Source organism: Micromonospora reichwaldensis (assembly GCF_031845925.1).
GTDB lineage: Bacteria > Actinomycetota > Actinomycetes > Mycobacteriales > Micromonosporaceae > Micromonospora > Micromonospora reichwaldensis.
This window is the reverse complement of sequence record NZ_JAVRFL010000041.1, coordinates 1-56159: the sequence shown is the minus strand read 5'-3', so window position 1 is coordinate 56159 and position 56159 is coordinate 1. Positions and strand designations below refer to the sequence as shown.

Here is a 56159-nt window from a genome sequence, read left to right as displayed (position 1 = left end):
GGTCACCCGGCCCAGTACTACCACGGCGGGATGGCGTCCGGACCACGCGCCGAGCTGCACGAGGCGTTCCTCGCCGACCAGGTGCCGATCATGGTCGCCACCTCGGCGTTCGGCATGGGCATCGACAAGCCGAACATCGCCTGGGTGGTCCACATGGCGCTGCCGGACTCGCCGGACAGCTACTTCCAGGAGATCGGGCGGGCCGGCCGCGACGGCGCCCCGGCCCGGGTGCTGCTGCTGTGGCAGGGCGAGGACGTCGGGCTGCAACGCTTCTTCAGCGGCGGCCTGCCGAACGCCGACGAGCTGCGCGACCTGTCCGCGCTGCTGCGCAAGAAGGCACGGAACAAGAAGGAGCTGCGCGAGCTCACCGGGCTCGGCCCGCGCAAGCTCGGCCAGTACCTCGCCCTGCTGGAGCAGGTCGGCGCGGCCGAGCCGAGGGCGAAGCAGCGCATCGGCGCCCCCCGCTACTCCCCCGCGCCCGTGGACGCCGCCGCGGCGGCCCTGGCGGAGGCCGAGCGGCAGCAGACCGTGACCCGCTCGCGTACCGACATGATGCGGGCCTTCGCCGAGACCACCGCCTGCCGGGGGCAGACGCTGCTGGCCTACTTCGGTGAGCAGATGACCGAGCTCTGCGGGCACTGCGACAACTGCCACGCCGGCACCAGCACCCCCGACGACGGCGCGGTCGGGCCATTCCCCGTGCACAGCCAGGTCCGGCACCCGGAGTGGGGGCACGGCCTGGTGCTGAGCTACGAGGAGGACCGGATGACGGTTCTCTTCGACGAGGTGGGGTACAAGACGCTGTCCGTCAGCGTGGTGTCCGAACAGGGCCTGCTGACCCTCGACTAGCCTGAGCCGGGCACCGCTGGCCGGGGCCGTGGACGACGAGCGACATCAGTGCGGAAAGGGGCTTTGCCGTGATCGAGCAGCCGGCGTACACCGGATTCGGTTTCTCCGACGAGGAGTGGGGGCTGTTGGTCGGCCTGCCGCAGTCGGTGCTGACCGCGGCGAGCGCCGCCGAGTCCGACGGCACCCGGCGCACCATGGCCGAGAACGCCGCCGGGCTGGAGACCATCGCCGCCGGCCGGGAGTCGGCCAGCCCGCTGGTCGTGGCCGTGGCCGGCGAGATCGTCACCCGGGTGGGCGACCCGGAGGCTGGCGAGGAGATGCCGGTCATCGCGCCGTCCGACCCGCGCGCCTACCTGGAGGACGTGCTGGGCCGGGCCAGGGAGGCGGCGGTGCTGCTGGCCGCCCGGACGGACGAGGGCGAGGCCGGCGCCTACAAGCACTGGCTGGTGGAGATCGCCGAGCAGGTGGTGGGCGCGGCGTCCAGCGGCGGCATCCTGGGCCTCGGCGGGGACGTCGTCAGCGACTCGGAGCGCCGCTTCCGCGACCGGCTCTCCCAGGTGCTCAACGACTGACGCGACGACGACGGCGGCACCGGACGGGGTCCGGTGCCGCCGTCGCGCGTGCCGGCGACCGGGTGACCGAGCGTGCCGGCGACCGGGTGACGATGGCCGGTGGCGGCGGTCGTGACCGGGCGGTGGCGGCGGGCCGGTCGGCCGGTGGCGGTCAGGCCACGCGGCGGCGGAACAGCACGGCGGTCAGGGGCACCGAGACGGCCAGGACGCCGAGGCACCAGGCCACCGCCAGGGCCGGGGCGTTGCCCGTCGGGGTGCCCAGCAGCAGGGCGCGCAGCGTCTCGATGACCGGTGTGACGGGCTGGTGGTCGGCGAAGCCGCGGATCCAGCCCGGCATCGTCTCCACCGGCACGAAGGCGCTGCTCGGGTACGGCAGGAACATCGCCAGGAAGGTGAAGCCGCTGGCGGCCTCCGGGGTGCGGGCCAGCAGGCCGAACGCGGCCGACAGCCAGGACACGGCGAGCAGGAAGAGCAGCAGCACCCCGAACGCGGCCAGCCAGCGCAGCGGATCCACGGCCGGGCGGAAGCCGATGGCGACGGCGAGGGCCAGCACCAGCACGGTGGAGACGGTGTTGCGGGCGATGCTGGCGGCGACGTGCCCACCGAGGATCGCGGTGGCGCTGACGTCCATCGTGCGGAACCGCTCGATGATCCCGTTGGTCAGGTCGGTGGTCACGCTGACGGCGGTGGTCGCCGCGCCGAAGCTGGCGCAGAGCAGCAGGACGCCGGGCACGACGTAGGTGACGTAGCGGGTGCCGGTGTCGATCGCGCCCCCGAACAGGTAGACGAAGAGCAGCATCAGCAGCACCGGCAGCAGCAGCGAGGTCAGCAGCGCGTCGACGTTGCGCCGGGACAGCCGTACGCAGCGCGCCATCATGACGAGGGCCTCGCCGGCACGGGTCGGTCGCAGGGTCAGCTCAGACACCGGCCGCCTCCCGTCGGGCGGGCACCGGGTCGCCGGTGAGGGTGAGGAAGACGTCGTCCAGGGTCGCCTCGCGGACGGTGAACCGGGCGAGCCCCTGCCGGTCGGGATCGACCTCGTCGAGCAGGTGGCGGATCTCCGGCGCGCCACCGTCGGTGGCGACCGCCAGCTCCAGCCGGGCCGGGTCGCGGTGCGTGACACGCCCGCCGAGGCGGTGCGCCGCCTCGGCGAAGCTCCGCGCGTCACGCAGCGTCAGCTCCAGCCGGTGGGCGCCGAACCGGCGCTTGAGGTCGTCCGCGCTGCCCTCGGCGGCCAGCCGGCCCCCGTGCAGCACCGCGATCCGGTCGGCGAGGCGGTCGGCCTCCTCCAGGTACTGCGTGGTGAGCAGCACGGTCACCCCGGCGCCGGCCAGCTCGGCGACCACCTCCCACAGCCCCTGCCGGCTGCGCGGGTCGAGGCCGGTGGTCGGCTCGTCGAGGAAGATCACGGACGGCTGGCCGACCAGGCTGGCCGCGAGGTCGAGCCGGCGGCGCATCCCGCCGGAGTAGGTCACCACCCGACGGCCGCCGGCGGCGACCAGGTCGAAGCGCTCCAGCAGGTCCGTGGCGCGCCGCCGGGCGGCGGCCGGGGCGAGCCCGGCGAGCCGGGCCATCATGTGCAGGTTCTCCGCGCCCGTCTGCTGGTCGTCGAGCGCCGCGTGCTGGCCGGCGAGGCTGATCGCCCGCCGGACCCGGCTCCGGTCGCGGACCACGTCGTGGCCGTCCACGCGGGCCACGCCCCCGTCGGGCGTCGTGAGCGTGGCCAGGATCCGGACGGTCGTGGTCTTGCCCGCCCCGTTCGGGCCGAGCAGGGCGTGCACGCTGCCCCGGGCGACCCGCATGGTCAGGCCGTCGAGCACCGCCACCCCGCCGTAGGACCTGCGTAGGTCGACGGTCTCCACCGCCGCGTCTGTCACTCCCATCGCCCCTCACTCTCCGTTTTTTGCGTACGCCATACGCTGCTCTGCGTGCACCATACGCAGAAGCTAGGATGGCGGTCAACAGCGCGTACCGGGAGGTGAGGATGAGCGACGCCGACGTCGAGCTGCCGGAGAGCATCGAGCTCGCCTGGGGCCTGCGGGAACGACCCGGCAAGGGACCCCGGCGCAGCCTGACGATGCGGCAGGTGGTGGCCGCCGGCATCCGGGTGGCCGAGGCCAACGGGCTGGCGGCGGTGTCGATGAGCCGGGTCGCCGGCGAGCTGGGCGTGGCGACCATGTCGCTCTACCGCTACGTCTCCGCCAAGAGCGACCTGCTGGACCTCATGGCCGACGCCGCGTACGGGGACCCGCCCGCGCCGCGCGGCCCGGACGAGGGCTGGCGGCCGGCGCTCGCCCGCTGGGCGCTGGCCAACATGACGGCGATCCACCGCCACCCGTGGATCCGGCAGATCCCGATCAGCGGCCCGCCGTTGGGCCCCAACCAGGTGCGCTGGATGGAGCAGGGGCTGGCCGCCCTGCGCGGCACCGGCCTGCGCGGCATCGAGCGGCTGTCGACGATCATGCTGGTCAGCGGGTACGCCCGGAACTGGGCCACGCTCACTGCCGACCTCGACGAGGCCGCGGCGCGCGAACAGATCGACCCCGACGACGCCGGGATGCGGTACTGGCACCAGCTCGCCCTGCTGACCCGGCACGGCGCGTATCCGGCGATCCGGGAGCTGCTGGCGGAGGACGCCGAGGGACAGCAGGACGAGGTGTTCGACACGGAGTGGCAGTTCGGCCTCGACCGGATCCTCGACGGCGTCGAGGTGCTGATCCAGGGCCGGACGGCCACGGCCTGACCCGGGGCCGGTCCCGTCGACCGGGGGCCCGGGGCGGGGCGGGAGCCGGGGCCGGAAACGCGCTGGGCGGGGCGGGCGCCCACGATGGACAATGGGCACCGGACCGGCGCGAGGACGGGGGAGCGGATGCTTCGGCGGACCGTCGTCGACACCGAGCAGGTGCCGGCGGCCGAACGCTTCGACATGTGGCTCGACCTCGTGGCGCGGACGGCCTCGCCGCTGCGGATCCGCACGGAGCACGAGCACGACTTCACCGCCCGGGCGGAGATCGTCGAGCTCGGCCCGATCCAGGTGGTCAACTACCGGTACCCGTCGCTGGAGGGCGTCCGGACGCCGAGGCTGGGGCGCGAGTCGGCCCCGGAGATCTACACGCTGGCGCTCACCGTCGACGGGGACGGCGCGGCCAGCCAGGCCGGCCGGAGCAGCGTGCTGGGGCCGGATGAGTTCATCTTCTACGACGGGTCGCGACCGCACGGGGTGCGGCACCTCGGCGACGACGACGGCCGCCATCCGGCCCGGTCCGTCGTGGCGCTCATCCCGCACGCCGCGCTGCCGCTGTCGCCGGACCGGCTGGCGCCGCTGCTCGGCGGCCGGATGTCGGGCACCGAGGGGATCGGCGCGCTGCTGGCCCAGTTCCTCCTCCAGATCGCCCACCATCCCGAGCAGTACCACGCCGCCGACGCCGCCCGCCTCGGCGCCGTCGGGCTCGACCTGGCGTCCACCATGCTCGGTCGGCACCTGGTGGCCGAGGACGTGGTGCCGACCGAGGTCCGCAGGCGCGCCCTCGTCGCCCAGATGCGGGCGTACATCCAGCGGCATCTCGGGGACGCGACGCTGAGCCCGCAGGTGGTGGCGGACGCGCACCACGTCTCGCTGCGTACCCTGCACCGGCTCTTCGAGGCCGAGGAGTCGACGGTCGCGTCGTACATCCGCGACCTGCGGCTGGCGCGGTGCCGGCACGACCTCGCCGACCCGGGCCTGCGCGGCCAGCCGATCCAGGCGATCGGGGCCCGCTGGGGCTTCCCCGACAAGGCCCACTTCAGCCGGATCTTCCGCAAGGCGCACGGCGTCGGGCCGCAGGCCTGGCGGGCCGGCCAGGCGGAGTGAGCGCGGCACGGAGAGTCAACCCGGCGGCGTCCACGGTCAACCCGGTCGGGGCAGACTGACGTCGAGGTGTCCGACCCCTGCCTGCCCCCGGCGCCGGCCGGGATCGGACCGCCGACGGGGGCCGTGGCGAGCCGCCCGCCGCCACGGGGGAGGCGGGCGGCCGCCCGGTGACCCGGCCCCGGCCCCGGCGCCCCCGCCCAGGAGCGGCGCCGGGGCCGCCTCAGGCGTCCTCCAGCAGTTCGAGCACGATCCGCTCGGCCTTCTCGCGGGGCGTCGCGGGGTCGACCGGGGCCACCACGCCGTCGTGGAAGAGGTCGACCACGCGCGGGTCGACGTAGGAGGTGCGGGCCACGGTGGCGGTGTTGCCGAGCAGTTCGGCGACGTCACGCATCACCGCCGCGACCGCCCGCCTGCCGGCGGTCGCCGAGCGCGGCGGGCCCACCGTCGCCAGCTCGGTCGCCGCCCGCACCGTGGCGTGCCAGGTGCGGAAGTCCTTCGCCGTCATCTCCCCGCCGCTGGCGTCCCGCAGGTACTCGTTGACCTCGTCGCTGCGCACGTCGCGCCAGTCCCCGCCATCCCGGTAGCCGAACAGCCGGTCGGCCGACCGGCGCTGGCGGCGCAGGTTGACCAGCACCCGGCACAGCTCCGGGTCCTCGATGCGACGCACCTGCTCGATGCCGCCCTTGGCGGGGAACTCGAACACCACGCAGCCGCCCCGGGACCGGGCGTGCTCGGGGCGCAGGGTCGACACCCCGAACGTCGGATCGTCGCCGGCCGCGTACTGGTCGCTGCCGACCCGGAACGTGCCCATGTCGAGCAGCCGGGTCACCGTCGCCAGCACCCGGTCGCGGTGCAGTCCGCGGCCGGACAGGTCCCGCCCGACCCGCTCGCGCAGCACCGGCAACCGGCGGGCCACCTCCAGCACGTGGTCGAACTTCGCCTCGTCGCGCCTCGCCCGCCATGTCGGGTGGTAGAGGTACTGCTTGCGCCCGGCCGCGTCGATGCCGGTGGCCTGGATGTGCCCGTTCGGGTACGGACAGATCCACACGTCGCGCCAGGCGGGCGGGATCACCAGCGCACGCAGCCGGCCCAACCGGTCGGGGTCGCGGACCGGCTGCCCGGACGGATCCAGGAAGAGCCAGCCCCGACCGCGCCGGCGTCGCCCGTACCCCGGCCTGCCCGGATCACTACGCCGCAACCGCACGACAGACCCGCACCGCCCGTTCCACCTCGTCCACGGCGGCCACCACCTCGTCGACCCCGATGGCCGCCAACGTCGGATGGCTTCCCGCCCCGTCCCACCTGGGCCGACCCTGTCCACCCGCCCACAGCACCCGGTGCCGGGGCCGGCCCGGCGGCGGCCCCCACCGCGCCGGGGAGACCGGGCCGAAGAGCACCACCGACGGCGTGCGGTAGCCGGTCGCCAGGTGCGCCACGCCCGTGTCCCCGCTGACCACCAGCCGGGCGTACGCCACCAGCGCGGCCAGCCGGCCCAGGTCCGTCCGGCCGGCCAGCACCGCGTCGGCGGACAGCCCCGCGGCGTCCGCGATCCGCTGCGCGGTGGCCCGCTCGTCGGGGCTGCCGGTGAGCACCACCCGGTGCCCCCGGGCGGCCAGGTCCCGCGCCAGCGCGGCGAAGCGTCCGGGCGGCCAGCGCTTCGCCGGGATCTTGGAACCCGGGTGCAGCACGGTCACGCCGGTCGGGACGCCGCCGGGGGCCGGGCGCCGCAGGTCCAGGTCGGTGCGGTCGGCGGGGATGCCGTACCAGTCGAGGAGCCGGCACCAGCGGTCGACCTCGTGTTCGTCGTCGCGCCATTCGGGGCCGTCGTGGTGGCCGGCCTCCGGGCTGGCGTAGGCGAGCAGCCGACCGGGACGGGTGCCGGCGAGCATCCGGTGCGACTCGGGCCCCCGGCCGTGCAGGTTCACGGCGACGCGCGGCGTCCGCAGGGCCGGGTCGGGGCGACCGAGCCCGTCCGTGGGCACCAGCCGGTCGACGCCGCCGACCAGGTCGACCAGCGGCGCCAGCCAGCCGGGTGCCGCGAGGACGAGGTCCCGGCCGGGGTGGGCGGCACGCAGGGCGCGCAGGGCCGGGACGGCGGTGGCGAGGTCGCCGACGCCGAGGGCGCGCAGGGCGAGGATCACGGGTAGGAGGTCTCCTGGTCGGCGCAGACGACCATCTCGCGGACGGCGCAGCCGGCGGGTTGGGACAGCGCGAACATGACGGCGGCGGCGGTGTCGGCGGGGTCGTTCAGGACGGCGTCGGGACCGGGCTTGTACGCGGCGTCGCGCTCGTCGAAGAACGCCGTGCGCATGCCGCCGGGGATGAGCAGCGTGACGCCGACCCTGCCGGCGAGTTCGGCGGCGAGGGCCCGGGTGAAGCCGACGACCCCGAACTTCGCGGCGCAGTACGCCGTCGCGTCGGCCACGGCCTTCACCCCGAGCGTGGAGGCGACGGTGACGATGCTCCCCCGGGAGGTCTCCAGGAAGGGCAGGGCGGCCCGTACGACGGCCGCGGTGGCGAGCAGGTCCACGGCCACGATCCGCTCCCAGGTCTCGCCAGGGGTGTCCGCCAGCTTCCCGGGCACGTCCATCCCCGCCGCGGTGACCACCGCGTCCAGCCCGCCCGAGCGCTCGGCGAGCTGCCGGGTGGCGGCCTCGGCGGCGCGGGTGTCGGCCAGGTCGCACTCCACCCACGGCACCCCGTCGGCGGGCGCCTGCCGGTCCAGCACCAGCGGACGTCCGCCGGCCCGGGCCACGGCCGCGACCACGGCGGCGCCCAGGCCGCTCGATCCGCCCGTGACCAGCACGGTGCGCCCCGCGCCGGGCGACCCGGCGCTCATCGGGTGCCCTCCGTCGTCGTCGGTCCCGCGAGGCCGGCCCGCGCCCGTCCGGGCTCGCCGCCGGGTCTCGCCGACGCGCCACCGGGAGCGGGACCGGCCGGCGGCACGGTGTCGGTGAGCGGCGGCCCGTCGAGCGGCCCGGCGGTGCCGGTGGAGCGGGCGGCGGCGATCAGCCCGGTCGTGGAGCGGCCGTCCAGGTACGGCACCACCACGGCGTTGCCGCCCCAGCGGCGCAGGACCTCCGCCTCGGGCAGGGCGGGCTCGCCGCCGTCACCGGCGTAGTCGCCACCCTTCACCCAGACGTCCGGCCGCAGCCACGACAGCGCCGCGTGCGGGGTGGCCTCGTCGAAGATCATGACCGCGTCGACGCAGCTCAGCGCCGCGAGCAGCCGGGCCCGGTCGCCCTGCGGGATCACCGGCCGGTCCGGGCCCTTCAACCCCGTCACGCTCGCGTCGGAGTTGAGGCAGACCACCAGGCAGTCGCCGAGCTGCCGGGCGGCCTGCAACGTCGCCACGTGCCCGGCGTGCAGCAGGTCGAAGCAGCCGCCGGTGGCCACCACCGTCCCGCCGGACGCGCGTACCGTCGACACCACGCCGGCGGCCGCGGCCACGCCGACGCGCTCGCCGCCGGGGCCGGAGACCGCCGGCGGCAGCGGACGCACCGCCCGCGGCAGCGCCGTCGCCACTCCCCCGCCGGCCACGTACGCCGACGCCTCCGCGACCGCCTCCTGCACCGCCTCGGAGACCAGCGCCCCCCGCGCCAGAGCGAGGCTGGCGGTGGCCGCGAACCGGTCACCGGCCCCGCAGGTGTCCCCCTCGGCGACGGCGGGGGCGGACACCACCATCGGCGTCGCGCCCGCGTGGCAGAGCAGCGCCCCGTCCCCGCCCAGGGTCACCGCGACCGCGCCGGCGCGCCAGCGCTGGCGCAGCCCCTGGGCGCCCCGCGCCGCCGTCGCCAGCCGGGTCGCCCCCGGCGTGACCGTGACCAGCTCCCGCACCTCGGACTCGTTGGGGGTCAGCAGGTGCACCCCCGCGACCGCCGCCGGTCCCCGTGGGTGCGGGTCCCAGACCACGGGGGCCCGGGTGGCGGCCAGTGCCGCCCGCAGCGCGGGCTGCCGGGCGACGCCCCGGCCGTAGTCGCTGACCAGCACGGCGGAGGCCCGGGCGATCACCCGCAGCGCCGCCTCGGACGGCTCGCCCGGCGTACCGGCCGCGCCGCCCCGGTCGTGGCGCAGCAGCACCCGACCCCGGGCGCGCAGCCGGACCTTCTCCGGCGTGCCGCCGCGCAGCCCGAGGGGATACACCTGCACGCCGGCGTCGGTGAGCAACGAGGCGAGGCGGGCACCCCCCGCGTCGTCCGCCAACGCGGTCACCAGCACCACGTCGGCGCCCTGCGCGGCGGCGAAGACCGCGGCCAGCCCGGCGCCGCCGGGCCGGTCGACGTGCGCGGTCTCGTCCAGCACCGGCACGGGCGAGTCCGGGCAGAGCCGGTTCACCACCCCCTCGACGTCCCGGTCCAGCAGGGTGTCACCGACCACCACGACGGGTCCCCTCACGCTTCCCTCCTCATCACGCCTGGACCTGCTGACCTGCACCGCCGTCGAGCACCACCTCGACCCCGGTCCGTACGGGCGCGGCGGGTGCCACCGGCAGCGCCCGCTCGACGTACTCGCAGAGGAGGTGGCTGGTCACGAGGTGGAGTTCCTGCACGACCTGACTGTCGACCGAGCCGACGGCGAGCACGTCGTGGCACAGCTCCGCCAGGGGGTTGGGGGCGGGGCCGGTCAGGGCCCAGCAGGTGAGCCCGCTGTCGCGGCCGGCCCGGGCGGCGGCGAGCAGGTTGGCGCTGGTGCCGCTGGTCGACAGCAGCAGCAGGACGTCGCCGGGGCGGCCGTGGGCGCGTACCTGGCGGGCGAAGACCTCGTCGTAGCCGTAGTCGTTGCCGATGGCGGTCATCGCGGAGGTCTCCGCGTGCAACGCGATGGCGGACAGGGGCTGGCGGTCGTCGCGGAGCTTCCCGACGAGTTCGGCGGTGAGGTGCTGGGCCTCGGCGGCGCTGCCGCCGTTGCCGGCCACCAGCAGCCGGCCGCCGTCAACCAGCCGACGCGCGAGGGCCTCCCCCCACCGGGCCAGGAGCGTCTCGTGCCGCCGGAAGGGCGCCAGCGCCGCCGCCAGGTTCGTCAGGTGCGCGTCCAGCGGCGTGGGTGCCGCCATCAGGCCACCACCCGGGTCGGCCGGTGGACCGCCACGTCGCCGTAGACCTCCACCAGCCGCTCCGCCGTGGCCGCCCAGGAGTACCGCCGCCGGGCCCGTTCCCGCGCCGCCGTCGCGTACGCGAAGCGGCGGATCCGGTCGTCGAGCAGCCCCTGGATCGCGGCGCCCAGCGCACGCGGGTCCCGGGCCGGCACCAGGTCGCCGGTGACGCCCTCGACCACGGTGTCCTTGATCCCGCCGACGGCGGTGCCCACCACGGGCACGCCGCACGCCATCGCCTCCAGCGGGGTGAGTCCGAACGGCTCGTACCAGGGGGCGGCCACCAGGACGTCCGCCGAGCGGTACCAGCGGCCCATCTCCTCGCGGGGCACCGCGCCGACCAGTCGCACCCGGTCGGCGACCCCGCAGCTGACCGCGAGGGCGCGCAGCCGGCGGGCGTACGGGTCGGTCTCCAGCAGGCCGGCGGGCGGGCCGCCGACGACCACGCACTCGGCCTCGGGCACGTACGCCATCGCCCGCACGACGGTCTGGAAGCCCTTGCGCTCGACCAGCCGGCCGACGGTCAGGATCCGCGGCCGGCCGTCCTCCCGCTCGGCGGCCGGCCCCAGCGGGGCGAACGTGCCCAGGTTGACCCCGGACGGCACGACCGTCATCCGGGACCGGGGCACGCCCATCCGGACCAGCTCGCCGACCTCGTCGCGGCACTGGGCGATGACCCGGTCGACGGCCCGGCCCAGCTCCCGCTCGTAGCCGATCCGGCGGGCCGGGCTGGTGTCCTGCACGCCCTGGTGGCGCCGCTTGACCACCCCCAGGGCGTGGTACGTCTGCACGACCGGAACGCCGGTCTGCCGGCTGGCGGCCAGCGCGGCGAGGCCGCTCATCCAGAAGTGCGCGTGGATCACCTCGGGCATCCAGTCGCCGCCCCGCCACCGGTCGACCAGCCAGCGGCTGAACTCCCGCATGTGCGGCAACAGGGCGTCCTTGGCGACCGGCTCGGCCGGCCCCGCCGGGACGTGCACCACGTCGTAGCCGTCGGCGCTGCGTACGGTCACCGGCAGGTCCACCGCATCGCGTCGGGTGTAGACCCGCACCTCGTGTCCGGCGGCCGCGAGCGCGGCGGAGAGCTCGGCGACATGCGTGTTCTGACCGCCGGCGTCCTCGCCGCCCAGGATGGCGAGCGGGCTGGCGTGCTCCGAGATCATCGCGATGCGCATACTTCCTCCTCCAGCAGCCGGTCCCAGTCGGCGAGGAAACGGTCGAGGCCGTAGCGGTCCCGGGCGGCGGCGCGGGCCCGCTCCCCCGCCCGGCGTGCCTCCGCCGGTTCGTCGACGAACCGGCGGGCGGCGTCGAGCAGGGTGTCGAGCCGGGTGGACAGCGCGCCCGCCCCCGATGGCACCGCCATCGCCGCCTCCGTGGCGGCCAGCGCGACCACCGGCATCCCGATGGACATCGCCTCGATCAGGCTCAGCCCCAGGGAGGTCCACCGGCACAGGTGCAGGTACGCCCGCCGCCGCCCCAACTCGGCGTGCATCCGGTGCTGGGGCAGGTCGTCGTGGCTGGTGAGCCGGTCGGCGGGCAGGCCCAGGTGCTCGGCCAGCCCGGCCACCTTCATGCCGAAGACGTCCAGCGGGGCGATCTCGGCGAAGCGGGGCAGCAGGTCGGTGCCGGTGACCCGCCCCCGGCGTACCGGCTCGTTGATCACCACCGCCAGCCGCTCGAGCTCGCCCGTATACTCCGTGGCGGGAGGGACGATGCCGTGGTCGACCACGGTGGTGCGGGTGGCGCCGGTGTCCCAGAACAGCTCGTTGAACCCGGTGACGTGCGCGACGAGCAGGTCGTCGCGGTCGGCCATGGGGTGCCGGCTGTTGGGCACGTCGCCGTCCTTGGGCGTGTTGTGCTCGACGTAGACGGCGGGTACGTCGCGGCCGGGCCGCCGGCCGAGCCACCGCTCGGCGAGGTCGATCTCCTCGGGGCGTTGCAGGACGACCAGGTCGACGTCGGCGGTGCGCAACTGCTCGGGGGTCACCTCGACGGCCGTGTCGGGCCACGGGTAGGTGCGGGCGCGGCCGAGGCCGTAGGGGCCCCGGTCCGGGGTGACGGGCACCAGGTACCGGTGCTTGCCGTGCACGAACGACGTGGTCCAGGAGCCGTGCACGTGCCACAGGAGCAGGTTCATCCGCCGCTCCCGCCGATGGTGGCCAGCGTCGGCCCGCCGGCGGACGGGCTACCGGTGGGCGGCCCCGACCGAGCTGACGGGGTCACCCCGAGCAGTCGCAGCGCGTCGACGACCTCCTCGGGGTCGACGTTGCTGAGGCAGGGGTGTCCGGGCACCGGGCAGCGCGCCGCCCGGGTGTCGCGGCAGGCGGCCTCCGCGTCGCCGAGGCGCACCGTGGGCACCCGCCACGGCCCCCACTGCCCGAACGGCACCGTGGGGGCGAACAGGCTGACCACCGGCACCCCGTGGGCGGCGGCGAGGTGCGCGGGGCCGGTGTTGCCGACCACGACCGCGCCGGCGCCGGCGACCGTCGCGGCCAGCCCGGCGAGGCCGGTCCGCCCGCCCAGGTCGACGGCGACGCCGCCGGCCACCCGCGCGGTCAGCTCCTGCTCGTCGGCGCCGCCGGTGACCACCACCCGGTGGCCGGCGGCCGTCAGGGCGCGGGCGACCCGCGCGGCCAGCTCCGGCGGGCAGCCCCGGGCCTGCGCCGCCGAGCCGGGGTGCAGCACCACGTAGCCGGACGCGCCGACCTCCGGCGGCGGCGCCTGCGCCGGACGCAGGCGCAGGGCGGGTCCGTCGTGGTCGGCGAGGGCGAAGCCGGCGGCGGCGGCGAGGGAGAGCGCGCGTTCCGGTTCGGGTACGCCGGCCGGCACGCGGTGCCGTACGTCGAGCAGGCTGCCCGGGTAGTCGTCGCTGATGGCGCTCACGCGTCCGACTCCGGCCAGGCGCAGCAGCAGGGCCAGGGGAAGGGGCGACTGGTGGAAGCTGGTGAAGACGACCGCCTCGTCGGCGTGCACGGCGGCGAGCCGGTCGGCGAGCTGACGCATGTCGGCGGGGTCGACGGGGTCGGGCGCGGGGTCGATCCAGGGCAGCCGGTGTTCGACGATCTCGTCGACGCCGGGCAGGAGTTCCGCCGCGGCGCGTCCCCGGGGCCCGCACAGCAGCACCACCCGCTCGGCGTGGGCGGCGACGGCGCGGATGGCGGGCCCGGTCACCAGCACGTCCCCGGCCGAGTCGGCGCGTACCACCAGCACCGTTCCCGCCCGGCGCCGGCCGCCGCGTCGTGCGGTGTCGGTGCCGGTGCCGGCCTGCCGGTAGGTGGCCGGGTCGACCGCCGCCTGGCGGCGCAGGATCTCCGCCACCGCCGCCGGGAGATCGGGGGCCACCTGCGGGGCGGCGGCCACCTCCTGCGGGCGGGTCACCGGCGTGGGCACCAGGATCCCCGACGCGCCCGCGGCCGACGCCGCGATCATGTCCCGGCCGATGTCCCCCACCAGCACGCACCGCGCCGGCACGGTGCCCAGCTCCCGCGCCGCGGCGTGCACCAGCCCCGGCGCCGGCTTGCGGCACCCGCATCCGTCGCCGTCGTCGTGCGGACACACCAGCCAGGCGTCGAACGGCCCCAGCAACCGCTCGACCCGGGCGTGCACCGCCCGCATCTGCGCCCCGGTGAACAAGCCACGGGCCAGGCCGGACTGGTTCGTCACCACCGCCAGCCGCAGGCCCGCCGCCCGCAACCGGTCCAGGGCGGCTCGCGCCCCCGGCACCGGCCGTACCTTCTCGGGGTCGCCGTTGTACGGCACGTCCTCGATCAGGGTGCCGTCGCGGTCCAGCAGCACCGCGTCGAACAGGACGGGCCCGGACCCCGCCGCGCCAGCGCCGGCAAAAACCCGGGCTGACCTGCGCTGATCCGGCTCCACCTGGTCCTGTCGCACAGCCGGCGGGTTCCCGGCGCCCCGGGGAGTAAACGTCGTCCCGGACGCGCCCGCCGCGTCGTACGCCGGCGGCGCCGACACGCCGGCCCGCAGGTGCCGTTACCCGTCGCCCGGGAGAAGCTAACCCGTCGGCACCGTTAGCCCCGACCGCACCCGGGGTATGGGAGCGCAGTGGCGATTGTGGAGAAAGTGATCAAAGCTTCCCCGCAGCAGGTCTGGGCGGTGCTCGCGGACGGGTGGACGTACAGCGACTGGGTCGTGGGCACGGTGCACGTGCGCGACGTGGACGACGCCTGGCCCCGGGTGGGCAGCCAACTGCACCACAAGGCCGGGCCGTGGCCGTTCTCCCTGCACGACGTCTCCACGGTGCTGACCTGTGACCCGCCGCGCCGGCTGGTGATCCGCGCCGGCCTCTGGCCGGCCGGGGAGGCCATCGTGGTGTTCACCCTCGAAGCGGTCGGCGCGGACGCCACCCGGGTACGCCTCGGCGAGGACTTCGCCGCCGGTCCGCTGCACTGGGTGCGCAACAAGATCAACGACCTGGTGCTGCACCAGCGCAACAAGGAGACCCTGACCCGGCTGGCCGACATCGCCAGGCGGCAGAAGGCGGACGCATGACGCAGACCGTGGTGGTCACCGGTGCGAGCGCCGGCGTGGGACGGGCGGTCGCCCGCCGGTACGCCGAGCGCGGCGCCCGGCTCGCGCTGCTCGCCCGCGGCGAGGCCGGGCTGGCGGCCGCCGAGCGCGACTGCCGGGAGCTGGGCGCCTCGGAGGTGCGCACCTACCGGGTGGACGTGGCCGACGCCGGGGCGGTGCAGCAGGCCGCCGACGACGTGGTGCACCGCTTCGGCGGCATCGACGTATGGGTGAACAACGCGATGGTCTCGGTCTTCGCCCCGGCGTGGGAGATCCCGGCCACCGAGTTCCGGCGGGTCACCGAGGTCAACTATCTCGGCACCGTGCACGGCACCCTCGCGGCGCTGCGGCACATGCGGGCACGTGGGCGGGGCGCGGTCGTGCAGGTCGGCTCCGCGCTGGCCTACCGCGGGATCCCGTTGCAGTCGGCGTACTGCGCGAGCAAGCACGCCGTCCAGGGCTTCAACGACTCGCTGCGGGCGGAACTGCTGCACGACTGCCCGGGCGTGAAGCTGTCGATGGTGCAACTGCCGGCGATCAACACCCCGCAGTTCTCCTGGGTACGCACCCGGCTGCCCCGGCACCCCCAGCCCGTACCGCCGATCTTCGCACCCGAGGTGGCCGCGAAGGCGATCGTCTGGGCGGCCGACCACGGGCCGCGCGAGCTGAACGTGGGTGGCCCGACCTGGCGCGCCCGGCTCGGCGACGTCCTCGCCCCCGGCCTGCTCGACCGGAAGCTGGCCCGCGACGGCTACGACAGCCAGCAGACCGAGACCCCGATCGACCCGGCCGCCTGGCGGGACAACCTGGACCGTCCCGGGGACGACGAACGGGACCGGGGCGCGGAGGGCGTGTTCACCGACCGGGCCCGGGGCCGCTCGGCCGCCCTGTGGATCGGTACGCACAAGCCGGCCGTCTCCGGCGCCGCCCTGGCGGGCCTGGCGGTGGCCCTCACCGCGCTGGCCCGCCGCCTCCGCTGACCCGGAACGGGCCCTCGTCGGGGCGGAAGACGGGGCGGTAGGGGTGGCCTTTTCGACCCGGATGTGGCAACTGGCTACGCTCTGAGGGAGCCCTGTCCGCCGACCGAGGATGTCCGACATGATCGAACCCGTGCAGTTGCCCGTGCCGTGGCGGGACGCACGCCTGACCGTCGTGGTTCCCACCTACAACGAGGCGGGCAACCTCCCGGTGCTGGTCGAGCGGCTGCTGGCCCTGCCGCTGCCGGGCCTGAAGATCCTGGTCGCCGACGACAACTCGCCGGACGGCACGGGTGAGGTGGCGGACAAGCTGGCCATCGAGCACCCCGACCGGGTCGAGGTCGTGCACCGGGCCGGCAAGGAGGGCCTCGGCCGGGCCTACGTGGACGGCATCGGACGCGCCCTCGAGGGCGGCGCGGAGTACGTGGCGCAGATGGACGCCGACCTGTCGCACCCGCCGGAGGCGCTGCCGGGCATGCTCGGCGCGCTGCTTTCCACCCAGGCCGGCGTCGTGATCGGCTCCCGCTACGTGCCGGGCGGCGAGCTGGACGAGAACTGGCCGCTCTACCGGCGGGCGCTCAGCGGCTGGGCCAACCTCTACGTGCACACGCTGCTGCGGGTCCGGATCCGCGACCTCACCGCCGGCTTCAAGATCTGGCGGGCGGACGCGCTGCGCGACATCGGCCTGGAGCGGGTGCAGTCCAACGGCTACAGCTTCCAGGTGGAGATGCACTACCTGGCCACGAAGCTGGGGCACACCATCCTGGAGGTGCCGATCCGCTTCGAGGAGCGGCGCGACGGCGCGTCCAAGATGACCACCGCGACCAAGATCGAGAGCGCGCTGATGCCGTTCAAGCTCCGCAGCAAGCACCGCAACATCGAGCGCTGACCCGACCCGAACCCCCGCCGTGCCGCCCCGCCCTGCCACGCTGCCACGCCACGCCACGTCCTGCCCTGGTCCCGGGTTCCGTTCAGCGGGCCGGGCCCGGGGCGGCAGGCGAACGGCGGAGGACGACGGACGGGTGGGGCAAGGGCCAAGGCGAGCGGTAGAGGCGGCGAGCCGGTAGCGGCAGCGAGCGGCGGACGGGCGACCTTGGCTCCCGGCCGTCCGCCGCGCGGAACGTCCGACACCCGGCACCGCGATTTCGGAGCGTAACCCTCACCTTCCGTGACCATCGGCCCCGCACAGGGATCGCCGCTCTCCGCCCTTTGCTCTGCAGCCACGGACGCACCACGTCGCTGACCTGGGGCTGACTCGCCGTCGGTGCGGCGGACTCGCCCGCACATCGTTACCCGCAGCAACCGTTGCGTATATGGATGCAGAGCAAAGGGTGCGGCGAGCGACCCGCGCGGCCAGCACTCCCCTTACTGTCCGTCAACGACTTCGCCCACAATCCGCTGGCGGGCACGCGCCCGGCGCACGGCGCACGGCGCGAGCTTGTCGCCTTCGCCGTGCTGGCGGTCAGCGGTAGATCGCGCGGTGCGCGGCGTCGATCCCGGCCGCGTACAGCGGGCCGGTGAGGGCGCGGTCGCGGGCCAGGGCGGCGCGGGCCGCGTTCGCGCCGGGGGCGCCGTGCACGCCGCCGCCCGGGTGCGCCGACGCGCTGGCCAGGAAGAGCCGGTCCACCGGGGTGTCCGCGCGGCCCAGGCCGGGGATCGGGCGCAGGAACAGCTGCTGGTACGCGGCGGCGGTGCCGCCGCCCAGCGCGCCGCCGACCAGGCTCGGGTCGCCCGCCTCCAGGTCGGCCGGCCCGGCCACGTGCCGCCCCACGATCAGGCTGCGGAAGCCTGGCGCGGCCTCCTCCAGGACCTGCTCCATCCGCTCGACGTGCGCGGCGATCTCCTCGGCCCGCCACTTCTGGCGGAACGGCAGGTGGGTGTACGACCAGAGCGACTCCGTACCCGGCGGCGAGTGGCTCGGGTCGGCCACCGACATCTGTCCCAGCAGCAGGAACGGATCGCGCGGGATCTCCTTGCGGGCCAACGCGGCGGCGTAGCTGGTGAGGCCGTCCAGGTCTGCCCCCAGGTGCACGGTGCCGGCGGCGGCGACCGCCCGGTTGGTCCACGGCACGGGGGCCGACAGCGCCCAGTCCACCTTGAGCGTCGAGCCGTCCCAGCGGAAGTGCGCCAGGTCCTCCACCAGCCGGGGCGGCAGCGCCGCCGCGCCGACCAGGTCCAGGTAGAGGGCGGGCGCGGGGACGTCGGCGAGCACCGCGCGGCGGGCCCGCCAGAGTGCGCCTCCGGCGGTACGCACGCCCATCGCCCGGCCGCGGGCGGTCAGCACCCGGTCGACGTGCGCACCGTAGAGGATCCGGCCACCCCGCTCGGTCAGCCGGGCCACCAGCGCGTCGGTGATCTTCTGGGCGCCGCCGTCGGGCACCGGCCAGCCGACCTGCTGGCCGAGCATGGCGAGCAGCCAGCCGTACACGCCGGAACCGGCCTCCTCGGGCGACAGGTCGGTGTGCAGGGCACAGCCGGCCAGCAGCACCGGGCCACCCTCGCCCTCGAAGAGTTCGTCGCCGAGCTTGCGCACCGGCACCACCAGCCGCCGGGCCAGTCGCAGCGCCCCCGACACGCGCAGCCGGCGCAGCAGGGTCAGGCCCCCGCGCACCGGCGGGAACGGCCTGGTGATGCTCTCCAGCATCGGCTCGGCCACCTGGCGCCAGTCGTCGTACGCGTGCAGCCAGCGCTTGCCGTCGCCCGGGGCGAACGCCTCCAGCGAGGCCGCGGTGGCCTCCGGGTCGCGGTTGAGCACCGCCGCCCGGCCGTCGGGCAGCAGGTGGGCCAGCACGTCCGGGGAGTGCCGCCAGCGCAGCCCGTACCGGTCGAGCCCCAGCCCGCGCAGCACCGGCGAGGCGTAGCCGAGGGGGTAGAAGGAGCTGTAGAGGTCGCTCAGGTAGCCGGGGGCCGTCACCTCGGCGGAGCGCACCGCCCCGCCCGGGGTCTCCGTGGCCTCCAGCACCAGCACGTCCCAGCCGGCGTCGGCGAGCAGATTGGCGGCGACCAGGCCGTTGTGGCCTGCTCCCACGATGACGGCGTCCGCGCTCTCCGCGCCGGGCGAACTCATCCGATCCGCCTACCCGGCCAGCAACCGGGCGAAACGCGTTTGCCGCGCCGGGGCCGGGGCATGCACTGCCATGTACACGGTTGCGCAGCTCATAGGCGGAGTGTGGGGCGCGGGCGGCGAGGGTGGCGAGTTGGTCGTACACGATCCGGCCGACGGCTCCCCGGTCAGCTCGGCGCCGGTGGCGACGGCCGACGAGGTCGGCAAGGCGGTGGAGGCGACGCGCGGCGTCGCGGCGGAGTGGGCGGCGACCGCCCCGGCGGAACGGGCGGCGGCCCTGCACCGGGCGGCGGACGCCGTGGCGGCGGTGGCCGACGACCTGGCCCGGGCCACGACGGCCGAGATGGGCAAACCCCTGTCGGACGCCCGGGGCGGTGTGGAGGCGGGGATCGGCACGCTGCGACAGTACGCGGAACTCGCCCCCGTGCGCGGCGGGCGGACCCTGCACGGCGCCACCCACGCCCTCGACTTCATGACGCCGCAGCCGCGCGGGGTGGTCGCCGCGATCACCCCGTGGAACGACCCGGTGGCGGTCTCCTGCGGGCTGCTCGGCGCGGCACTGGTCACCGGCAACGTGGTGCTGCACAAGCCGAGCGAGCGCACCCCGGCGACCGGCTGGCTGCTGGCGAAGGCGCTCGACTCCGCGCTGCCGCCCGGGGTGCTGTCGCTGCTGACCGGCGGCCCGGAGGTCGGGGCGGCGCTGGCCGCCCAGGAGGTGGACGTCGTCGCCCACGTCGGCTCCACCGCCACCGGGCGGGCCATCGCGGCCGCGGCGGCACGGACCGGGGCGAAGGTGCTGCTGGAGAACGGCGGCAGCGATCCGCTCGTCGTGGACGGCGACGTCGACCCGGTGTGGGCGGCCGGGCAGGCGGCCCTCGGCGCGTTCGCCAACGCGGGGCAGATCTGCGTCGCGGTGGAGCGGATCTACGTGCACCGGGACGTCGCGGAGGACTTCGCGCTGGCGCTGGTGGAGCGGGCCACGGAGCTGCGGACGGGCCCGGGCGGCGACCCGCGTACCCAACTGGGGCCGCTGGTGGATCGGCGGCACCGCGACCACGTGCACGGGCAGGTGACCGCGGCGGTGGCGCAGGGCGCGCGGATCCGCACCGGCGGCACGCTGCCCGACGGACCGGGGGCGTTCTACCCGGCGACCGTGCTCACCGACTGCCGGCACGACATGACGGTGGTACGCGAGGAGACGTTCGGGCCGGTCGCCCCGATCGTGGCCGTCGACTCGTTCTCCGAGGCGCTGCGGTGCGCCGCCGACTCCCCGTACGGGCTGGCCGCGACGGTGCTGACCGGATCGATGAGTCACGCCCAGCGCGCCTGGCGGGAACTGCCGGTGGGCACCGTGAAGGTCAACGCGGTGTTCGGCGGGGCGCCGGGCGGTGCCGCGCACCCGCGCCGGGGCAGCGGGCACGGCTTCGGCTACGGGCCGGAACTGCTGGACGAGTTCACCGCGACGAAGGCGGTGCACATCGAGGCACCCGGCGGCGGACACTGGTGAGACACGCGCGGGGGGCTGTCCGCGCCCGGACAGCCCCCCGCGTCGCGTACCCGGAAGGTGGCCTCAGCGGCCGCGGGCCCTGGCGGTCTGGCGGTTGTTCGCCTTCTCGATGGCCTTGACCAGTTCGGGCTTCGTCATGGTCGAACGGCCGGGCACGTCCAGTTTGCGGGCCACCTTCATCAGGTGGTCCTTGGTGGCGTTGGCGTCCACCCCGCCGGCGGTGGGCGCCCGGCGCTCCGGTCCGCCGCCGGCCGCCTGGCGGTCGCTCGGCCCCTTGCGGCCCTTGGGCTCCCAGTGGTCGCCGACCTTCTCGAACTCGTGCTTGACGGCGGCGAAGGCGGTGCGGTGCGCCCGCTCCCCCTCGCCGTACGTCTCCACGGCCGAGTCGTGCGTCTTCTCCCAGGTGCGCTGCGCCTTCTTGGGGGAGCGTCGCAGCGTGCTGGGCAGTACCTCGCGCCCGGGCATCTCGTCCTCCTCCGCGTCGATGGGTTCCCCCTGACCGTTCCCCCGCGTCCGGTCGGCAAACCGGAGGTCGGGTTTGTCGATTTCCGGCCAGGGGTACCGGCGGGCCAGGCGAAGCCGGATGCACCGGGCCATCCGGCGGCCGGGGCGCAGGGAGCGGGCATGACGACGACGGAACCCGGCGCGGTGCCCACCGGGGAGCGGCGACCGCGGATCCCCCGCCGGGTACGGCAGCTGAGCTGGCGCACCTGGCGCGGAGTGCTGGTGCGCAGCGTGCGCAACTTCGTCAAGGACAACTGCGCGGACTGGGCCGCCGCCCTGACCTACTACGGGGTGCTCGCGCTCTTCCCGTCCACGATCGTGGTGGTCGCCCTGGTCGGGCTGGTGTCCAACGGCGAACAGACCGTCGACACCGTGCTGGACCTGGCCCGGGACATGGGCGCCGGCTCGGTGGTGGCGAACGAGGGCTTCGTCGGCGTGGTGCGGGGCGTGGTCGACCAGAACGACTCGGCCAGCGCGCTGCTGAGCTTCGGTCTGCTCGGTGCCCTCTGGTCGGCCTCCGGCTTCATCGGGGCGTTCACCCGGGCCTCCAACGCCGTCTACGGGGTCGAGGAGGGGCGGCCGGTCTGGAAGCTGCGGCCGGTGCAGATCGGCCTGGCGGCGATCTCGCTGGTGCTGTTGGCGATCGTCGCCACCGGGCTGATCGTCAGCGGGCCGGTCACCGACGCGGTGGGCGACCTGATCAACGCCGGCGGGCTGGCGCGTACGGCGTGGAGCGTCGCCAAGTGGCCCGTGCTCGCGATGATCATGATGGTGCTGCTGAGCCTGCTGTTCTGGACCGCGCCGAACGTCCGGCAGCCGCGGTTCCGCTGGCTCACCCCGGGCGGCGCGGTGGCCCTGGTCGCCTGGGCCCTCGCCTCCTTCGGCTTCGGCCTCTACGTGGCCAACTTCGGCTCGTACGACGCCACGTACGGCAGCCTCGGTGCGGTGATCGCGTTCCTGGTCTGGCTCTACCTGTCCAACTCGGCGCTGATGCTCGGCGTGCAGATCAACGCGGAGCTCCAGCGCGGCCGGGTGCTCCAGGCCGGCGAGCCGGACCCCGACGAGCCGGTCCTGCCCCCGAAGACGCCGGCCACCACGTGACCCGTACGGGTTTACCGGCCGCGACGCCGGAGCGCCCGTTTACCGCCGGTGCCACCGGGTAGCGCAGAAGGCATGGAACGTGGCAGCAGCAAGCACGGACCGAGGGTCGACGAGCAGATGAGCCGGGAGGTCAGCGGCCTCGTGCAGGGGCCGGGGACCGGCGGCTCGCGGGTCGACGAGTCCCGTGTGCCGGAGCCGGCGGGTGAGGACCAGCCGGAGCCGACCACGGCCCCGGCCGGCGAACTGCGTACGGGCGCGCCCAAGGGGATGAGCTCCGAGGACGTCGAGCGACGCAGCCGGCTCGGCCGGTTCATCACGATGGCCGCCCTGCCCGGTGACCGGGAGACGCTGATCGCCAACGCCCGGGACAACGAGGCGCCGGCGGACATCGTCGCCGAACTGGAGCGGCTGCCCGAGGGCACCCGCTACCAGACGATCTCCGAGGTGTGGGCGGCGCTCGGCCACAAGAACGAGACGACCCGTTGGTGACCGGATCCCCGCACGATCCGGCCCGTCACCGGCGGACGAAGGAGGATGCCTTATGAGTGGCGTTACCGAACACGTGGACGTCTCCGTCCCGGTCCGCACCGCGTACGACCAGTGGACCCAGTTCGAGGACTTCCCCCACTTCATGGAGGGGGTCCAGGAGGTCCGGCAGCTGACGGACACGATGACCCACTGGACGGTGGAGATCGCCGGGGTGAAGCGGGAGTTCGACGCCGAGATCACCGAGCAGCTCCCGGACGAGCGGGTCGCGTGGCGCTCCACGGGCGGCACCCAGCAGGCCGGCGTGGTGACCTTCCACCGGCTGGACCAGGACACCACCCGGGTCACGCTCCAGCTCGAATTCGAACCGCACGGCGTGGTCGAGCAGGCCGGCGACAAGCTCGGCGTCGTCGACCGGCGCGCGAAGGGCGACCTGGAGCGGTTCAAGCAGTTCATCGAGCGACGCGGTCAGGAGACCGGCGCCTGGCGCGGCAAGGTCGACCGCCCGCAGCCCTGATTCCCCGCCCCCGGGTGCGAACCTCCGATGGCCGCCGGTTCCCCCGGCGGCCATCGTCGTTTGCGGGGACCCGGCCGGGGTACCGCGATTGGCATGACGGACGACGACAAGGTGTGGCGGGACGAGGAACGGACTTCGCTCCAGGAACTGGACCGGGCCGTCGCGCGGTCGACCCTGGACGGCCAGGCCGACGACGTGACGGCGAACGACGCCGGCGAGGAGGCGGCCTTCGGGCACGGCCCTCAGGCGGCGGACCGGGGCGGGCAGGGCGCCGGTGCGGGCCGGGAGCCGACCGACCCGGACCGGGCGTACCGGCCCTCGACGACCGGCCGGACCGGACCGGACACGATGTGAACCGCACGGCGCGGCGGGCGGGCCCACCCGGGTCCGCCCGCCGCGCCGCTAGCGGGGCGTGGGGGCCGGCCGGCGGGTGCCGGCGGCGTGCAGGGCGATCAGGCCCAGCGCGAGGACGACGAGCGCCGGCCCGAGCAGCTCGACCGAGGTGTTGCCGAGCAGCACCCCGATTCCGGCGGGCACCAGCGCGCCGCCCAGCCCGGCCGCGGCGATCTGGAGCCCGATGGTCCGGTCCGCGTGCGCCGCACCGACCCGTTCGGCGGTGGTGAGGGTGAGCAGCGGGAAGACCGGGGCGGCGGCGAAGCCGACGACGAACAGCCCGGCCACGGCGACCCAGGCCGGTGCCGGCAGCGCGATCAGGACCGCCCCGACGGCCATCCCGGCGAGGCTGCCCCGCAGCACCACCGTCGCGCCCAGCCGTTCGGCCACCACGCCCTGCACCACGCGCCCGACGAACAGGCTGCCCCAGTAGCCCGAGACGCAGACGCCGGCGACGGCCGCGCCGAGGCCGCGTCCCTCGGTCAGCAGCAGGAACGCCCAGAGCCCGGCCGCCACCTCGATGGCCACGTAGACGGCGAAGGCCGACGCGCCGAGCCAGACCGCCGGCAGGCGCAGCGTCTCGCGTACCCGGGTGACGGTCGGTGGGGCGACGGCCGTCTCCCCGGCGGCGGGTCCGGCGGGCTCGCGGGCCGGGGCGCGGTCCCGCCAGGCCCGCACGGTCAGCGCGAACGCGGCGGCCAGCGCGAGCTGGGCCCCCGCCACCAGGCCGTAGCCCCAGCGCCAGGAGAGCCCGGCGCTGAGCGCGCCGGTCATGATCAACGGCCCGAGCGCCACGCCGAGGCCGAAGAACGCGTGCATCCAGTTCATGTGCCGGGGGCCGAAGGCGCCGGCCGCGTACGCGTTCAGGCCGGAGTCGATCGCGCCGGAGCCCAGGCCGAGCACCAGCGCGCAGCCCACCATCAGGGCGAGCCCGGGCGTCGACGCGTAGCCGGTGAGCGCGAGGCTGGCCAGCAGCGTGCTGCCGGCGAGCAGCCAGCCGACGCCGAGCCGGGCCAGCGTGAAGCCGGCCAGCACGCTGGAGGTCAGGTAGCCGGCGGTGCCGGCGGTGAGCACGAGGCCGACGGCCTCGGTGGGCACGCCGAAGTCGGCCCGGATCGAGGGCCAGCCCACGCCGATCAGGCCGTCGGGCAGGCCGAGGCTGACGAAGGCGAGGTAGGCCAGCAGGAGCAGCGAGGCGCGGGGCGGGGCGGTGGACACGGAGGACCATCCTGCCCTGAGTCGGCGGAGGCACCAGTCCGCCTCCCCCGGTGGGACGAAGATTACGGTCCGGACGGGCGGTAAAACGGACAGCTCATCCAGAATCGGCCGTTCGGCTGACGGCAAGCGCCGGGTCGCGCGCAAGACTTTCGGGATGCATCAGGGCTCCGGCATCCTCTCCACGCGTCAGCGCCGCCTGGCATGGCTCGGCTTCCTCCTCGCCGCGCTGCAGGCTCCCGTCTCCGCCAAGCTGGCATCGGACGACTCCTGGTTGTTCAGCCTCTGCGTCGCGCTGATGGTGGCGACCGTGATCATCGCCGACGATGCGGCCCGACGCCGCCCGGCGGACGCCCGCTCCATGGAGTGACGCGGCAGCCGGCGCGACGGCATCCCGCCGCGCCGGCCGGATCATCCCGGCTTGACCGCGATCGCGCCGTCGACGGTGCGCAGGATCAGGCGCAGCACCTCGTGCCGGGAGGCACCGGTCTCGGCCAGGTAGGCCCAACCGGCGTACAACTGGGACCAGATCAGGCTCTGCACCCACCCCGCCGGCAGCTCCGGGTCGATGGTGCCGTCGCGGTGCCCGCGTTCGACCATCGCGACGAAGTCCGGGTCGCACCCGCCGTCGATGGAACCGGCACCGGTCTCCGGCTCGGTGAAGATCAGCGAGAGCAGAGTGCCGAGGTCGAAGTACTCCTGGCAGAGCCGGCGCACGGCTGACGCACCGGTGCCCTCGGCGATCCGCGCCTGGGCGGTCGCCCGGTCCAGCCGGGCGCCGGCCTCGGCGCCGACCGCCCCGAACAGGTCGGCCCGCTCGGCGAAGTAGCGGTGCAACGTCGTACGCCCCACGTCGGCGGCGGCGGCGATGTCGCCGAGGGAGGCGGCGGGGTTGCGCCCCCACACCTCGATCGCCGCGTCGACGATGGCCTGGCGGGTCCGGGCGCGACTGCCGGACACCTGCTGGTCGGTCACGTCGGCGAGGATACCAACACGTCCTTTCGGAATACCGATTGACCGCACTGGAACACCAGTGTTCCATTCAGGGCATGACTCCTTCCGCCCCGGCGTTCTCCCGGTTGCGCACGCTCACCTCGTTCCTCGTCCCGCACCGGCGGACGATGCTCCTCGGTCTCGTGCTGGGGCTCGCCGCCAACGCGGCCGGGCTCGCGACGCCGATGGTCACCAAGTGGGTCCTGGACACGCTCGGCGCCGGCGAGTCGATGGCCCGCCCGATCGGCGCCCTGCTGGCGCTCGTCGTCGTCGGCGCGGCCGTCTCGCTGTGGCAGTGGCGGCTGCTCGGAACGCTGGCCGAGCGCGTCGTGCTCGACGCGCGGGCCTCGATCGTCCGGCACTACTTCCGGGCCCGCGTCGGCGACCTGCAACGCCGCCCCACCGGCGAACTGGTCACCCGGGCCACCTCCGACACCCAGCTGCTACGCGAGGCGTCCGGCAGCATCGTCGGCCTGGTCAACGCCGGCATCGCCCTGGCCGGCACCCTCGTGCTGATGGGGGTGCTCGACCTGTTCCTGCTCGGCTGCACCGTGGCCGCCGTGCTGGTCGTCGCCGCGGTCATGGGCGCGCTGATGCCCCGCATCGGGCAGGCACAGGCCGCGGCGCAGGAGTCGACGGGCGCGCTGGGCGGCGTCCTGGAGGGGGCGCTGCGCGCGATCCGCACGGTCAAGGCCAGCCGGGCGGAAGCCCGGTTGACCGAGCGGATCGTCGCCGACGCCCGGCAGGCGGCGACGCACAGCGTACGGGCCGCGCGGGTGACGGCGTCGGTCTGGACGATCGCCTGGACGGGGATCCAGCTCGCGGTCATCGCGATCCTGGGCATCGGCGCCTGGCGGGCCCAGCACGGCCTGCTGGAGATCTCCAGCCTGATCGCCTTCCTGCTGTACACGTTCCAGCTGATGGGGCCGATCACGGAGCTGACCCAGAACACCACGGCGTTGCAGGCGGGGATCGCGGCGGCGGGACGCATCCGCGAGGTCGAGACCATCGCGACCGAGCCGGCGGGACCGGCGCCCGCCCCGGCGGAACGCGCGCCGATGCCCGACGCGGAACAGCCGGTGCTCGTGTTCCGCGGGGTCACCGCCCGGTACGGGCCGGAGGCGCCCCCGGCGGTGCGGGACATCGACCTGGCCGTCCCCCGGCGGGGGCACACCGCGATCGTGGGGCCCTCGGGAGCCGGCAAGACCACGCTCTTCTCGCTGATCCTGCGCTTCCTCGAGCCCGAGCGGGGGCAACTGCTGCTCGACGGCCGCCCGTACGCGGCCCACGGGCACGACCAGGTGCGGGCCCGGCTGGCGTACGTCGAGCAGGAGACGCCGGTGGTGCCCGGCACCATCCGCGACAACCTGCGGTTCACCCATCCGGACGCCACGGAGGAGGAGATCCGGGCGGTGCTGCGCGCCGTCCGGCTCGACGACAAGATCGACTCACTGCCGGACGGACTGGACACGTCGCTGTCGTCGACGGAGGTGTCCGGCGGGGAGCGCCAGCGCATCGCCCTGGCCCGGGCCATGCTGCGCACCCCCGACGTGCTGCTGCTCGACGAGGCGACCGCGCAGGTCGACGGGCTGACCGAGGCGGCGTTGCAGGAGTGCGTCCGGCAGCGCGCGGCGGTCGGCGCCGTGCTGACCATCGCACACCGGCTCTCCACGGTGCTCGACGCCGACCGGATCGTGGTGCTGGAGCACGGCCGGATCCGGGCCCAGGGCACCCACGCCGAACTGCTGGCCGGCGACGACCTCTACCGCCGCCTGGTCGAGGCGCTGCGCATCGCGGCCGAGGAGCACCCGGTCGCGGCGCGCTAGCTGTCCCTGGGCCGTACAGCTAGCCCACCCGCCGACGCGGCGGGCCGCCCGTCGCGCGCGGCGGGGGCGCACGCGGCTAGCCTCCGCCGTCGGGGCGCGCCTCGTGACCGGGGCGGCCCCGGCTGCGCCGCCGCTCCTTCATCTCCGCCTCGTAGAGGTGCCGGCGACCGCCGACCAGCTCCTCCCGGGCGGCCCGGTCCAGGTCGCGGAAGAGGGCGTAGTAGTTGTCGTCGAAGTCCTCGACGATCTGGAACGTCCACCGTCCGGCGATCACGTTGCGGCCCAGCAGGTCGGTGTCGATACGGTCGGCGATCCGGTCGTGCCCGGCGGCGCGGAACATCTCCACGGCGTCGTCGAGCATCAGGTCGGCGTGCCCCACCAGCTGGTGCAGCGAGTAGAGGTGACCGCGGACCCGCTCGACGCACTCCAGCGCCTCGCTGAGCTTGCCGAGCGCCGCCACCGTCTCGTCGCTGACCCCGGCGGGCCTGCGGTGCCGTTCGTCCGGCCCGTCCTCGTGTCGTCCCATCCGTTCCTCCAGGTCTCGGCTGTGCCCGTCCGGGCGGTTCTCCTCTGCCCCGCCCGCGTCGGATCAACCCCCCGCGCCGCCCGCTGACCGTTCGGGGGAGGGTGAAAAACCCGCCGACCGGCCGAGGTCGACCCTGGTCACGGCCGGATAGCCTCGGTCACCATGCGTGTGCCGTTCACCCGGGTCGAGGCCCGTTCCGCCGCCAGTTCGGCGCGAGCCACCCTCGCTGTCCTGTCCGCCTCGGTCGGCGCCGAGGGACTGGCCGCCGCTGCCGCGCGTCCGGGCCTGCTCGCCCTGGTCGACCAGCACGCCGCGGCGGTGCGGGAGAGCCTGGACGGCGACCGCCGGCCACTGAGCGCCGCCGCGCTCGCCGGCTATGCGGAGGGCGTCCGCGCCGCCGCGCTGGAGCACGGCTGGCAGCCGCCGGCGGCCCCGGTGGACTGGTCCGCACCGGACTGGCTGCTCACCCGGCTGCTCGCGGTCTGCGCGCTGACCCGCTCGCTCGGGACCCCGGCGACCGCCCCGCTCCCGCTGGTCTGAACCGCGGCCCCGGCAGGCCGCCCCGGTCGCACACGCCGGAGGGGCGCCCGCACGTCCGCGGACACCCCTCCCCGTTCCGCTCACCGCCAGGTCAGCGGCGGAACTGCTGGGTCTCGTCGCTGACGTTCCCCGACTGGTACGTGCCGCGCCCGCCGGCCGTCGCGGACTCCTGCCCGCGGGGCATGACCTCGGTGCGCTCGGCCGCCGTCCGGTCCGCCATCTGCCGGCCGACGTCGGTCTGACCGGCCTCCCGGGCCCGGCGGTGCTCCTGCACCGCCCGCGACTCCTCGGCCATCCGGTTCAGCCAGCCTTCCCAGCGGTTCTGCATCGGCCGCACCAGGCCGCCGCCGACACCGATGATCAGGATGCCGGCCACGGTGGCGAGCACCGCGATCAGCACCGGTGTGGTCACCGTGGTGGCGATGCCCACCTGGTTCAGCGCGGCGATCACACCCAGCGCGAGGATGAAGACCGCCACCAGGTCCGCCAGGACCTTGCCGTACGCGAGCCCGCCCAGCGCCCCGGTGACCAGATCCCGGACGGCGTTGGCGATCGCGGCGGCCACGACGATGATCACGATCGCCACGAAGGCGCGTGGCAGCCAGGCGACCACGCCGCTGATCAGGTCACTGATCGCGTTGGGTCCCCACACCCCGAAGGCGAACTGCAGGGTGAACAGCAGCACGGCGTAGTACGCGAGTCTCGCCAGGATGTCGCTGGCGTCGTACTTGGTGCGTTCCAGCGCGCGCTTGATGCCGCCCCGTTCCACCGCCCTGTCGAACCCGACCCGTTCCAGCGCCGTGTCCACGATCTTGAGCACGGCTCTGGCGATGAGCCATCCGACCACGAGGATCGCGATGAACGCGATGGCCCGCGGTATGAACAGCAGCACCGACCTCCACATGTCGGCCACGGCGTCGCCGATGTCGACCTGCCTGACCGCGAGGCTTTCCGGCATGATGTCCCTCCTGTCGCATGGACTGCGCCGCGCGCTTACCCGGTCGCCGACGCGGCACGCCGTCCCGGTCCCCGAGTTTTTCCCGACATGTCACCGCAGAACGGCCCTGAACTGCCCGAACGTTCGGCCCCGGCGTGGTGCGGGGCATGATCGGAAACAGCCGACGGACCCTCCGGCTAGGCTGCGCTCATGCCAGGAACGGTCGGACGGGTCCCGAACCCACCAGCCCCGGTCTCGGGAACGCCCTCCGCGTCGGGCATGGCGGCCGCCGTCCCGCGCCACGACTGGGGTGGCACCCCGCTCGGTGCGTGGCGGACGTGGGACCCGGCGGTCCGGGCCGCCACCGAACTGCTCCTCGCCTCGCCCGTACCCATGGCCCTCACCCTGGGCGACGAGCACCTGCTCGTCTACAACGACGCGTACGCGGAGCTGATCGGCGACCGGCACCCCGACGCGGTGGGCCGGCCGGCGGCCCAGGTGTTCGCGGAGTCGTGGCCGCTGCCCGGCGTCGGGGACGCCATCGCGCACACCTACCGCTCCGGGGAGCCGTTCCTGGAGAAGGAGACGACGCTTCCGCTGCACCGCCGTCCCGGCCTGGTCGAGCAGTCGGTCTTCACCCGGGGCTACTCCCCCGTGCGCGACAGCGCCGGGCGGATCGTCGGCGTGCTGACCGTGGCCGCGGAGACCACCCAGGTCACCCAGCAGTTGCAGAGCCTCAGCGACTTCGCCGCGGCGCTCGCCGGCACCCTGACCCTGGACGACGTGGCCCGGGTCGCGCTGCGCTACGCGATCACCGCGTTCGACGCCGACCGGGTCTCGTTCGCCGTCGACGAGGGCGGCGGCGGCTGGCGGATGGTCCGGCGCATCCGCGGCGAGCTGATGGACGAGGCCGACGAGCGGCTCCCCCCGCTGTGGCGGCGCGTCCCGCCGGACTGGCTGGGGCCGGTGGTGGCCTCCGCCCGCAGCGGCGTGCCGCACTTCGTCGACGACGGCCAGCCGCTGCGGGACATCGCGGTGGACCGGCACGACCAGAAGGTCCGCTCGCTCGCGGCGGTGCCGCTGCGGGCCTCGGTGGTGCGCGGCGGGCTGACGGTCGGCTACCACGTCCCGCACGTCTGGTCGGCCGCCCGGCGCGCGCTGCTGGCCGCCTCGGCCGAGCTGGTCGGCCAGGCCGCCGAGCGGGCCCGCCGGTTCGAGACCCAGCACGGCACGGCCCAGCTGCTGCAACGCAGCATGCTGCCGGAGCACCTGCCCGACCTGCCCCGGATGCGGATCGCCGCCCGCTACGACCCGGGCGTCGACGGCAACGCCGCCGGCGGGGACTTCTACGACGCCTTCCTGCTGCCCGACGGCGGCCTGGGGATCGTCCTCGGCGACGTCGCCGGCCACGACGTGCAGGCCGCGGCCCGGATGGGTCAGGTCCGCGCGGCGCTGCGGGCGCTGGCGCTGACCGACCCCCGCCCCGACGCCGTGCTGGCCGGGCTCGACCGGTTGGTCACCAGCCTGGGCGCCGAGGGCGACACGCACGAGCTCTTCGTGACGGTGGTCTTCGGGGTCGTCGACGCCGACCGGCGGCGGCTCACCCTGGCCAGCGCCGGTCACCCCGCCCCGCTGATCCGCCGGTGCGCCCCGGACGGCGACCCGGTCGCCGCATACCTCGACGTGCCCGCGGGCGCTCCGCTGGGCCTGGGCTGCCGGCCGCGCACCGTCACGGTGCCCTTCGCCCCCGGCGACACGCTGCTGCTGTTCAGCGACGGTGTGGTGGAGCGGCGCTGGCAGGACCTGACGACCGGCCTGGACGCCCTGGCCGTCGCCGTGGCCGGCGCGGGCAGCGGCGACCCCCGCGCGTTGTGCGCGGTGGCCACCGCGGCGGTGCCCGGCGCCACCGAGGACGACGTCGCGGTGCTGGCGGTGGAGCACGCGCTGCGGCCGTCCCGGTCGACGAGCATGGAGGTGCCGGCCGAGCCGACCGCGCCGAGCCGGGTACGGCACTGGATGACCGCGCAGCTCACGGAGTGGCAGGTGCCCGAGTCGATCATCGGCGGGGCGGTGCTCTGCACCAGCGAGCTGACCACCAACGCCCTGCTGCACGCCGGCACGGCCGCCCGGGTGGAGATCGACCTCAGCCCGGAGCGGCTGCTGGTGTCGGTCGCCGACTCGGGCACCCGGGGCACGGTGACGCGCGCGCAGACCGACACGCTCAGCAGCCGGGGGCGGGGACTGGGGCTGATCGAGGAGCTGAGCGACGCGTGGGGGACGGACCCGACCGTACGCGGCTCGACGGTCTGGTTCGAGATCCTCATCCCGCCCGCGTGAGCGGTGGCGTCAGCCCGGCCCGACGGGGTAGGAGGACCGTATGCCCACCGACAAGCCCACCGGTGTCCTCTTCGACGTGGACGGCACCCTGGTCGACACCACCTACCTGCACACCGTGAGCTGGTGGGAGGCGCTGCGCCAGACCGACCGGCCCGTACCCATGGCGACGATCCACCGCGCCATCGGGATGGGCTCGGACAAGCTGCTCGACCACCTGCTCGGCCCGGAGCGCGACCGGAGCGCGGACCAGAAGCTGCGCGCCGCCCACGACACCCTCTTCGCCGAGTACTGGGAGCGGCTGGTCCCGCTGCCCCGCGCCGCCGACCTGCTACGCGCCTGCGCGGAGCGGGGACTGCGGGTGGTGCTGGCGACCTCCGCCGCCGAGCACGAGGTGGTCGCGCTGCGCCGGGCGCTGGCCGCCGACGACGTGATCCACACGATCACCAGCTCGGCGGACGCGCGGGAGAGCAAGCCGGCGCCGGACATCCTGGTCGCCGCGCTGGAGCAGTCCGGGCTCGCCGCCGAACGCGTGGTCTTCGTCGGTGACTCGGTGTGGGACGTCGCCGCCGCCGGCGAGCTGGACATCCCCTGCGTCGGTCTGACCTGCGGCGGCACCGGCCGGGGCGAGCTGGCCGGGGCCGGTGCGGTGGCCGTCTACGAGGACCCCGCCGCGCTGCTCGCCGCCCTCGACGACTCGCCGGTCACCCGGGCGGGGTGACCGCCGCCGGCTCCGCCGCTCCGAAGAGGAATACGAGAAGTCTTCCGGGGGCAAGGACTTGCACCACCTGCCCGCACGCCGTGGGCGAGGCGGAGAGGTGGGGTCGTGGAGCCGGTAGACGTGGCGTTCGCGGTGGTCGGTCTGGGCGCGCTGCTGGCGGGGATCCTGCCCCGCGTGCTCGAACGTCGACCATTGTCCATGCCGATCGCCTTCCTCGGGCTGGGCATGCTGGTCTTCCTCCTCCCCGTCGGGCTGCCGGACCCTGATCCGCTCGCGCACCCGGAGATCGCCACCCACCTCACCGAGATCGGCGTCATCGTCGCGCTGATGGGCGCCGGGCTGAAGATTGACCGGCCGTTGAGCTGGGCCCGCTGGTCGTCGACCTGGCGGCTGCTGGCCATCGCCATGCCGCTGTGCATCGTGGCGGTGGCGGTGCTCGGCTGGTGGTGGGCCGGGCTGGTGCCGGCCGCCGCGCTGCTGCTGGGGGCGGCCCTCGCCCCGACCGATCCGGTGCTCGCCGCCGACGTGCAGGTCGGCGAGCCCACCGACGTCGAGGACTCCGAGGACGAGGTCCGCTTCGCCCTCACCTCCGAGGCCGGGCTGAACGACGGGCTGGCCTTCCCCTTCGTGTACGCGGCCATCGCCATCGCCACCACCAGCCTCGCCCCGGGCGACTGGCTGGGCCACTGGCTCGGCGTGGACGTGCTCTGGAAGGTGGCGGCCGGGGTGGCGGGCGGGTGGCTGGTCGGGTGGCTGCTCGGCAAGCTCTTCTTCCGGGCCCCGAGCAAGCTGCGGCTGGCCCGGCACTCGGAGGGCTTCCTCGCGCTGGCCGCGACCTTCCTGGCGTACGGGCTGGTGGAGGTCGTCAGCGGGTACGGCTTCCTGGCGGTCTTCGTGGCCGCGCGGGCGATCCGGGCCGCCGAGCGCACCCACGAGTTCCACTCCGTGCTGCACGACTTCGCCGAGCAGGTGGAGCGGCTGCTCACCGTGCTGTTGCTGCTGCTCTTCGGCGGCGCCGTGGTGGGTGGCCTGCTGGGCCCGCTGACCTGGCCGGCCGCCGCGGTCGGGCTGGCGCTGGTCTTCGTGGTCCGCCCGCTGCTCGGCTGGTTGTCGCTGCGGGGAGCGCCCGGCCGGCCGGCCGAGCACTGGGTGATCGCCCTGTTCGGCATCCGGGGCGTCGGCTCGTTCTTCTACATCGCGTACGCGACCGCGAAGACCGACTTCCCCCAGGCGGACCTGATCTGGGCGACCGTCGGCCTCGTGGTGATCGTCTCGGTGGTGGTGCACGGCATCGCGGCGACCCCGGTGATGCAGTTGCTGGACCGGGCGGGGGAACGCACGTCCGACCCGTCCGAGCGCCACCGCGCCGGCGAGCCCGTCACCGCCGGGGGTTGACCGCCCGCCCCGCCGGTGTGCGCAGGGGCCCCTTCCTCGTCACCCGCGCAGGCGGGTGACGAGGGCGCGGCCGAGGTCACGGCCGGAGAGCCAGGCGCTCTGCACCCTGGGCTTGCCGAAGGCGTCGCCGGCCAGCCCCACGCCGTCGGCGTCGAGGTGGTACGTCCCGCCGGGGCCGGCGGTCGGCTTCGCGTACGTCCAGCGGTGCACGTGCACGTGCTCCGCCGCTTCGGGCAGCCCCAGCAGGTCCCGGACGGCCTCCTCGATCGCCGGGCCGGCCCCGGAGGGCTGGGCGAGGTGGCCGGCGGCGAACTCGGGTGTGGTGTGGGCGACCAGCACCGGCGCGTCGTCGCCGCGGCGGTCGCCGTCGTCGCAGACGAGGTTCAGCAGCGGGTGGTCGTTGACGAAGGCGCCCCGGAAGGTGGCCCACCGGCGGGCCGGTAAACGCAGCACGGCGGCCAGGGACGGCGACCAGCGTTGGACCTGCGTGGCCCGGGTGGCGTCGGCCAGGGCCGGGTCGAGCAGCAGGGCCGCCTGCGGCCCCGGCATGGCGAGCGCCACCGCCTCGCAGGGCCGCCCGTCCACCACCGGCCCCAGCGTGACGCCGAGCACGAGCCGGTCCACGGTCACCGGCAACTCCCGGGCCAGGTGCTCCACCAGCGAGCGCAGCCCCCGGGTCGCCGCCCACCGCATCGGGCCGGGCGCCGCACGCCGCCCGTCGGCGCCGTACGCGACGAAGGTGTCGGTCCACTCGCGGGCCAGACCGGCCGAGCGCCACCCCTCGGCCACCTCGGCGAAGTCCGGATCGCTGACCGTGAAGTATGCGGCGCCGGTGTCGGCCGGCCGGCCGTCGAAGCGGCGGCTGGCCATCCGGCCGCCGGCCACCCGGGCGCGCTCGCGGATCTCCACCGGGATGCCGGCGCGGGCCAGTTCCGTCGCGCACGCCACTCCGGCGATGCCCGCGCCGACCACCACCACACCCGCCCGCTGCGCCGCCGTCATCCGGTGATCGTATGCGCGCCCGCGTCGCGTGGACGTCCGGAGACACGCCCGGCGCGTCCGGCGTACGACGCGCCGGAGATGCGGCATGGATCGGCGCCGCACGGGGTATTGGCACGTCTGTTCGAAGGAAGGTGGAGACCATGACGGACCGCAGCAGCAGCCAGGTCGACCCGCAGGGCGCCATCAAGGACCCGGACGAGTGGGTCACCGGCGAGGAGCCGCCGACCGCCGCCCAGGAGTCCTACCTGGCGACCCTGGCCCGGGAGGCCGGCGAGGAGCCGCCGGAGGGCCTGACGAAGGCCGAGGCCTCCAAGCGGATCGACCAGCTCCAGGAGGAGACCGGCCGCGGTCAGTGACCGGGCGGGCGGCGCGGTGGCAGGCGGTGCAGTTCGACCTCGTCGAGCCGTCCCGCCGCCACCCGCGCCGTCAGGTACGTGGCGTACGGCTGGGCCCGCCGGTCGGTGGGCGAGCCGGGGTTGAGCAGCCGCAGGCCGCCCGGAGCGACCGTGTCCCAGGGGATGTGCGAGTGGCCGAAGACCAGCACGTCGGTGTCGGGGAAGCGGGTCGCGCAGCGGCTCTCCCGCCCGGTCTTCGGGCCGGTCTCGTGCACGACGGCGATCCGCAGCCCGTCGAGTTCCACCCGGGCGATCTCCGGCAGCCGGGCGCGCAGCGCCGGCCCGTCGTTGTTGCCGTACACCCCGACCAGGCGGCGGGCCCGGGCGGCGAGGGCGTCCAGCAGCGCCTCGTCGACCCAGTCCCCCGCGTGCAGCACCACGTCGGCGGCGTCGACCGCCGCCCAGAGGGGCTCCGGCAGGTCCCGGGCCCGCTTCGGCACGTGGGTGTCGGCGGTGATCACCAGGCGCATCCCGCCATTCTCCCCGCGGACCGCGCGCTGGTGGTCGGCACGCCGGCCGGACGCCCCGGAAAGTCGCGACCTCGACGCGGACCCTTCACATCGCCGCAATCAGCACGTAGTTTGACGGCGATGCATGGGAGCGCTTCCAGCGGTGCTCCTCGATGGAATGGAGATCCCGTGAGAAGCAGACCCGCACTCGCCGCGCTGAGCGCCGCCGCGGCGCTCACCGTCGCCGCCACCGTCACCGTCGGCATCGTCCGCGCACCCGCCGCGGCCGCCGCCGACTCGGCGTTCTACGTCGACCCGGCGACGGCCGCGGCGGCCTGGGTCGCCGCCAACCCCGGCGACCCCCGGGCCGCCGTGATCTCCGGCCGGATCGCGAACGTTCCCCAGGGCCGGTGGTTCACCCGGACCAACACCTCGACCGTACGGTCCGAGGTCGACGCCCTGGTCGGCGCGGCGGCGGCCGCCGGCAAGGTGCCGATCCTGGTCGTCTACAACATCCCGAACCGGGACTGCAGCGGAGCGAGCGGCGGCGGCGCGCCCGACCACGCCACGTACCGGCAGTGGGTCGACCAGGTCGCGGCCGGCCTGGCCGGGCGGCCGGCGACCATCGTCCTGGAACCCGACGTGCTGCCCCTGATGACGAGCTGCCAGAACGCGGCCCAGCAGGCCGAGACGAAGGCCTCCATGGCGTACGCCGGCAAGAAGCTCAAGGCGGGATCGGCCGCCGCGAGGGTCTACTTCGACATCGGGCACTCCGCGTGGCTCGCCCCCGGCGAGGCCGCCTCCCGGCTGCTCGGCGCGGACGTCGCCAACAGCGCGGACGGCATCTCGCTCAACGTCTCCAACTACCGGCGCACCGCCGACGAGGTCGCCTACGCCAAGGCCGTGATCGCGGCGACCGGGGTGTCCCGGCTCAAGGCGGTCGTCGACACCAGCCGCAACGGCAACGGGCCGGCCGGCTCCGAGTGGTGCGACCCGGCCGGGCGGGCCATCGGCACCCCGAGCACCACCGCCACCGGCGACTCCGCCATCGACGCGTACCTGTGGGTGAAGCTGCCCGGCGAGGCGGACGGCTGCATCGCGCCGGCCGGCCAGTTCGTGCCGCAACGGGCGTACGACCTGGCCCTGGCCGCCGGCCCGGCCCCCACCACCGCCCCGCCGACCACCGCCCCGCCCACGACGGCGCCCCCGACCACCGCCCCGCCCACGACGCCCCCGCCGAGCACTCCCCCGCCGACCGGCGGCTGCACGGTGTCGTACACCCCGAACTCGTGGTCCGGTGGCTTCACCGCCGAGCTGCGGGTGACCAACCACGGCACCGCGCTCACCGGCTGGACCCTCACGTTCGCCCCCGGCGCCGGGGTCCGGCTGACCAACGGCTGGAACGGCGACTGGACCCAGTCGGGCGACCGGATCACCGTGCGCAACGCCGCCTGGAACGCCGGCCTGCCCACGGGCGGCACGGCCTCGCTCGGGTTCCAGGGCACCTGGCCGGGCGGCGCCCTGCCCACCCCGACCGGGTTCACCCTCAACGGCACCGCCTGCTCCTGACCGCCGCGCCTCGCCCGTCCCGCACGGGGCGGGCGAGGCCCGGGGCCGTGCCGTGCGGCGCGGCCTAGAATCGGCGCGTGGGCGTGGCCGTGGCGGCGCAGGAGCGGCGGGCGCCGGTCGGGGCGCTGCTGCGGCAGTGGCGCCGGCGCCGCGGGCTCAGCCAGCTCGCCCTCGCGGTCGGGGCGGAGATCTCCACCCGGCACCTCAGCTTCGTGGAGACCGGGCGCTCCGCGCCCAGCCGGGAGATGGTCCTGCGGTTGGCCGAGCACCTCGACGTGCCGCTGCGCGACCGCAACCGGCTGCTGCTGGCCGCCGGGTACGCCCCCGTCTACTCCCACGCCCCGCTGGACTCCCCCGAGCTGCGACGGGTCCTCGACGCGGTACGCCGGGTCCTGCGGGCGCACGAGCCGTACCCGGCCGTCGCGGTGGACCGGCGCTGGAACCTGGTCGCCGGCAACGCCGCCCTGCCGCTGCTCACGGAGGGTGCCGCCGCGCACCTGCTCCGGCCGCCGGCCAACGCGCTGCGGCTGACGCTGCACCCCGAGGGCATGGCGCCCCGGATCGCCAACCTCGGCGAGTGGCGGGCCCACCTGCTCGGGCGGCTGCGCCGGCACCTGGCGCTGGCCGACGATCCCGAACTGGGCGCCCTGCACGACGAGCTGCGCGGCTACCCGGGCGGGCCGGCCGACCCGGACGCGGGCCTGCCCCGCGCCGGGGACGTGGTCGTGCCCCTGCGACTGCGTCACCCGGGCGGCGAGCTGGCCTTCCTCAGCACCGTCTCGACCTTCGGCACCCCGCTGGACGTGACGGTCGAGGAGCTCTCCATCGAGTCCTTCTTCCCCGCCGACGAGGCCACCGCCGCGTACCTGCGTGCCGCCGTCCGCTGAGCGTTACCTCGCGACGGCGGCGGGAACGCGGGCGGTCGACGAAGGAGGAACTCATGACCACACCGTCGAGTCCCACCTCGGCATGGCGGCCCGGGATGCCGGGCGGCGACACCCTCCCGTCCGGTCCGGCCGGCCGCCCGAGCGGCCCCGGCCACGACGGGCACGGCCCACAGACCGGTCCGCCCACCGTGACGATCGGGTCGTACCCGGACTATCCGTCCGCCCAGCGGGTGGTCGACTACCTGGCGGACAACCGGTTCCCGGTCGAACACAGCGCCATCGTCGGCACGAACCTCACCCTGGTCGAGACCGTGCTCGGCCGGATGACGACGGGGCGGGCGGCCCTGGCGGGGGCCGGCACGGGCGCCTGGTTCGGGCTCTTCATCGGGCTGCTGTTCGGCATCTTCACCACCGGCAACTGGGTCGCGGCGATCCTGGTCGGGCTCGTCGTCGGCGCGATCTGGGGAGCGGTGTTCGGCGCGGTCGCGCACGCGATGACCGGCGGGCGGCGCGACTTCACCTCGGCCAGCTCGCTGCGCGCCGGCCAGTACGCCGTGATCGTCGACGCGCAGTACGCCGAGCAGGCGCGTCAGCTGCTCGGCCGGATGCACATGGCGGCGTCACCGCCCGCCCGCTGAGGCCCTCGCCGGGTCGTCCGCCGGCCGCGACCGGCCCGGGCCCCTCGCCCGGCAGCCGGCGACCCGCTCCGGCGGACGCCGGCGCCGGCTGGTCCGGGCCGGCGGCGACCCCGCCCCCGCCCGGAAGCCCCCTTCAAAGCTGAACGACGCTGCCGCGTCGCGGGTGACCGCGCTCACGGGACACTAGTTAAATTTTGAAATAGTGCTACTGTCATGGCGTGACCGAGAGCCTGGACAGTGCCCGACTCGCCGCCTGGCGCGCCTACATCGAGGCCAGCCAGCGGCTCTACACGCGGCTGGAGGACGACCTGCGCGCCGACAGCGCGCTCAGCTTCGCCGACTACCACGTGCTCGTCCTGCTCTCCGAGGCGCCGGGCCAGCGGCTGCGGATGGGCGAGCTGGCGAGCCGCCTGGTCTTCTCGCCCAGCCGGCTGACGTACCAGATCACCACCATGCAGCGGCGCGGCCTGGTCGCCCGGGAGTCCTGTCCCGACGACCGCCGCGGCAGCGAGGCCGTGCTCACCGCCGCCGGGCTGCTGGCCCTGCGCGAGGCCGCCCCGCACCACCTGCGGTCGGTGCGCGCCCACCTGATGGACGACCTCGACGACGCCGAGGTCGCCTGCCTCACCCGGATCTTCGAGCGACTCGGCCGGCGCCTGCGCGCGGACCGCGACGCGTCGACCGCCCACCCGCACAGCTGAGGAGCCCCCGATGCCCGCCATCACCGTCGACAACGTGCTCGTCCTGCCCCGCCTGCCCAAGCTCGACGAGTCCACCGCGTTCCGCCCGGTCCGCCGGCTGACCACCGCGCCCAGCGGCTACGAGGGCGAGGGCTTCCCGGTCCGCCGGGCGTTCGCCGGCGTGCCGGTGAGCGAGCTGGACCCGTTCATCCACCTGGACCAGATGGGCGAGGTGGACTACGCCCCGGGCGAGCCGAAAGGCACGGCCTGGCATCCGCACCGCGGCTTCGAGACGGTGACCTACATGATCGACGGGATCATGGACCACCAGGACTCGCAGGGCGGCGGCGGCACGATCACCAACGGCGACACCCAGTGGATGACGGCCGCGAGCGGCCTGCTGCACATCGAGGCGCCGCCGGAGCACCTCGTCATGAGCGGCGGGCTGTTCCACGGCACCCAGCTCTGGGTCAACCTGCCCCGGGCCGCGAAGATGAACCCGCCCCGCTACCAGGACATCCGGGGTCGGGAGGCGGCCCTGCTGACCACGCCGGACGGCGGCGCGCTGATCCGGGTGATCGCCGGCGAGATCGCCGGGCACCGGGGGCCGGGCACCACCCACACCCCGATCACCATCACCCACGTGACCGTGCAGCCGGGCGCCCGCGTCGACCTGCCGTGGCGGCCGGACTTCAACGCCCTGGTCTACGTGCTGGGCGGGCGCGGCACGGTGGGCACCGACGGGCGGCCGGTGCACACGGGCCAGCTCGCCGTGCACGGCCCCGGCGACGCGCTGACCTTCACCGCGGACGCCAGCCAGGACGGCCACACCCCGACGCTGGACCTCTACATCATGGGCGGCGAGCCGATCCGGGAGCCGGTGGCGCACTACGGCCCGTTCGTCATGAACACCCGTGACGAGCTGCTCCAGGCGTTCGAGGACTTCAAGGCCGGCCGGCTCGGTGTCGTCCCCGCCGAGCGGTTGCCGCACACCGACGGCCAGGCACCGAGGCCCTGATCCCACGCGCGGGCGGTGGGCGCCCCCGGCACGGCCGGGTGGCGCCCACCGGCGCGTCGGGACATGGCGCCCACTTGGCGCGTCAGAACATGGCGCCCACCGGCGCGGGACGTGGCGTCAGGAGACGGCGAAGATGCCCGCGACTCCCAGGATCACCATGAGCAACACCGTCACCAGCGCGCCCCGCTCGCTTTCGACCGCCTGCTCGCGGTACTCGGTTACGGGGTTCGTCGTCTCGCCGGGCATGGTGTTGCCTCCTCGGTGTTCGCGTCGTGATCGGGCGGGCTGTCGGGGGCCGTCCGACCGGTCACCGGAGTGCCGGCCGGGATGCGGACCCGCGACACGGGTCCTACCGTGAGGACGTTGTCGACCTCGGGGGGCTGGAACGGTGGCACCGCGCAACTGGTTCCTGAGCGCAGCCGAACGCGCCAACCCGGTGTCAGAGTTACCCGTCTGGAGCAGCGGAAACCTTGCCGAGCCGTTAATTCACGGTGCCGCGTACTTCGACCGGCTGGTCGACGAGGTGCAGGCGCTGGAGGCCGGCGACCACCTCTTCTTCACCGACTGGCGGGGTGACCCGGACCAACGGCTGCGCCCGGACGGGCCGACCGTGGCGCAGCTCTTCGCGCGCGCCGCGCAGCGGGGCGTGGTGGTCAAGGGCCTGATCTGGCGCTCCCACCTCGACCTGCTGGCCTACAGCGAGGCGGAGAACCGCAACCTGAGCGAGACGGTCTCCGCCGCCGGCGGCGAGGTGCTGCTCGACCAGCGGGTCCGCCGGGGCGGCTCGCACCACCAGAAGCTGGTGGTGCTGCGGCACCTGCGCGCGCCGGAACAGGACGTCGCCTTCGCCGGCGGGATCGACCTGTGCCACAGCCGCCGCGACGACGCCGCGCACCGGGGCGACCCGCAGGCGGTGCAGATGTCCGCCCGCTACGGCGACCACCCGCCCTGGCACGACGTGCAGCTCGCGGTGCGGGGGCCGGTGGTGGGCGCGCTGGACACCACCTTCCGGGAGCGCTGGACCGACCCGATGCCGCTGGACTCGGAGAATCCCCTCGCCTACCTGCGCGACCGGCTGCGCGGCGCGGACCTGCGGCCCGACCCGTTGCCGCCGCAGCCGGCCGACCCGCCGCCCTGCGGCCCGCACGACGTCCAGGTGCTGCGCACCTACCCGGCGGTCCGGCCCCGCTACCCCTTCGCCCCCGACGGCGAGCGCACGGTGGCCCGCGGCTACACCAAGGCGGTCCGGCGGGCCCGGCGGCTGATCTACCTGGAGGACCAGTACCTGTGGTCCAGCGAGGTGGCCGACCTGTTCGCCCGGGCGCTGCGGGAGAATCCCGACCTGCACCTGGTCGCTGTGGTCCCCCGGTTCCCGGACGTGGACGGCCGGCTGGCGCTGCCGCCCAACACGGTGGGCCGCGAGCAGGCGCTCTCGCTCTGCGAGCGGGCGGCCCCCGACCGGGTGCACGTGCTCGACGTGGAGAACCACGCCGGCACCCCGGTCTACGTGCACGCCAAGGTGTGCGTGGTTGACGACGTGTGGGCCAGCGTGGGCAGCGACAACTTCAACCGCCGGTCCTGGACGCACGACAGCGAGCTGTCCTGCGCGGTGCTGGACGGCACCCGGGACGACCGGGCGCCGACCGACCCGGCCGGCCTCGGCGACGGCGCCCGGGTCTTCGCCCGGGACCTGCGGCTGCGGCTGTGGCGAGAGCACCTGGACCGCGACCCCGACGGCGGCGAGGACGCCGACCTGATCGACCCGGCCGACGCCGTGGCGGCGATCAGCGCCGCCGCCGACGCGCTGCAACGGTGGTACGACGCCGGGCAGGCCGGTCCCCGGCCGCCGGGCAGGCTGCTGCCGCACCGGGCGGAACGGCTGCCCTGGTACACCCGGGCCTGGGCGCTGCCGGCGTACCGGCTGGTCTACGACCCGGACGGCCGGCCGCTGCGGGCCCGTCGGGCGGGCACGTGGTGAGCGCTCCGGCCTGACCGTCAGGCGGGTACGAAGAGGGCGTCGGCCCGGCTTCGGGCGGGCTCGGCCTGGACGGCGTCGGCGTCGGCGGTGTGCACCGTCAGCCCGCCGGGATAGGCGAACGAGGCGCGCGGGGAGTAGAAGCCGAACCCGATCGTCAGCGGGTTCTCCGGGCGGAGCGCGTAGATCGGGTGGGTCGGCTCCAGGAACTCCACCGACTCGATCACGAACGGGTCGACCGGTTCGGCGACGTACGGGTAGACGGCGTCGAGCAGCTGCCCGTCGCGCGCCGTGAAGTAGCGGTGGTGGCCGCTGCTGATCGCCCGGCCCGTCTCGCCCACCTGGCAGCGGGCCCGGATCACCGGTACGCCGTCGATCTCCGTCTCGGCGACGATCTCCCCGTCGTGGTGCTCGATGCGGGTCCGGCCCACGACGGCGGGCGCCCCCCGCGCGGCGGCGTAGGCGCGGACCCGTGCGCTACAGGTCACGTAGTCCGTCCACCAGCCGCCGGGATTCCTCCCGCCCGGCGCGTCCACCCCCGCCAGCGCCACCCCGAGGTAGGTCAGCGAGTACGCGCCGAAGCCGGAGGTCTGGCTCTCGTCGTCGACCACGTACTGGTTCATGAAGACCAGGCGGTCGGCCGACGGGCGCAGCCCGGCCGGGACCAGCGCCGCGACCGCGTCCGGGTCCGCCGGCAGCCAGCCGAAGAAGAGCGTGCGGCTGTTGACGACGAGATGGGGGGCGGCGGGGTCGAGCACGGCACCTCCGGAGCGGGGCGGGTACCCGCACGCTACGGCCCGTCCCGTTGACGGGACAACGACGGAAAGCCGACATTCGGCGCCGGTCATCCGTGGGCCGTGACCGCTCGGCCTGCTGGTCCGGGCCGCCCGGATGCAGCGATGTCGATGTCCGGCGTGGCCGCCTGACCATACGTCCGAGGTAAGCCGGCTCACAATCCGAGGCCGCTTTGCCCGATTGGCGTCGTCCATGCCGGAAAATTACTTAAGTACATCGTACTTTCGGCTAGATTTCGGCAGACCGATCGGGCTAAGGTGACTCCCGAACGGACATCTGAACTTAAACCTAAGCGTCACGTCTTTCATCCGCGGACGAGGTGCAGGGAGGACCACCCATGACCGCGCCAACGATCAGCGAGCCGGCGACCACGACAGCGCCGAGCACCGCCCAGAAGCTCGACCCGCGTGCGCTCACCGACAGCGCCGCGGACCTGCTCAACGCGATGGCCGCGCTGCCGGCCGGCCACCCGTCCCGCGCCGCCCTGCGCGACAAGGCGATCGAGGCCTGGCTGCCGCTCGCCAACCACCTCGCCCACCGCTACAGCGGCCGGGGCGAGCCCACCGACGACCTGGCCCAGACCGCCGCGGTCGGCCTGATCAAGGCGATCGACAAGTTCGATCCGTCCCGCGGTGTCGACTTCGCCGGCTACGCGATCCCCACCATCATCGGTGAGCTCAAGCGGCACTTCCGCGACCGCACGTGGGACATCCGGGTCCCCCGCCGGCTCCAGGAGCTGCGGCTGGCCATCTCCGACGCCAACAGCTCGCTGTTGCAGACCCTGGGCCGTTCGCCCACGGTGGCCGACATCGCCGCCCACCTCAAGCTCACCGAGGAAGAGGTGCTGGAGGGCCTGGAGGGCGCCCGCGCCTACAACGCGGTCTCGCTCTCCACCCCGACCGGCGACGGCGACCGCGCGACCGAGCTGGGCGACATGCTCGGCGGTGTGGACGGCGAGTTCGAGCTGGCCGAGCTGCGGGTCGCCCTCGGCCCGGCGCTGGCCACGCTCGACGAGCGGGAGCAGAAGATCCTCACGCTGCGGTTCTACGGCAACCTGACGCAGTCGCAGATCGCCGAGCAGATCGGCGTCTCGCAGATGCACGTGTCCCGGCTGCTGGCCCGCGCGCTGACCAAGCTGCGGGGGCAGCTCGACGGCACGTACTAGGGGTGGTGGGCGATGGCCGGGCCGGCGGGCCCGGCCATCGCCGTGTCCAGGGCGGGCGCGGCGCCACCGCGGCACGACGCCCGGGTCCCCCTCCGCGAGGGAGACCCGGGCTTCGCCGCTCGGGCGGGTGGAACCGGGCGCCGTCGTTCAGGCGGGCTCCCCGCCCGCCGTCGCCGCGCGGGCGGGCTCCCGCCACATCGGCCAGAACGGCGTGCCGTCGGGCAGGTGGAAGGGCTCGGCGACCTGGTAGCCGTGCCGCGCGTACAGGTCGCGACCGGTCTCGCTGGCCGCCTCCAGGTAACCGGGCACCCCCTCGGCGTCGAGCACGGCGTGGTGGTGCCGCAGCAGCGCGCTGCCCAGCCCCTGCCCCTGCCGGTCCGGTGCGACGGCGAGGAACGCCAGGTGGTGGTGGTCGGGGTGCGGGTGGTGGGCCTCGAAGAGCTTGTCCAGGTGGGCGAACCGGTCGGTCCACTCCCCGCAGGCCGCGGCCAGCCGGGCGTCGTAGTCCGCCGGCGGCGGGGCCGGGTCGCCCACCGAGGGGAACCAGACGGCGACCCCCGCCCGGTCCGCGGTCGCGTGGACGAGGCCGTACCGCATCGCGTGGTCCACCAGGATCGCGAAGTTGCCGGCCAGCACGGACTGCCGCCGCCCGGCGTCGGGCACCAGCCACCGGGGCGCGTCGAGGGCCATGAACGCCTCGGCGATCCGGCCGGCCACCAGCGACGTCTCCCGCGGTCCGAGCCGCTCGATGCGCACCCCGCTCACCGCCGCGCCGCCGTCCCGCTCGGGACGGGCCCGCCGAGGTGCCCGGTCGGCGGCGCCGACACCGCCACGCTCTCCGCGCCCAGACCGATCCGGGCGTACGTGTCGGGGCGGCTGCCGCGCAGCACCAGCGCCCACAGCAGGCCGAGCAGCGCGGCGACCGGGTAGACCGCCGGGACCGCCCAGCGCAGGGGCGAGTCCGGGGCCACCCCGAGCAGGTCGGCGAAGTTGACCACCGCGAGCAGGACGATCACGGCCAGGGCCACGGCGGCGAGTCCGGGGGCGACCGCGCGCCGCCACAGCGTCTCGTTGACTCCGTCGCGGGCGAAGAAGGCGATCACCGCGACCGAGGTGGTGGCGATCAGCAGCAGCACCCCGAAGCCCCCGGCGGTGCCGACCCAGTAGAACAGCTGCACCACCGGGTCCCAGCCGTTGAGCGCGTAGAGCAGGATCACCACGAGGCCGAGCGCGCTCTGCGCGAGAGAGGCGGCCCGGGGCGAGCCGGTGCGCGGCGAGGTCTGCCCGAACACGGCCGGCAGCACCCGCTCCCGGCCGAGCGCGAACGTGTACCGGGCGGTGGTGTTGTGGAAGGAGATCATCGCGGCGAGCACCGAGGTCAGGAAGAGCGCCTGGCCGATGGTGACGGCGGTGCCCCCGAGGTGCGCCTCGGCCAGGTTGAAGATGAGTCCGATGCTCTGCTCGCCCGCCTCGGCGGCGATCCGGTCCGGCCCGACGGCGACGGTCATGCTCCACGACGACAGCGCGTAGATCCCCGCGATGATGGCGATGGAGAGATAGGTGGCCAACCGCACCGTCCGCCGCGGGTCCTTGCTCTCCTCGCTGAACACCACGGCGGACTCGAAGCCCACGAAGCCCAGGATGGCCAGCACCAGCACCGCACCGGCGCCGGGCACGACGAGGTTCTCCGGTGACAGCGCGGCGAAGCTGACGTCCCCGCCGGCCGGGTGGGTCAGCTGCCCGAGGTCGAAGACCACGATCACCACCATCTCGGCGACCAGCAGCGCCGCCAGCACCAGGCCGTTGAGGTCGATGCGGAGCAGACCGAGCACGCCGACCGTCGCCCAGGCGACCAGAGCCACCACCCACCACGCCGGGGCCACCCCGAACAGGCGGCCCAGCACCGGTTCCGCGGCGGCGCCGATGGTGCCGTAGAGCCCCACCTGGAGGGCGTTGTACGCGATCAGCGCCACCCAGGCGGCGCCGACGCCGGCCGGGCGGCCCAGCCCACGGGCGACGTAGGCGTAGAACGCGCCGGCGTTGGCCATCCGCCGGGCCATCGCCACGTACCCGATGGAGAAGAGGGCGAGCACCGCGGCCACCGTCAGGAAGGCCAGCGGGATGCCGAGCACCCCGACGACCCCGTACCCCGTGGTGACGACGCCGGCCACCACGGTCAGCGGGGCGGCGGCGGAGAGGACGAAGAAGATCACCGACGGCACGCCGAGCCGGCCACGGGCCAGGGCCTCGGAGACGTTGCTCGGTCGGTCGAGCGTTGGTGTCGACATACGCGGACTCCGGTTCGAGGGGAGGGAGGGGTGGAGGGCGTCAGCCGACGCCGCGCAGCACGGCGGCGCCGACGGCGGCCTCGGTGTGCGCCACGAGTTCCCGCAGCGGCGGGGGCAGCGCCGGGATGAGCACGCCCAGCCGGTGGTGCGCCCGGGGGCCGGCGCTCCACAGCACCTCGCGGCTCAGCCCGGCGGCGACGACCAGACCCAGCAGCGTCCCGTCGGGCACGCTCGGCGGTTCCGGCCGGTCGAGCAGGGCGCGCAGCCGGGTGGCCGGCCAGGCCACCGCGTTGACGTCGATCGGCAGGTAGCTGACGGTGGTACGGAGCAGCCGCCGGCTCTCCTGCCGGCGCAACACTCCCGCCCTGACCAGCCGCTCCCCCACCGAGGTGGTGGCGGTCTGCGCCAGGAAGCTCAGCCAGGTACGCACCGGGTGCTGCTGCGTCTCGCCGACCAGCTGGTCCAGCACGGTGTGCGCCAGCGCGTCGGCCGGCGGGCGACGGTCGAGCACCGTGACGAGCCCGGCGGAGACGGTGACGTGTCCACGTAGGACCAGTTCACCGAGCAGCCCTGCGGCGAGGCCGAGGCCGGTCGCCGTCGGGTGCAGCTTCGCCTTGCCCCGACTGTCGTTGTGGGTGATCAGGAAGAACTCGTCGGCGATGTGCAACCGGTCCTCCCGCACGGGTTGTCCACAGTGTTCGCAACCGGGCAAGGATGCACCGGCCGTGACTGCAACGCAACTCCCGTTTATGGAAGTTGCACTCCGTGCTGGCCCCACCTGCGGATCTTGCCGTGACAGACTCGGAGGGTGACCGCGAGCCCCACCGTCCGCCGCCGCCGCATCGCCCGGGAACTCCGCCAGCTGCGCGAGCGCGCGGGCATGACCCTGGACGTCGCCGCCCGGCAACTGGACATGTCCAAGAGCAACCTGTCCCGCATCGAGAACGCCCAGATCGGCATCAAGCCGCGCGACGTCCGGGCCGCGCTGGCGCTGTACGAGGTGACCGGGGCCGACGCCGAGGCGCTCATCGAGATCGCCCGCGGGGCGCAGCAGCGCGGCTGGTGGCAGAAGTACAGCGACGTCCTGCCGGAGTGGTTCGAGTTCTACGTCGGGCTGGAGGCGGAGGCGGCGAGCCTGCGCACGTACGAGGTCGAGGCGGTGCCCGGGCTGTTGCAGACCGAGGCGTACGCGCGGGAGGTCTTCCGGCGCACCGCGGGTGAGGACGGGATCGAGCGCAAGGTCGCCGCGCGGCTGCATCGGCAGAACGTGCTGCACCGCGACAACCCGGTCGAGTTGTCCGTGGTGCTCAACGAGGCGGTGCTCTGCCGCCCGGTCGGCGGCAACGCCGTGATGGCCGACCAGATGGCCCACCTCGCGAAGGTCTCTCAACTACCGAACGTGATTCTCCAGGTACTTCCGTTCTCCGCTGGCGGGCACCCGGCGATGAACGCGCCGTACGTCGTGCTGACGTTCGCCGACACCGCCGACGCGGCCGTGGTTTACCTGGAAAACCTCACGATGGGGCTGGCTCTGGAGGAGGCCGGACAGGTGCGCGGGTATAGCCTTGTGCACGAGGAGATGTGCCGGATGGCACTCGGTCCGGAGGCGTCCCTGACCCGCCTGACGGAAGCTTCTCGTCACTTTGCGTGACCGTTGACGCGGCGCGCCGGCACAGACGGGGGTACCGCGATGAGCGCGCTCGACCTGACCCGCGCCCAGTGGCGCACCAGCAGCCGCAGCGTGGGCAACGGCAACTGCGTGGAGGTCGCCGCCGCCGGGGACCGGATCGCCGTCCGGGACAGCAAGGACCGGCCCGGCCCCGTGCTGGCCTTCCCGGCGTCGGCCTGGCGCGCCTTCGTCACCGGCGTCGACGGGGTACGCCCCGGCTGAGCCGCTCCCCGGGCGGTGCGAGACTGGGCCGTGCTCTCGGACGTGCCCCTCGACCTGCCCGTACGCCCGGTGCTGCCGGAGCTGGTCGCGGCGCTGCGCGGCGCCGGCGCCGGGGTGCTGGTCGCCCCGCCCGGCACCGGCAAGACGACCCTCGCCCCGCTGGCCGTGGCCGACGAGGTCCCCGGTCGCGTGCTGGTCGCCCAGCCGCGCCGGGTGGCGGCCCGCGCGGCGGCGCGCCGGATGGCCGCGCTGCTCGGCGAGCCGCTCGGCGAGCGGATCGGGTACGCCGTGCGCGGCGAGCGCCGCAGCGGACCGCGGACCCGCGTCGAGGTGGTCACCACCGGGCTGCTGGTGCGGCGGCTGCACCGCGATCCCGAGCTGGCCGGCACCGGCGCCGTGCTGCTCGACGAGTGCCACGAGCGGCAGCTCGACGCCGACCTGGCGCTCGCCTTCGCGGTGGAGGCCCGGGCCGCGCTGCGCCCCGACCTCTGGCTGCTGGCGATGTCGGCCACCCCCGAGGCGGACCGCTTCGCCGCGCTGCTCGGCGGCGACGGCGCTCCCGCGCCGATCGTCCGGGCGTCCTCGGCCCTGCACCCGGTGACCCGGATCTGGGCGCCGCCACCCCGGCCGGTGGCCGCGCCGGGGGCCGGCCCGGTCGACCGGGGCCTGCTCGACCACGTCGCGGCGACGGTGCGCCGGGCGCTGCGCGAGTGCGCCGGTGACGTGCTGGTCTTCCTGCCCGGGGCCGGCGAGATCGGTGCCGTCGCGGGCCGGCTGGCCGACCTGCGCGACGCGGTCGCCGTCCTGCCGCTGCACGGCCGGCAGCGCGGCGCCGACCAGGACGCGGCGCTGCGCCCGGCCGACCGGCGGCGGGTGGTGCTGGCGACGGCGGTGGCGGAGAGCAGCCTGACCGTGCCGGGCGTCCGGGTGGTGGTGGACGCCGGGCTGTCCCGGGTCGCCCGGATGGACCTGGCCCGGGGCCTGGGCGCCCTGGTCACCGTCGCCGTGTCCCGGGCGGCGGCCACCCAGCGGGCCGGCCGCGCGGGCCGGGAGGCGCCCGGGCACGTCTACCGCTGCTGGTCGGCGGCGACCCACGAACGGCTGGCCACGCAGCCGGAGCCGGAGATCGCGACCGCCGACCTGACCGGCTTCGCCCTGGAGCTGGCCGCCTGGGGTTCGCCGGACGGCGCCGGGCTGGCCCTGCCCGACCCGCCCCCGGCGGCGTCGATGACGGTGGCCCGCGACACCCTCGCCACCCTCGGCGCGCTCGACGCCGACGGGCGGATCACCGACCGGGGCCGGGCGATCGCCGCGGTCGGGGCGCACCCCCGGCTGGCCCGGGCGCTGCTCGACGGGGCCGCCCGGGTGGGGGCGGACCGGGCGGCGGAGATCGTGGCGCTGCTCGCCGAGGACACCGCCGCCGGGCCGGGCGACGACCTGACCGCCGCGTGGCGCCGACTGCGCGCGGGCGCGGACCCGGGTGCCACCGCCCGCTGGCGTTCGGAGGTACGCCGGCTACGCGCCGCCCTGCCCGACGCGCAGTCGGGACGGCCCGACCGGGGCCGCCCGCCCCTCGGCTCCGACGCGGCGACGGCGGGCGGCACCGGCCGGACGCGCCCGACCCGGCACCCGGCCGGTGAGCCGCCCGCCGTGCACCCGCCCGGGCGCGGCCACCCGGACCCGGCCGGGGACGCGGACCGGGGCCGGTTGACCGACGACCTGGCCGCCGGGCTGCTGGTCGGGCTGGCCCACCCGGAGCGGCTGGCCCGGGTGCGGCGGCCGGGCGGCTCGGCGTACCTGATGAGCGGCGGGACCGCGGCGGAGCTGGCGCCCGGGTCGGGGCTGGCCGGCGCCGACTGGCTGGCGGTCGCGGTGGCGGACCGCTCCCCCGGCGCGCCGACCGCCCGGGTGCGGCTGGCCACCCCGCTCGACGAGGCGACCGCCCGGGAGGCGGGCGGGCCGCTGCTGCGCACCGAGCGGGAGGTCGGCTGGGCCGGCGAGGACGTGGTGGCCCGGGAGGTGCTGCGGCTGGGCGCGATCGAGCTGGTCGAGCGGCCGCTCGCCCGGCCCGACCCGGCGGAGGTGGAGCGGGCCCTGCTGACCGGCCTGCGTCGTACCGGCCTCGGCCTGCTGACCTGGACCCCGGCGGCGCGGGCGCTGCGCGAGCGGCTGGCGTTCTGCCGGCAGTCGCTCGGCGGCGACTGGCCCGACGTGGGCGACGAGGCGCTGCTCGCCGACGCGCCCGCCTGGCTGGGCCCGGAGCTGGCCCGCGCCCGCCGCCGTGCGGACCTGGCCCGCCTCGACGTGGCCGGGGCGCTGCGCCGGCTGCTGCCGTGGGCGCTGGCGGCGCGGCTGGACGAGGTGGCGCCCGAGCGGATCGCGGTGCCGAGCGGGTCACGGATCCGGCTCGACTACGCCGATCCGGCGGCGCCGGTGCTCGCGGTGAAGCTCCAGGAGACCTTCGGCTGGCGGGACGCGCCGCGCATCGCCGACGGCCGGGTGCCGGTGCTGCTGCACCTGCTCTCGCCGGCCGGGCGGCCGGTGGCGGTCACCGCCGACCTGGCCTCCTTCTGGCGCACCGGCTACCCGCAGGTACGCGGGGAGCTGCGCGGGCGCTACCCGCGCCACCCGTGGCCGGAGGACCCGACCACGGCCCCGCCCACCCGGCACGCCACCCCGCGCCGGCGCTGAGCGGGCTCATGTCGTCGCCACGAGGCTCACAGCGCTGAACCGGCTGGTTCGCTCGCGACGCCCGCTCACTCCTGCACGACGTCGGCGACGACCACCGTGACGTTGTCGGGCCCGCCGGCGCGCAGCGCCAGGTCGATGAGCCGGCGGGCGCAGTCCGCGCGGTCGGGGTGCTCGGCGAGCACCTCGGCGAGGGTGTCCGGGCGGACGACGTTGGACAGCCCGTCGCTGCACAGCAGCCAGCGGTCCCCGGCCCACGGCACCATCGTCGCGTACGCCGGGGAGACCTCCTCGCCCTGCAACGCCTGGGTGACCACGGCCCGGCGGGGGTGGCTGCTGGCCTGGTCGGCGGTGATCACCCCCTGGTCGACGAGCATCTGCACGAACGTGTCGTCCCGGGTGATCTGCTTGAGCACGCCTTCGCGGAACAGGTAGGCGCGGGAGTCGCCGACGTGGGCGAGGGCCAGGCAGCTGCCCGTCCGGGCGAAGAGCAGGGCGGTCAGCGTGGTGCCCATGCCCTGCCGCTCCGGATCCTCGGCGACCGCCTGGTGGATCCGCTCGGTGGCGAGCTGGATGCCGCTCTGCAGTGCGGCCACCAGCGCGTGCTCCGGGGTCTCCACGTCCAGCGGAGCGACCGCGTCGATGGCGATCGCGCTGGCCAGGTCGCCGGCCGCCATCCCGCCCATGCCGTCGGCGACGGCGACGAGCCAGGTGCCGGCGTGCAGGGCGTCCTGGTTTCCGCTGCGGATCAGCCCACGGTCGCTCGTTCCCACGGAGCGCAGCTTCAGGGTCATGGGTGGCAGCCTGCCAGGCGGAGGGCTCAGTTGTCTCTAGGAGATCAGGACCTCGGCGCGTCGCGCGGCGAATCTCACTGTCCCGGGGGTCCGTCGGGCGGGTCCACGCCATCCAGTCGGATCGATTGACAGGGCGCGGGAGGCACTGGAACCATCGACAGAACCTGGGAGCGCTCCCAGGTCGCCTACCGCCATCCCGTCCCCGCAGTCGTCCGGAAGGAACACCCGTGACGCCATCCCGACGTCGCCTCGCACTGCTCGCGACCGCGACCGCCATCGCCCTGACCGGAGCCACCGCCGGCACGGCCCACGCCGAACCACCCCCCGACGCCCCCGAGCAGATCGACAACGGCGACTTCAGCGCCGGTGTGTCCCCCTGGTTCTCCTACGGCACCGGCCCGCTCGCGGTCACCGACGGCCGGCTCTGCGCCGCCGTGCCCGGAGGGCTGGCCAACCCGTGGGACGCCGGCATCGGCCAGGACGGCGTGCCGCTGGTCGCCGGGGCCGAGTACACCCTCGGCTTCGACGTCTCCGCCACCCCCGGCACCGCCGTCAAGGCGGTCCTGCAACTCGGCACCGCCCCCTACACCACGTACGCCAGCGTCGACGCCACCGCCAGCGGCACCGCCCAGCGGTTCGAGAAGACGTTCACGGTGCCCGAGGCGAACCCGGCCGCCCAACTGATCTTCCAGGTCGGCGGCAACGCGGCCGAGCAGACCGTCTGCCTCGACGACGTCTCGCTGCGCGGCGGCGACCCGCCCGCGCCGTACGTGCCCGACACCGGGCCACGGGTGCGGGTCAACCAGGTCGGCTACCTGCCCGGCGGGCCGAAGAACGCCACCGTGGTCACGTCGGCGACCGACGCCCTGCCCTGGCAGCTGCGCTCCGCCGCCGGCACCGTCCTGGCCAGCGGCAGCACCACCCCGCGCGGCGTCGACGCCGCCTCCGGGCAGAACGTGCAGACGCTGGACTTCTCGGCGTACCGGACCCCGGGGGCGGGGCTGACCCTGACCGTCGACGGCGAGACCAGCCACCCCTTCGACATCTCCGGCACCCTCTACGACCGGCTGCGCGCCGACTCCCTCCAGTTCTTCTACGCCCAGCGCAGCGGCATCGCCATCGACGGCGACCTGATCGGCGCGGAGTACGCCCGCCCGGCCGGGCACCTCGACGTGGCGCCCAACAAGGGCGACACCAACGTGCCCTGCCAGCCGGGCGTCTGCGACTACTCCCTGGACGTGCGCGGCGGCTGGTACGACGCCGGCGACCACGGCAAGTACGTGGTCAACGGCGGCATCGCCACCTACCAGCTGCTGAACACCTTCGAGCGGACCCGCACGGCCGCCACCGCCGGGCACGGCGCGGCCCTCGGCGACGGCACGCTGCGGGTGCCCGAGCGCGGCAACGGCGTACCGGACGTGCTCGACGAGGCCCGCTGGGAGCTGGAGTTCCTGCTGCGCATGCAGGTGCCGGCCGGCAAGCCGCTCGCCGGGATGGCCCACCACAAGATCCACGACAGGAACTGGACCGGCCTGCCGCTCGCCCCGCACGACGACCCCGAGCAGCGCGAGCTGCACCCGCCGTCGACCGCCGCCACCCTCAACCTGGCCGCCGTCGCCGCCCAGTGCGCGCGGCTCTTCGCCCCCTACGACGCGGCCTTCGCGAAGCGCTGCGACACGGCGGCGAAGACGGCCTACGCCGCCGCCAAGGCCAACCCCACGCGGTACGCCAGCCCCGCCGACAGCACCGGCGGCGGCGCGTACGACGACACGAACGTCACCGACGAGTTCTACTGGGCCGCCGCCGAGCTCTACCTGAGCACCGGCGAGCAGCCGTACCTGGCGGACCTGACCGCGTCGCCGCACCACACCGGCAACGTGTTCGACCCGCGCGGCTTCGGCTGGCAGGGCGTCGCCGCGCTGGGCCGGCTCGACCTGGCCACCGTGCCGAACGGGTTGCCGGCCGCCGACCTGGCCCGCGTGCGCGCCTCGGTCACCGCCGCCGCCGACGCCCACCTCGCCGAGGCGGGCCGGCAGGCGTACGGGCTGCCGATGCCCGGCGACCCGGACAGCTACTTCTGGGGCGGCAACGGCAACCTCATCAACAACGCGGTCGTGCTGGCCACCGCCTTCGACCTGACCCGCGACGCGAAGTACCGCGACGGCGCGGTGCAGGCGATGGACTACGTCCTCGGCCGCAACGCCCTGAACATCTCGTACGTGACCGGGTGGGGCGAGCACGCGGCCGAGAACCAGCACAGCCGGATCTTCGGCCACCAGCTCGACCCGGACCTGCCGAAGCCGCCCGCCGGCTCGCTGGCCGGCGGCCCGAACGCCGCCCTCCAGGACCCGTTCGCCGCCAAGCTGCTCGCCGGCTGCAAGCCGATGTTCTGCTACGTCGACGACATCAACTCGTACGCGACCAACGAGGTGGCCATCAACTGGAACTCGGCGCTGGCCTGGATCGCCTCGTTCCTGGCCGACCAGGGTGACTCGAAGGCGGTGCCGGCGCCCACCTGCGCCGCCACGTACACCAACTACGGCACCTGGCAGGGCGGCACCGGGTTCACCGCCCAGGTGACCATCCGCAACACCGGCACCAGCGCGATCGACGGCTGGGCGGCCCGCTTCGCCTTCACCGGCGACCAGAAGGTACGCGAGGCGTGGTTGGCCAAGGCGACCCAGGCGGGGGCCACCGTCACCGCGAAGAACGAGTCGTACAACGCCAGGATCGCCCCGGGCGGCACCGTCACCTTCGGCTTCAACGCGGTGACCGGCGGCGGCGCCAACCCGGCGCCCGGCCTGATCACCGTCAACGGCGCGGCCTGCACGCTCTCCTGACCGACCCGTGGTCCGGTGCGCCCCGGCGATCCGTCGCCTCGACCGCACCGGCCCGGATCGTCCCAGGTGACGAGCGCGCCGCCCGCGTAACGGCCTCCCCCGGGTCCCCGGGGGAGGCCACCACCGGGTCCAGCCGCGACGCGGGCCGTGCGGCCGGCAGCCGCCGAATCCGGTGGACGGCAGGCGGGGCGTACGACAGGGTTGCCGGCATGGACGACGCGGAGCGGCGGGTCTGGTCGCGACTGCCGGACGACACCCGGAGCGCCCTGGCCGGCCTGAGCCCGGCGGACCTGCGCACGCTGCTGCTGGCGGTGGCCCGGGACCGGGCGGCGGCGGTACGCCCCGCGGACCTGGTCCGCCGCTGGCGCACGGACCGCTTCACCCGGCCGGCGGCGGCCGACCCCCGCGCGCTGGCCGCCGTCGAGGCCCGCCTGTGGGAACTGCTCCCGGCGGAGTTCGCCGGCGTCGACCTCTCCCCCGTCGCGCCGCTCGGCACCTGCTCGGTCGTCACGCCGATGAGCCAGAACCGCATCGTCACCACCTTCCGCGCCACCGAGGTGCTCAGCGACCCCACCAACGCGCTCGCGATCGAGGCCGCGGTACGCCGCCGGGAACAGCCGGCCGGCGGCACCGTGCACCTGGCCGCCTGCCACCGGGTGCTGCGGGCGCAGGACTTCGGGCCGACCTGGTCGGCGCACTTCCGGCTCTTCACGCTGGTCTCCAGCGCCCGCGACACCGGCTCGGGGCGCACCGAGGCACGGCTGCTCACCCTGCACCTGGCGTACTGGCACACGGTGCTCGCCACCCTGCTGCCGCCGTCGGCGGCGGCCCGGGTACGCCTGACCGTGCTGGACAGCCCCGTCATCGGGGAACGGATCGCCGACACCGTCCGGCCGGCGCTGGGCCCGTCGGGCGTACCGCTTGTGGACGAGCCGGAGCGCCGACGCGGCCGGGGCTACTACGTCGACGCCGCGCTGCGGATCACCGCCGGCGACGGCGCCGACGAGGTCGAACTCGGCGACGGCGGCTTCACGGACTGGACCGCCAGGATAACCAGCGACGCCAAGGAACGCTGCCTGACCTCCTGCCTGGCGACGGAGCGCCTGACCACCCTCACCCCCTGACCACCCTCACCCCTCCCTCCCGCCCTCCCGCCCTC

The 56159-nt window shown here is 75.2% G+C and carries 55 protein-coding genes (1 of these 55 running past the window's edge); 31 read left to right on the top strand and 24 right to left on the bottom strand.

What is annotated here, in order from left to right:
• Positions 1-849: the 3' portion of a RecQ family ATP-dependent DNA helicase gene (locus RM555_RS26550; RefSeq protein WP_311414299.1), read on the top strand. It extends 783 nt beyond the left edge of the window; only the last 849 of its 1632 coding nucleotides appear in the window; its start codon lies off the left edge, out of view; its stop codon occupies positions 847-849.
• Positions 850-917: 68 nt separating this feature from the next.
• Complete coding sequence (locus RM555_RS26545; protein WP_311414298.1) at positions 918-1421, top strand: hypothetical protein; 504 nt, start codon at positions 918-920, stop codon at positions 1419-1421.
• A 151-nt stretch (positions 1422-1572) separates the two neighbouring features.
• Here the strand turns inward: RM555_RS26545 and RM555_RS26540 are convergent, their stop codons facing one another.
• Together RM555_RS26540 and RM555_RS26535 are read right to left on the bottom strand one after the other, a co-directional pair.
• Positions 1573-2346, bottom strand: coding sequence for an ABC transporter permease (locus RM555_RS26540; protein WP_311414297.1), 774 nt, complete (start codon positions 2344-2346; stop codon positions 1573-1575).
• Positions 2339-3304, bottom strand: coding sequence for an ATP-binding cassette domain-containing protein (locus RM555_RS26535; protein WP_311414296.1), 966 nt, complete (start codon positions 3302-3304; stop codon positions 2339-2341). Before RM555_RS26535 ends, RM555_RS26540 begins: the two co-directional genes overlap by 8 nt.
• Positions 3305-3405: 101 nt before the next feature.
• On the opposite strand from RM555_RS26535, the gene RM555_RS26530 reads away from it, so the two are divergent.
• The gene (locus RM555_RS26530) at positions 3406-4164 is read left to right on the top strand and encodes a TetR/AcrR family transcriptional regulator (RefSeq protein ID WP_311414295.1); all 759 of its coding nucleotides are present in this window, start codon (positions 3406-3408) and stop codon (positions 4162-4164) included.
• 126 nt (positions 4165-4290) lie between these two features.
• Positions 4291-5271: an AraC-like ligand-binding domain-containing protein gene (locus RM555_RS26525; protein WP_311414294.1), complete on the top strand. Its 981-nt coding sequence runs from the start codon at positions 4291-4293 to the stop codon at positions 5269-5271.
• Between the two features lie 220 nt (positions 5272-5491).
• On the opposite strand, the gene RM555_RS26520 is transcribed toward RM555_RS26525, so the two are convergent.
• Genes RM555_RS26520 through RM555_RS26485 form a run of 8 tightly spaced genes read right to left on the bottom strand, consistent with a single transcriptional unit; the run spans position 5492 to position 14158 of the window.
• Positions 5492-6475 carry a DNA topoisomerase IB gene (locus RM555_RS26520; RefSeq protein ID WP_311414293.1) on the bottom strand — a complete coding sequence of 328 codons (984 nt, stop codon included), beginning with the start codon at positions 6473-6475 and terminating at the stop codon, positions 5492-5494.
• Positions 6459-7412 (bottom strand): glycosyltransferase family 9 protein, encoded by a 954-nt coding sequence (locus RM555_RS26515; protein ID WP_311414292.1) that lies wholly within the window; start codon positions 7410-7412, stop codon positions 6459-6461. Before RM555_RS26515 ends, RM555_RS26520 begins: the two co-directional genes overlap by 17 nt.
• Positions 7409-8110, bottom strand: coding sequence for an SDR family oxidoreductase (locus RM555_RS26510; RefSeq protein WP_311414291.1), 702 nt, complete (start codon positions 8108-8110; stop codon positions 7409-7411). Before RM555_RS26510 ends, RM555_RS26515 begins: the two co-directional genes overlap by 4 nt.
• Complete coding sequence (locus RM555_RS26505; RefSeq protein ID WP_311414290.1) at positions 8107-9666, bottom strand: PfkB family carbohydrate kinase; 1560 nt, start codon at positions 9664-9666, stop codon at positions 8107-8109. Before RM555_RS26505 ends, RM555_RS26510 begins: the two co-directional genes overlap by 4 nt.
• Before the next feature lie 13 nt (positions 9667-9679).
• Entirely contained in the window at positions 9680-10327 is a 648-nt protein-coding gene (locus RM555_RS26500; RefSeq protein ID WP_311414307.1) for a D-sedoheptulose-7-phosphate isomerase, read from the bottom strand.
• Positions 10324-11538, bottom strand: coding sequence for a glycosyltransferase (locus RM555_RS26495; protein WP_311414289.1), 1215 nt, complete (start codon positions 11536-11538; stop codon positions 10324-10326). The genes RM555_RS26500 and RM555_RS26495 overlap by 4 nt, the downstream gene beginning before the upstream one ends.
• Positions 11523-12500, bottom strand: coding sequence for a glycosyltransferase (locus RM555_RS26490; protein ID WP_311414288.1), 978 nt, complete (start codon positions 12498-12500; stop codon positions 11523-11525). Before RM555_RS26490 ends, RM555_RS26495 begins: the two co-directional genes overlap by 16 nt.
• On the bottom strand, positions 12497-14158 hold the full coding sequence (locus RM555_RS26485; RefSeq protein WP_311414287.1) for an HAD-IIIA family hydrolase: 1662 nt from the start codon (positions 14156-14158) through the stop codon (positions 12497-12499). The genes RM555_RS26490 and RM555_RS26485 overlap by 4 nt, the downstream gene beginning before the upstream one ends.
• A gap of 285 nt (positions 14159-14443) precedes the next feature.
• Between RM555_RS26485 and RM555_RS26480 the strand changes: the two genes are divergently transcribed.
• The 3 genes from RM555_RS26480 to RM555_RS26470 all read left to right on the top strand — a co-directional run bounded on the left by RM555_RS26480 (position 14444) and on the right by RM555_RS26470 (position 16756).
• Complete coding sequence (locus tag RM555_RS26480) at positions 14444-14872, top strand: SRPBCC family protein (protein WP_311414286.1); 429 nt, start codon at positions 14444-14446, stop codon at positions 14870-14872.
• Positions 14869-15870: an SDR family oxidoreductase gene (locus RM555_RS26475; protein ID WP_311414285.1), complete on the top strand. Its 1002-nt coding sequence runs from the start codon at positions 14869-14871 to the stop codon at positions 15868-15870. Before RM555_RS26480 ends, RM555_RS26475 begins: the two co-directional genes overlap by 4 nt.
• Positions 15871-15988: 118 nt before the next feature.
• Entirely contained in the window at positions 15989-16756 is a 768-nt protein-coding gene (locus tag RM555_RS26470) for a polyprenol monophosphomannose synthase (protein ID WP_311414284.1), read from the top strand.
• A gap of 573 nt (positions 16757-17329) precedes the next feature.
• On the opposite strand, the gene RM555_RS26465 is transcribed toward RM555_RS26470, so the two are convergent.
• On the bottom strand, positions 17330-18934 hold the full coding sequence (locus RM555_RS26465) for a phytoene desaturase family protein (RefSeq protein ID WP_311414283.1): 1605 nt from the start codon (positions 18932-18934) through the stop codon (positions 17330-17332).
• 70 nt (positions 18935-19004) lie between these two features.
• Between RM555_RS26465 and RM555_RS26460 the strand changes: the two genes are divergently transcribed.
• Entirely contained in the window at positions 19005-20438 is a 1434-nt protein-coding gene (locus RM555_RS26460; RefSeq protein WP_311414282.1) for an aldehyde dehydrogenase family protein, read from the top strand.
• Between the two features lie 63 nt (positions 20439-20501).
• On the opposite strand, the gene RM555_RS26455 is transcribed toward RM555_RS26460, so the two are convergent.
• Entirely contained in the window at positions 20502-20903 is a 402-nt protein-coding gene (locus RM555_RS26455) for a ChaB family protein (protein WP_311414281.1), read from the bottom strand.
• A gap of 159 nt (positions 20904-21062) precedes the next feature.
• Between RM555_RS26455 and RM555_RS26450 the strand changes: the two genes are divergently transcribed.
• The 4 genes from RM555_RS26450 to RM555_RS26435 all read left to right on the top strand — a co-directional run bounded on the left by RM555_RS26450 (position 21063) and on the right by RM555_RS26435 (position 23400).
• Positions 21063-22043, top strand: coding sequence for a YihY/virulence factor BrkB family protein (locus RM555_RS26450; RefSeq protein ID WP_311414280.1), 981 nt, complete (start codon positions 21063-21065; stop codon positions 22041-22043).
• 72 nt (positions 22044-22115) lie between these two features.
• Positions 22116-22532, top strand: coding sequence for a DUF2795 domain-containing protein (locus RM555_RS26445; protein ID WP_132235968.1), 417 nt, complete (start codon positions 22116-22118; stop codon positions 22530-22532).
• 52 nt (positions 22533-22584) lie between these two features.
• Positions 22585-23046: an SRPBCC family protein gene (locus RM555_RS26440; protein WP_132235966.1), complete on the top strand. Its 462-nt coding sequence runs from the start codon at positions 22585-22587 to the stop codon at positions 23044-23046.
• 93 nt (positions 23047-23139) lie between these two features.
• Positions 23140-23400 carry a hypothetical protein gene (locus RM555_RS26435; protein ID WP_311414279.1) on the top strand — a complete coding sequence of 87 codons (261 nt, stop codon included), beginning with the start codon at positions 23140-23142 and terminating at the stop codon, positions 23398-23400.
• A 48-nt stretch (positions 23401-23448) separates the two neighbouring features.
• Here RM555_RS26435 and RM555_RS26430 read toward each other — a convergent pair whose 3' ends face one another.
• On the bottom strand, positions 23449-24657 hold the full coding sequence (locus RM555_RS26430) for an MFS transporter (RefSeq protein WP_311414278.1): 1209 nt from the start codon (positions 24655-24657) through the stop codon (positions 23449-23451).
• A gap of 154 nt (positions 24658-24811) precedes the next feature.
• Here RM555_RS26430 and RM555_RS26425 point away from each other — a divergent pair, with 154 nt between their 5' ends.
• Complete coding sequence (locus RM555_RS26425) at positions 24812-25024, top strand: hypothetical protein (RefSeq protein WP_132235960.1); 213 nt, start codon at positions 24812-24814, stop codon at positions 25022-25024.
• 41 nt (positions 25025-25065) lie between these two features.
• Here the strand turns inward: RM555_RS26425 and RM555_RS26420 are convergent, their stop codons facing one another.
• The gene (locus RM555_RS26420) at positions 25066-25629 is read right to left on the bottom strand and encodes a TetR/AcrR family transcriptional regulator (RefSeq protein ID WP_311414277.1); all 564 of its coding nucleotides are present in this window, start codon (positions 25627-25629) and stop codon (positions 25066-25068) included.
• A 74-nt stretch (positions 25630-25703) separates the two neighbouring features.
• Between RM555_RS26420 and RM555_RS26415 the strand changes: the two genes are divergently transcribed.
• Positions 25704-27473, top strand: a complete 1770-nt coding sequence (locus tag RM555_RS26415) for an ABC transporter ATP-binding protein (protein WP_311414276.1) — start codon at positions 25704-25706, stop codon at positions 27471-27473.
• A 76-nt stretch (positions 27474-27549) separates the two neighbouring features.
• Here the strand turns inward: RM555_RS26415 and RM555_RS26410 are convergent, their stop codons facing one another.
• Complete coding sequence (locus RM555_RS26410; RefSeq protein ID WP_151455767.1) at positions 27550-27999, bottom strand: hypothetical protein; 450 nt, start codon at positions 27997-27999, stop codon at positions 27550-27552.
• Positions 28000-28161: 162 nt separating this feature from the next.
• On the opposite strand from RM555_RS26410, the gene RM555_RS26405 reads away from it, so the two are divergent.
• A complete protein-coding gene (locus tag RM555_RS26405) occupies positions 28162-28539 on the top strand; it encodes a DUF6401 family natural product biosynthesis protein (protein ID WP_311414275.1) in 378 nt (125 codons plus the stop codon).
• A 91-nt stretch (positions 28540-28630) separates the two neighbouring features.
• Here the strand turns inward: RM555_RS26405 and RM555_RS26400 are convergent, their stop codons facing one another.
• Positions 28631-29497, bottom strand: coding sequence for a mechanosensitive ion channel family protein (locus RM555_RS26400; protein ID WP_311414274.1), 867 nt, complete (start codon positions 29495-29497; stop codon positions 28631-28633).
• 189 nt (positions 29498-29686) lie between these two features.
• Here RM555_RS26400 and RM555_RS26395 point away from each other — a divergent pair, with 189 nt between their 5' ends.
• The 3 genes from RM555_RS26395 (at position 29687) to RM555_RS26385 (ending at position 33926) form a co-directional block, all read left to right on the top strand.
• Entirely contained in the window at positions 29687-31813 is a 2127-nt protein-coding gene (locus RM555_RS26395) for an ATP-binding SpoIIE family protein phosphatase (RefSeq protein ID WP_311414273.1), read from the top strand.
• A gap of 40 nt (positions 31814-31853) precedes the next feature.
• Positions 31854-32531, top strand: coding sequence for an HAD family hydrolase (locus tag RM555_RS26390; RefSeq protein WP_311414272.1), 678 nt, complete (start codon positions 31854-31856; stop codon positions 32529-32531).
• A gap of 105 nt (positions 32532-32636) precedes the next feature.
• Positions 32637-33926 (top strand): cation:proton antiporter, encoded by a 1290-nt coding sequence (locus RM555_RS26385; protein ID WP_311414271.1) that lies wholly within the window; start codon positions 32637-32639, stop codon positions 33924-33926.
• A gap of 39 nt (positions 33927-33965) precedes the next feature.
• Here RM555_RS26385 and RM555_RS26380 read toward each other — a convergent pair whose 3' ends face one another.
• Positions 33966-34904, bottom strand: coding sequence for an NAD(P)/FAD-dependent oxidoreductase (locus RM555_RS26380; protein WP_311414306.1), 939 nt, complete (start codon positions 34902-34904; stop codon positions 33966-33968).
• A gap of 164 nt (positions 34905-35068) precedes the next feature.
• Between RM555_RS26380 and RM555_RS26375 the strand changes: the two genes are divergently transcribed.
• Positions 35069-35284 (top strand): DUF3072 domain-containing protein, encoded by a 216-nt coding sequence (locus RM555_RS26375; RefSeq protein WP_311414270.1) that lies wholly within the window; start codon positions 35069-35071, stop codon positions 35282-35284.
• On the opposite strand, the gene RM555_RS26370 is transcribed toward RM555_RS26375, so the two are convergent.
• A complete protein-coding gene (locus RM555_RS26370; protein WP_311414269.1) occupies positions 35278-35793 on the bottom strand; it encodes a metallophosphoesterase family protein in 516 nt (171 codons plus the stop codon). The two genes, RM555_RS26375 and RM555_RS26370, sit on opposite strands and share 7 nt — an antisense overlap.
• 168 nt (positions 35794-35961) lie before the next feature.
• Between RM555_RS26370 and RM555_RS26365 the strand changes: the two genes are divergently transcribed.
• From RM555_RS26365 to RM555_RS26345, 5 genes are all read left to right on the top strand, one after another.
• Positions 35962-37341 carry a glycoside hydrolase family 6 protein gene (locus RM555_RS26365; RefSeq protein ID WP_311414268.1) on the top strand — a complete coding sequence of 460 codons (1380 nt, stop codon included), beginning with the start codon at positions 35962-35964 and terminating at the stop codon, positions 37339-37341.
• Between the two features lie 77 nt (positions 37342-37418).
• Positions 37419-38228 (top strand): helix-turn-helix domain-containing protein, encoded by an 810-nt coding sequence (locus tag RM555_RS26360; RefSeq protein WP_311414267.1) that lies wholly within the window; start codon positions 37419-37421, stop codon positions 38226-38228.
• A 53-nt stretch (positions 38229-38281) separates the two neighbouring features.
• Positions 38282-38866, top strand: coding sequence for a general stress protein (locus RM555_RS26355; RefSeq protein WP_311414266.1), 585 nt, complete (start codon positions 38282-38284; stop codon positions 38864-38866).
• Positions 38867-39084: 218 nt separating this feature from the next.
• Entirely contained in the window at positions 39085-39567 is a 483-nt protein-coding gene (locus tag RM555_RS26350) for a MarR family winged helix-turn-helix transcriptional regulator (RefSeq protein WP_121395498.1), read from the top strand.
• 10 nt (positions 39568-39577) lie between these two features.
• Complete coding sequence (locus RM555_RS26345; RefSeq protein ID WP_311414265.1) at positions 39578-40564, top strand: pirin family protein; 987 nt, start codon at positions 39578-39580, stop codon at positions 40562-40564.
• Positions 40565-40681: 117 nt separating this feature from the next.
• On the opposite strand, the gene RM555_RS26340 is transcribed toward RM555_RS26345, so the two are convergent.
• Positions 40682-40810 (bottom strand): hypothetical protein, encoded by a 129-nt coding sequence (locus tag RM555_RS26340; RefSeq protein ID WP_255474758.1) that lies wholly within the window; start codon positions 40808-40810, stop codon positions 40682-40684.
• Between the two features lie 142 nt (positions 40811-40952).
• On the opposite strand from RM555_RS26340, the gene RM555_RS26335 reads away from it, so the two are divergent.
• Positions 40953-42542: a phospholipase D family protein gene (locus RM555_RS26335; protein WP_311414264.1), complete on the top strand. Its 1590-nt coding sequence runs from the start codon at positions 40953-40955 to the stop codon at positions 42540-42542.
• Positions 42543-42559: 17 nt separating this feature from the next.
• Here RM555_RS26335 and RM555_RS26330 read toward each other — a convergent pair whose 3' ends face one another.
• On the bottom strand, positions 42560-43297 hold the full coding sequence (locus RM555_RS26330) for a hypothetical protein (RefSeq protein ID WP_311414263.1): 738 nt from the start codon (positions 43295-43297) through the stop codon (positions 42560-42562).
• Between the two features lie 374 nt (positions 43298-43671).
• Between RM555_RS26330 and RM555_RS26325 the strand changes: the two genes are divergently transcribed.
• Positions 43672-44499 carry a SigB/SigF/SigG family RNA polymerase sigma factor gene (locus RM555_RS26325; protein ID WP_311414262.1) on the top strand — a complete coding sequence of 276 codons (828 nt, stop codon included), beginning with the start codon at positions 43672-43674 and terminating at the stop codon, positions 44497-44499.
• Between the two features lie 147 nt (positions 44500-44646).
• Here RM555_RS26325 and RM555_RS26320 read toward each other — a convergent pair whose 3' ends face one another.
• The 3 genes from RM555_RS26320 to RM555_RS26310 are packed head-to-tail and all read right to left on the bottom strand — an operon-like array spanning position 44647 to position 47469.
• Entirely contained in the window at positions 44647-45264 is a 618-nt protein-coding gene (locus RM555_RS26320) for a GNAT family N-acetyltransferase (protein ID WP_311414261.1), read from the bottom strand.
• Positions 45261-46787 carry an APC family permease gene (locus RM555_RS26315; RefSeq protein ID WP_311414260.1) on the bottom strand — a complete coding sequence of 509 codons (1527 nt, stop codon included), beginning with the start codon at positions 46785-46787 and terminating at the stop codon, positions 45261-45263. Before RM555_RS26315 ends, RM555_RS26320 begins: the two co-directional genes overlap by 4 nt.
• A gap of 40 nt (positions 46788-46827) precedes the next feature.
• Complete coding sequence (locus RM555_RS26310; RefSeq protein ID WP_311414259.1) at positions 46828-47469, bottom strand: GOLPH3/VPS74 family protein; 642 nt, start codon at positions 47467-47469, stop codon at positions 46828-46830.
• Between the two features lie 126 nt (positions 47470-47595).
• On the opposite strand from RM555_RS26310, the gene RM555_RS26305 reads away from it, so the two are divergent.
• From RM555_RS26305 to RM555_RS26295, 3 genes are read left to right on the top strand one after another with little or no spacing between them, the layout of a single operon-like run.
• Positions 47596-48438 (top strand): helix-turn-helix domain-containing protein, encoded by an 843-nt coding sequence (locus RM555_RS26305; RefSeq protein WP_311414258.1) that lies wholly within the window; start codon positions 47596-47598, stop codon positions 48436-48438.
• Between the two features lie 39 nt (positions 48439-48477).
• Positions 48478-48678, top strand: a complete 201-nt coding sequence (locus tag RM555_RS26300; protein WP_132235920.1) for a DUF397 domain-containing protein — start codon at positions 48478-48480, stop codon at positions 48676-48678.
• A gap of 30 nt (positions 48679-48708) precedes the next feature.
• On the top strand, positions 48709-51369 hold the full coding sequence (locus RM555_RS26295; RefSeq protein ID WP_311414257.1) for an ATP-dependent RNA helicase: 2661 nt from the start codon (positions 48709-48711) through the stop codon (positions 51367-51369).
• Positions 51370-51434: 65 nt separating this feature from the next.
• Here the strand turns inward: RM555_RS26295 and RM555_RS26290 are convergent, their stop codons facing one another.
• Positions 51435-52160: a PP2C family protein-serine/threonine phosphatase gene (locus RM555_RS26290; RefSeq protein WP_132235916.1), complete on the bottom strand. Its 726-nt coding sequence runs from the start codon at positions 52158-52160 to the stop codon at positions 51435-51437.
• A gap of 227 nt (positions 52161-52387) precedes the next feature.
• Between RM555_RS26290 and RM555_RS26285 the strand changes: the two genes are divergently transcribed.
• Both RM555_RS26285 and RM555_RS26280 read left to right on the top strand, forming a co-directional pair.
• On the top strand, positions 52388-55000 hold the full coding sequence (locus RM555_RS26285; protein WP_311414256.1) for a glycoside hydrolase family 9 protein: 2613 nt from the start codon (positions 52388-52390) through the stop codon (positions 54998-55000).
• A 209-nt stretch (positions 55001-55209) separates the two neighbouring features.
• A complete protein-coding gene (locus tag RM555_RS26280) occupies positions 55210-56124 on the top strand; it encodes a hypothetical protein (protein ID WP_311414255.1) in 915 nt (304 codons plus the stop codon).
• Positions 56125-56159 lie beyond the last annotated feature (35 nt).

What these genes read in the sequence shown, in the direction of transcription:
- RM555_RS26535 (WP_311414296.1), bottom strand. Translation starts at nt 3,304, where the DNA reads ATGGGAGTGACAGACGCGGCGGTGGAGACCGTCGACCTACGCAGGTCC.
- RM555_RS26530 (WP_311414295.1), top strand. Translation starts at nt 3,406, where the DNA reads ATGAGCGACGCCGACGTCGAGCTGCCGGAGAGCATCGAGCTCGCCTGG.
- RM555_RS26525 (WP_311414294.1), top strand. Translation starts at nt 4,291, where the DNA reads ATGCTTCGGCGGACCGTCGTCGACACCGAGCAGGTGCCGGCGGCCGAA.
- RM555_RS26510 (WP_311414291.1), bottom strand. Translation starts at nt 8,110, where the DNA reads ATGAGCGCCGGGTCGCCCGGCGCGGGGCGCACCGTGCTGGTCACGGGC.
- RM555_RS26495 (WP_311414289.1), bottom strand. Translation starts at nt 11,538, where the DNA reads ATGCGCATCGCGATGATCTCGGAGCACGCCAGCCCGCTCGCCATCCTG.
- RM555_RS26490 (WP_311414288.1), bottom strand. Translation starts at nt 12,500, where the DNA reads ATGAACCTGCTCCTGTGGCACGTGCACGGCTCCTGGACCACGTCGTTC.
- RM555_RS26475 (WP_311414285.1), top strand. Translation starts at nt 14,869, where the DNA reads ATGACGCAGACCGTGGTGGTCACCGGTGCGAGCGCCGGCGTGGGACGG.
- RM555_RS26470 (WP_311414284.1), top strand. Translation starts at nt 15,989, where the DNA reads ATGATCGAACCCGTGCAGTTGCCCGTGCCGTGGCGGGACGCACGCCTG.
- RM555_RS26465 (WP_311414283.1), bottom strand. Translation starts at nt 18,934, where the DNA reads ATGAGTTCGCCCGGCGCGGAGAGCGCGGACGCCGTCATCGTGGGAGCA.
- RM555_RS26460 (WP_311414282.1), top strand. Translation starts at nt 19,005, where the DNA reads ATGTACACGGTTGCGCAGCTCATAGGCGGAGTGTGGGGCGCGGGCGGC.
- RM555_RS26455 (WP_311414281.1), bottom strand. Translation starts at nt 20,903, where the DNA reads ATGCCCGGGCGCGAGGTACTGCCCAGCACGCTGCGACGCTCCCCCAAG.
- RM555_RS26450 (WP_311414280.1), top strand. Translation starts at nt 21,063, where the DNA reads ATGACGACGACGGAACCCGGCGCGGTGCCCACCGGGGAGCGGCGACCG.
- RM555_RS26445 (WP_132235968.1), top strand. Translation starts at nt 22,116, where the DNA reads ATGGAACGTGGCAGCAGCAAGCACGGACCGAGGGTCGACGAGCAGATG.
- RM555_RS26440 (WP_132235966.1), top strand. Translation starts at nt 22,585, where the DNA reads ATGAGTGGCGTTACCGAACACGTGGACGTCTCCGTCCCGGTCCGCACC.
- RM555_RS26435 (WP_311414279.1), top strand. Translation starts at nt 23,140, where the DNA reads ATGACGGACGACGACAAGGTGTGGCGGGACGAGGAACGGACTTCGCTC.
- RM555_RS26425 (WP_132235960.1), top strand. Translation starts at nt 24,812, where the DNA reads ATGCATCAGGGCTCCGGCATCCTCTCCACGCGTCAGCGCCGCCTGGCA.
- RM555_RS26415 (WP_311414276.1), top strand. Translation starts at nt 25,704, where the DNA reads ATGACTCCTTCCGCCCCGGCGTTCTCCCGGTTGCGCACGCTCACCTCG.
- RM555_RS26410 (WP_151455767.1), bottom strand. Translation starts at nt 27,999, where the DNA reads ATGGGACGACACGAGGACGGGCCGGACGAACGGCACCGCAGGCCCGCC.
- RM555_RS26405 (WP_311414275.1), top strand. Translation starts at nt 28,162, where the DNA reads ATGCGTGTGCCGTTCACCCGGGTCGAGGCCCGTTCCGCCGCCAGTTCG.
- RM555_RS26400 (WP_311414274.1), bottom strand. Translation starts at nt 29,497, where the DNA reads ATGCCGGAAAGCCTCGCGGTCAGGCAGGTCGACATCGGCGACGCCGTG.
- RM555_RS26395 (WP_311414273.1), top strand. Translation starts at nt 29,687, where the DNA reads ATGCCAGGAACGGTCGGACGGGTCCCGAACCCACCAGCCCCGGTCTCG.
- RM555_RS26390 (WP_311414272.1), top strand. Translation starts at nt 31,854, where the DNA reads ATGCCCACCGACAAGCCCACCGGTGTCCTCTTCGACGTGGACGGCACC.
- RM555_RS26375 (WP_311414270.1), top strand. Translation starts at nt 35,069, where the DNA reads ATGACGGACCGCAGCAGCAGCCAGGTCGACCCGCAGGGCGCCATCAAG.
- RM555_RS26370 (WP_311414269.1), bottom strand. Translation starts at nt 35,793, where the DNA reads ATGCGCCTGGTGATCACCGCCGACACCCACGTGCCGAAGCGGGCCCGG.
- RM555_RS26355 (WP_311414266.1), top strand. Translation starts at nt 38,282, where the DNA reads ATGACCACACCGTCGAGTCCCACCTCGGCATGGCGGCCCGGGATGCCG.
- RM555_RS26345 (WP_311414265.1), top strand. Translation starts at nt 39,578, where the DNA reads ATGCCCGCCATCACCGTCGACAACGTGCTCGTCCTGCCCCGCCTGCCC.
- RM555_RS26340 (WP_255474758.1), bottom strand. Translation starts at nt 40,810, where the DNA reads ATGCCCGGCGAGACGACGAACCCCGTAACCGAGTACCGCGAGCAGGCG.
- RM555_RS26325 (WP_311414262.1), top strand. Translation starts at nt 43,672, where the DNA reads ATGACCGCGCCAACGATCAGCGAGCCGGCGACCACGACAGCGCCGAGC.
- RM555_RS26315 (WP_311414260.1), bottom strand. Translation starts at nt 46,787, where the DNA reads ATGTCGACACCAACGCTCGACCGACCGAGCAACGTCTCCGAGGCCCTG.
- RM555_RS26300 (WP_132235920.1), top strand. Translation starts at nt 48,478, where the DNA reads ATGAGCGCGCTCGACCTGACCCGCGCCCAGTGGCGCACCAGCAGCCGC.
- RM555_RS26290 (WP_132235916.1), bottom strand. Translation starts at nt 52,160, where the DNA reads ATGACCCTGAAGCTGCGCTCCGTGGGAACGAGCGACCGTGGGCTGATC.
- RM555_RS26280 (WP_311414255.1), top strand. Translation starts at nt 55,210, where the DNA reads ATGGACGACGCGGAGCGGCGGGTCTGGTCGCGACTGCCGGACGACACC.